General features: G+C 32.0%; 41 protein-coding genes and 1 tRNA gene (1 of these 42 running past the window's edge). 16 read left to right on the forward strand and 26 right to left on the reverse strand.

Annotation, left to right across the window (positions count from 1 at the left end):
* The 6 genes from FLV_RS14940 to FLV_RS14965 all read right to left on the reverse strand — a co-directional run.
* The coding region (locus tag FLV_RS14940; RefSeq protein ID WP_243234945.1) for a SprB repeat-containing protein at positions 1 to 7,436 on the reverse strand (7,436 nt) is incomplete at its 3' end.
* A gap of 142 nt (positions 7,437 to 7,578) precedes the next feature.
* Positions 7,579 to 10,818, reverse strand: coding sequence for a type IX secretion system membrane protein PorP/SprF (locus FLV_RS14945; protein WP_243234946.1), 3,240 nt, complete (start codon positions 10,816 to 10,818; stop codon positions 7,579 to 7,581).
* A 1-nt stretch (position 10,819) separates the two neighbouring features.
* Positions 10,820 to 12,286, reverse strand: coding sequence for a gliding motility protein SprC (sprC, locus tag FLV_RS14950; protein ID WP_317235676.1), 1,467 nt, complete (start codon positions 12,284 to 12,286; stop codon positions 10,820 to 10,822).
* Positions 12,283 to 12,702: a hypothetical protein gene (locus FLV_RS14955; protein WP_243234947.1), complete on the reverse strand. Its 420-nt coding sequence runs from the start codon at positions 12,700 to 12,702 to the stop codon at positions 12,283 to 12,285. Before FLV_RS14955 ends, sprC begins: the two co-directional genes overlap by 4 nt.
* Before the next feature lie 103 nt (positions 12,703 to 12,805).
* Positions 12,806 to 14,098, reverse strand: a complete 1,293-nt coding sequence (locus FLV_RS14960; protein WP_243234948.1) for a hypothetical protein — start codon at positions 14,096 to 14,098, stop codon at positions 12,806 to 12,808.
* A gap of 191 nt (positions 14,099 to 14,289) precedes the next feature.
* Positions 14,290 to 14,742 (reverse strand): hypothetical protein, encoded by a 453-nt coding sequence (locus tag FLV_RS14965; protein WP_243234949.1) that lies wholly within the window; start codon positions 14,740 to 14,742, stop codon positions 14,290 to 14,292.
* A gap of 448 nt (positions 14,743 to 15,190) precedes the next feature.
* On the opposite strand from FLV_RS14965, the gene FLV_RS14970 reads away from it, so the two are divergent.
* The 4 genes from FLV_RS14970 to recA all read left to right on the forward strand — a co-directional run bounded on the left by FLV_RS14970 (position 15,191) and on the right by recA (position 18,457).
* Entirely contained in the window at positions 15,191 to 16,339 is a 1,149-nt protein-coding gene (locus tag FLV_RS14970; protein WP_243234950.1) for an ATP-binding protein, read from the forward strand.
* A gap of 7 nt (positions 16,340 to 16,346) precedes the next feature.
* Positions 16,347 to 16,730 (forward strand): DoxX family membrane protein, encoded by a 384-nt coding sequence (locus FLV_RS14975; RefSeq protein ID WP_243234951.1) that lies wholly within the window; start codon positions 16,347 to 16,349, stop codon positions 16,728 to 16,730.
* A 35-nt stretch (positions 16,731 to 16,765) separates the two neighbouring features.
* Entirely contained in the window at positions 16,766 to 17,275 is a 510-nt protein-coding gene (locus FLV_RS14980) for an acyl-CoA thioesterase (protein ID WP_243234952.1), read from the forward strand.
* A 174-nt stretch (positions 17,276 to 17,449) separates the two neighbouring features.
* On the forward strand, positions 17,450 to 18,457 hold the full coding sequence (recA, locus tag FLV_RS14985) for a recombinase RecA (RefSeq protein ID WP_243235150.1): 1,008 nt from the start codon (positions 17,450 to 17,452) through the stop codon (positions 18,455 to 18,457).
* A 506-nt stretch (positions 18,458 to 18,963) separates the two neighbouring features.
* On the opposite strand, the gene FLV_RS14990 is transcribed toward recA, so the two are convergent.
* Complete coding sequence (locus tag FLV_RS14990) at positions 18,964 to 19,719, reverse strand: lysophospholipid acyltransferase family protein (protein WP_243234953.1); 756 nt, start codon at positions 19,717 to 19,719, stop codon at positions 18,964 to 18,966.
* 203 nt (positions 19,720 to 19,922) lie between these two features.
* Between FLV_RS14990 and trpS the strand changes: the two genes are divergently transcribed.
* Positions 19,923 to 20,900 (forward strand): tryptophan--tRNA ligase, encoded by a 978-nt coding sequence (trpS, locus tag FLV_RS14995; protein WP_243234954.1) that lies wholly within the window; start codon positions 19,923 to 19,925, stop codon positions 20,898 to 20,900.
* 83 nt (positions 20,901 to 20,983) lie between these two features.
* On the opposite strand, the gene FLV_RS15000 is transcribed toward trpS, so the two are convergent.
* Positions 20,984 to 22,510, reverse strand: a complete 1,527-nt coding sequence (locus FLV_RS15000; RefSeq protein WP_243234955.1) for a TlpA family protein disulfide reductase — start codon at positions 22,508 to 22,510, stop codon at positions 20,984 to 20,986.
* Between the two features lie 68 nt (positions 22,511 to 22,578).
* On the reverse strand, positions 22,579 to 23,679 hold the full coding sequence (gene dprA / locus FLV_RS15005; protein WP_243234956.1) for a DNA-processing protein DprA: 1,101 nt from the start codon (positions 23,677 to 23,679) through the stop codon (positions 22,579 to 22,581).
* Positions 23,680 to 23,922: 243 nt separating this feature from the next.
* Between dprA and FLV_RS15010 the strand changes: the two genes are divergently transcribed.
* Both FLV_RS15010 and FLV_RS15015 read left to right on the forward strand, forming a co-directional pair.
* Positions 23,923 to 24,885, forward strand: a complete 963-nt coding sequence (locus FLV_RS15010) for an SPOR domain-containing protein (protein ID WP_243234968.1) — start codon at positions 23,923 to 23,925, stop codon at positions 24,883 to 24,885.
* A 97-nt stretch (positions 24,886 to 24,982) separates the two neighbouring features.
* A complete protein-coding gene (locus tag FLV_RS15015) occupies positions 24,983 to 25,342 on the forward strand; it encodes a hypothetical protein (protein ID WP_243234970.1) in 360 nt (119 codons plus the stop codon).
* A 37-nt stretch (positions 25,343 to 25,379) separates the two neighbouring features.
* Here FLV_RS15015 and FLV_RS15020 read toward each other — a convergent pair whose 3' ends face one another.
* The 7 genes from FLV_RS15020 to FLV_RS15050 all read right to left on the reverse strand — a co-directional run bounded on the left by FLV_RS15020 (position 25,380) and on the right by FLV_RS15050 (position 36,658).
* Entirely contained in the window at positions 25,380 to 26,162 is a 783-nt protein-coding gene (locus FLV_RS15020; RefSeq protein WP_243234979.1) for a hypothetical protein, read from the reverse strand.
* A 14-nt stretch (positions 26,163 to 26,176) separates the two neighbouring features.
* On the reverse strand, positions 26,177 to 28,456 hold the full coding sequence (locus tag FLV_RS15025; protein ID WP_243234981.1) for a helix-turn-helix domain-containing protein: 2,280 nt from the start codon (positions 28,454 to 28,456) through the stop codon (positions 26,177 to 26,179).
* A 100-nt stretch (positions 28,457 to 28,556) separates the two neighbouring features.
* Entirely contained in the window at positions 28,557 to 29,135 is a 579-nt protein-coding gene (locus FLV_RS15030) for an OmpH family outer membrane protein (RefSeq protein WP_243234983.1), read from the reverse strand.
* A gap of 412 nt (positions 29,136 to 29,547) precedes the next feature.
* Entirely contained in the window at positions 29,548 to 30,396 is an 849-nt protein-coding gene (locus FLV_RS15035) for a class I SAM-dependent methyltransferase (RefSeq protein WP_243234985.1), read from the reverse strand.
* A gap of 305 nt (positions 30,397 to 30,701) precedes the next feature.
* A complete protein-coding gene (mnmG, locus tag FLV_RS15040) occupies positions 30,702 to 32,573 on the reverse strand; it encodes a tRNA uridine-5-carboxymethylaminomethyl(34) synthesis enzyme MnmG (RefSeq protein ID WP_243234993.1) in 1,872 nt (623 codons plus the stop codon).
* A 264-nt stretch (positions 32,574 to 32,837) separates the two neighbouring features.
* Positions 32,838 to 33,257, reverse strand: coding sequence for an rRNA maturation RNase YbeY (gene ybeY, locus FLV_RS15045; protein ID WP_243235004.1), 420 nt, complete (start codon positions 33,255 to 33,257; stop codon positions 32,838 to 32,840).
* Positions 33,254 to 36,658, reverse strand: a complete 3,405-nt coding sequence (locus FLV_RS15050) for a coiled-coil domain-containing protein (RefSeq protein ID WP_243235005.1) — start codon at positions 36,656 to 36,658, stop codon at positions 33,254 to 33,256. The genes ybeY and FLV_RS15050 overlap by 4 nt, the downstream gene beginning before the upstream one ends.
* 163 nt (positions 36,659 to 36,821) lie before the next feature.
* On the opposite strand from FLV_RS15050, the gene gltX reads away from it, so the two are divergent.
* On the forward strand, positions 36,822 to 38,327 hold the full coding sequence (gltX, locus tag FLV_RS15055; RefSeq protein WP_243235006.1) for a glutamate--tRNA ligase: 1,506 nt from the start codon (positions 36,822 to 36,824) through the stop codon (positions 38,325 to 38,327).
* 38 nt (positions 38,328 to 38,365) lie between these two features.
* On the opposite strand, the gene FLV_RS15060 is transcribed toward gltX, so the two are convergent.
* The gene (locus FLV_RS15060) at positions 38,366 to 39,643 is read right to left on the reverse strand and encodes a hypothetical protein (RefSeq protein ID WP_243235007.1); all 1,278 of its coding nucleotides are present in this window, start codon (positions 39,641 to 39,643) and stop codon (positions 38,366 to 38,368) included.
* A 287-nt stretch (positions 39,644 to 39,930) separates the two neighbouring features.
* Between FLV_RS15060 and FLV_RS15065 the strand changes: the two genes are divergently transcribed.
* Positions 39,931 to 40,914: an SPFH domain-containing protein gene (locus tag FLV_RS15065; RefSeq protein WP_243235008.1), complete on the forward strand. Its 984-nt coding sequence runs from the start codon at positions 39,931 to 39,933 to the stop codon at positions 40,912 to 40,914.
* Between the two features lie 20 nt (positions 40,915 to 40,934).
* Here the strand turns inward: FLV_RS15065 and FLV_RS15070 are convergent, their stop codons facing one another.
* The 4 genes from FLV_RS15070 to FLV_RS15085 form a co-directional block, all read right to left on the reverse strand.
* Positions 40,935 to 41,189, reverse strand: coding sequence for a DUF6327 family protein (locus FLV_RS15070; protein WP_243235009.1), 255 nt, complete (start codon positions 41,187 to 41,189; stop codon positions 40,935 to 40,937).
* Between the two features lie 4 nt (positions 41,190 to 41,193).
* Positions 41,194 to 41,544 carry a competence protein gene (locus tag FLV_RS15075; protein WP_243235010.1) on the reverse strand — a complete coding sequence of 117 codons (351 nt, stop codon included), beginning with the start codon at positions 41,542 to 41,544 and terminating at the stop codon, positions 41,194 to 41,196.
* 73 nt (positions 41,545 to 41,617) lie between these two features.
* Complete coding sequence (locus FLV_RS15080; protein WP_243235011.1) at positions 41,618 to 41,944, reverse strand: YtxH domain-containing protein; 327 nt, start codon at positions 41,942 to 41,944, stop codon at positions 41,618 to 41,620.
* Between the two features lie 1,066 nt (positions 41,945 to 43,010).
* Positions 43,011 to 45,122, reverse strand: coding sequence for a glutamine--tRNA ligase/YqeY domain fusion protein (locus tag FLV_RS15085; RefSeq protein ID WP_243235012.1), 2,112 nt, complete (start codon positions 45,120 to 45,122; stop codon positions 43,011 to 43,013).
* A gap of 118 nt (positions 45,123 to 45,240) precedes the next feature.
* On the opposite strand from FLV_RS15085, the gene folB reads away from it, so the two are divergent.
* Together folB and FLV_RS15095 are read left to right on the forward strand one after the other, a co-directional pair.
* Positions 45,241 to 45,600 carry a dihydroneopterin aldolase gene (gene folB / locus FLV_RS15090; protein ID WP_243235151.1) on the forward strand — a complete coding sequence of 120 codons (360 nt, stop codon included), beginning with the start codon at positions 45,241 to 45,243 and terminating at the stop codon, positions 45,598 to 45,600.
* A gap of 94 nt (positions 45,601 to 45,694) precedes the next feature.
* Positions 45,695 to 45,765: transfer RNA gene (locus tag FLV_RS15095), tRNA-Cys, on the forward strand.
* A 281-nt stretch (positions 45,766 to 46,046) separates the two neighbouring features.
* Here the strand turns inward: FLV_RS15095 and FLV_RS15100 are convergent.
* From FLV_RS15100 to FLV_RS15115, 4 genes are all read right to left on the reverse strand, one after another.
* Positions 46,047 to 46,724 (reverse strand): LysE family translocator, encoded by a 678-nt coding sequence (locus tag FLV_RS15100; RefSeq protein ID WP_243235013.1) that lies wholly within the window; start codon positions 46,722 to 46,724, stop codon positions 46,047 to 46,049.
* Between the two features lie 6 nt (positions 46,725 to 46,730).
* Positions 46,731 to 47,399, reverse strand: a complete 669-nt coding sequence (locus FLV_RS15105) for a head GIN domain-containing protein (protein WP_243235014.1) — start codon at positions 47,397 to 47,399, stop codon at positions 46,731 to 46,733.
* Positions 47,400 to 47,427: 28 nt separating this feature from the next.
* Entirely contained in the window at positions 47,428 to 49,686 is a 2,259-nt protein-coding gene (locus FLV_RS15110; RefSeq protein WP_243235015.1) for a ribonuclease R family protein, read from the reverse strand.
* A gap of 268 nt (positions 49,687 to 49,954) precedes the next feature.
* Complete coding sequence (locus tag FLV_RS15115; RefSeq protein ID WP_243235016.1) at positions 49,955 to 51,226, reverse strand: T9SS type A sorting domain-containing protein; 1,272 nt, start codon at positions 51,224 to 51,226, stop codon at positions 49,955 to 49,957.
* Between the two features lie 230 nt (positions 51,227 to 51,456).
* Between FLV_RS15115 and FLV_RS15120 the strand changes: the two genes are divergently transcribed.
* From FLV_RS15120 to FLV_RS15135, 4 genes are all read left to right on the forward strand, one after another.
* Positions 51,457 to 51,690, forward strand: a complete 234-nt coding sequence (locus FLV_RS15120) for a putative signal transducing protein (RefSeq protein ID WP_243235017.1) — start codon at positions 51,457 to 51,459, stop codon at positions 51,688 to 51,690.
* Between the two features lie 753 nt (positions 51,691 to 52,443).
* The gene (locus FLV_RS15125; protein WP_243235018.1) at positions 52,444 to 54,057 is read left to right on the forward strand and encodes a leucine-rich repeat domain-containing protein; all 1,614 of its coding nucleotides are present in this window, start codon (positions 52,444 to 52,446) and stop codon (positions 54,055 to 54,057) included.
* Positions 54,058 to 54,270: 213 nt separating this feature from the next.
* On the forward strand, positions 54,271 to 54,702 hold the full coding sequence (rpiB, locus tag FLV_RS15130; RefSeq protein ID WP_243235019.1) for a ribose 5-phosphate isomerase B: 432 nt from the start codon (positions 54,271 to 54,273) through the stop codon (positions 54,700 to 54,702).
* Positions 54,703 to 54,709: 7 nt separating this feature from the next.
* A complete protein-coding gene (locus FLV_RS15135; protein ID WP_243235020.1) occupies positions 54,710 to 55,621 on the forward strand; it encodes a cation diffusion facilitator family transporter in 912 nt (303 codons plus the stop codon).
* Between the two features lie 93 nt (positions 55,622 to 55,714).
* On the opposite strand, the gene FLV_RS15140 is transcribed toward FLV_RS15135, so the two are convergent.
* Entirely contained in the window at positions 55,715 to 55,984 is a 270-nt protein-coding gene (locus FLV_RS15140) for a DUF1294 domain-containing protein (protein WP_243235021.1), read from the reverse strand.
* A 172-nt stretch (positions 55,985 to 56,156) separates the two neighbouring features.
* Between FLV_RS15140 and FLV_RS15145 the strand changes: the two genes are divergently transcribed.
* Positions 56,157 to 57,671: the 5' portion of a DUF3857 domain-containing protein gene (locus FLV_RS15145; RefSeq protein ID WP_243235022.1), read on the forward strand. 348 nt of this gene lie beyond the right edge of the window; the window shows 1,515 of its 1,863 coding nt (coding positions 1-1,515); the start codon lies at positions 56,157 to 56,159; its stop codon lies beyond the right edge, outside the window.

A 57,671-nucleotide genomic window follows, 5' to 3' on the forward strand; every position in this document is an offset into this window, starting at 1 on the left:
GTAATAGCATTTACTGTCGCACTGGTAACTACTGTACATCCCGAAGTATTAGAATCCGTAACTCTAAAACTATACGTCCCAGACGATGCTGCCGTATAAACATTGCTTCCAATCGCTGTAAATGAAGCACCTCCATTTGTCGAAACTTCATAAGTATAACCAGGCATTCCTCCTAAAGCCGTAATAGTAATCTGAGCCTCTGGTGCTGTCGGTGAACAGCTAAGTTCTCTGCTTACTGATGCCGAGGCTGTCAGTTCTGGATAAACCCTAACAGCTGCTGATGGTATAATACAGCCATTTCTATCCTTAACATGAACAGTATAAGTACCAGGACTTACCGTAAAGGTAGAAACTGATGTGAAAGTGCCGGTAACCCCTCCAATACTATAAGTCAATGGTGCCAAGCCTGTGCCAATCGCTGTAATGGTAAAACTACTGCCTGTACCCATACACTGATTGTCTACAGAAGCGCTTACACTTGGTACTGAATCTGTACCTATACTAACATCTACTTTATAAGTACAACCGTTAGCATCCTTAACCCAAATATCCCACTCGGTATTGACTCCGGAATTAGTATCAACTGTGAAAACTGAAGATGCAATATAATCAGATAACACTGGTGCAACCCCGTCATGCTTGTAAGCATAACTATAAGCCGGAGTTCCTCCAGTAGCAGTTACCGTAATTTGTGAATTATCATTATTGCAATTTATATTCGTACCTAAAGCACTTGTAATAGATACAGCTGCTGATGGTTGTGCAAGTGTGATACTATAAGTTACCGGACAATTTGTTTTTCTATCTGTTACTGTAATAGTATAAACTCCTGCAGGTTGTGCAGCAGCAACATTTATAGTGGTTACTGTTTCATTAACATTATTAGCACTCTGAATTATAGTTCCTCCCGCATTTCTAATTACATAATCATAACCTCTGTCTTTTACACCGTTTACTGTAAATTGAATTGTTCCGTTTTCACCAAAACATTTAATTGGTGTTAATACAGAACCACCCGCAACGATATCCGGAACACTTTTTATATTATAATTTAAATCGAAACTACATCCGTTTTTATCTGTAGCCCTAAAAATATAGTCTCCAGGCTTAAGATTTTTAAATTCACCATCTGCTACGATAGCAGAACTATACCCTGAAGGACCTGATATGATTTGATAACGAATAGGTGATATTCCTCCTATTGCCTGAAATTTAACATGAGCTTCATAAGCAGGACACTCTAAACCTGTATCAAATAATACATTAATACCCGTAATAGATGATTTTGGGTTAATCACTACCTGTATTGGTCCAAGTTGACAACCCTTACTATCTTTAATATAAGCAGTTATTGTTCCTGCCGAACTTGTAGAATAAGTATTACTTGAGGTAAAATTAGAACTTCCATTAAAACTATATTGGTAAGTTCCAGAACCTCCTGAAGCTACGACAGTTACAACAGCCGGTACAGTACCTGTACTGCTACAACCTAAATCAGTAGCACCAATTGTTCCGGAAACAGCATCTGGATTTACTATAATAACATCTCTCACAGCAGATTCACAGCCTTTACTGTCAATTACTTTGATATTATAAGTACCCGATGCTAAACCAATAAACTGATTAGTTGACTGAGTAGTATAAGTTGATGCAGAACTTAGTTTAATTGCATAAGTATAAACCGATGTAAATCCATCTGCAGCTGTAACTGTAATGGTACCATCATTTGCATTATTACAAGTAATATCGGTTTTGTTAAATGTTAAACTTGGAATTGTTTTTGGAGAAACTATTATAGTATTACTTGTTGCCGTACAACCTTTACTGTCTGTAACTGTAAATACATAATTTCCTGCCTGAGTAGCCTCATAAGGAAAAGAAGTAACTACATCAGAAGTTCCTCCATTACGGGATACACTATAAGTATAAGGTGTACCATAACCTCCGGATACAGCTGTAGTAATAGAGCCATTAACCAAACATGTTAAATCTTGGGTTAAAGTTGCATTTAATTGTAATTGAGGTTCAATAATAATTCCTGAAATTGTAGCAATACAATTATTAGTATCTGTTACTACAATTGTATGCGTTCCAGGCGCTACATTATTAAATGTATTAGTTGTAATTGGAGTATTATTATCTAATTTATAAGTATATGGTGACAATCCTCCTGTTACAGTTACAACTAAACTAGCAGGATTAGAAGGTGTATAACACCAATCTGTTGCATCAGCTAAAATTGCTGTTGGTCCGGTTGGCCTTGTTATTGTTATAGCTGCAGATGGCGCAGACAAACAATCATTTGCATCTTTTACTATAACTGTATAAGTTCCTTCGCCTATTCCTGTAAAAGTTTTATCTGACTGAAATGCTCTTACAATTCCTGAACTATTACTTAATTGATATTGATAACTTCCTGTACCACCTGTAACTGTTGTAACGGTTATTGATGCATCTGGAGATGGTGCGCAGGTTAAAGCTGTTTTATCAACCTGAACAATAAGTATTGGTTGAGGCTCCTTTATTTCAGATTCAAATGAAAACTGACAAGTTCCTGCAACGTCATTTTTTACAATTACTTTATAAATCCCTGCGTTTAAAGAAACAGTTACTGGTGAAGTAGTTGAAGAATCCCAAGTTGAACCATTATCTGTAGAATAAAAGAAGCCTGTATTTGTATTAAAATTGCTTGCAGTAATAATGATACTTCCTTTATTACCAATACACTTAGCATCCTGAATTCCTGGTGTCGGTACATTAAAAGCACCGTCAGTATCAATAACCACAGGAATTTCTATTTCGTTTCCACAGGCTTTCGGTATCTGATAAACAAGAATATCATCGATAGCTAAGTCGTTACCTTGTTTCTCAGCTAAATTGGACAAAATTTGAAACTCCAAAGATGTATTATCTCCTGGGTTTAATTTAAAAATTTGACCTCCTGCCAAATCAGTTGTTGAATGCCATTTTTCATCTCTTGGAATTAACGGAAAATCTATAGGCGTTCCAACCACAACTCCATTTTTAACCAATCTTACGGTTAACTGAGGAGATGCCAAATTATTAGATGCTTTAAGTAAATTAATCATATACAAAGACACACTCATATCTTGATTTGGCAAAATATCATTAATTGTCTTACTATACAAAACAGCTCCTGCTTGAAGTTCACCAATATTAACGGCTAAAAACCTTCCGTTAGTAACCGTTGGCGTATTATTTAATACTGCTGTATGATCTTTGGGCAAAATCCAATTAAAATCTGGTCCATGATCAGGAAGTAATGCACTCGTAACTACATAATCACCATCATTCATTAACCATGGATGCCAATCTTCTGGGTTAATACGGATACAATCTACAATAGCGTCTTGTTTTTCCCAACAATAAAGTGAATTGATACCCGGTGATTGAGTATCACCACCTCTTCCAAAATCTTCCTGTAATAAATTACTGTATGTAGAAACCTTTTGTATATTATATTTTACAACAACCTTATGATTACCGGCAGGAACATTTTCAAATACATTACTTGTTATTGGTGTATTTGGAACAGCAGGTTCCAACCCGTCTTTTTTCAAATAATATTCATAAGTGTAGGTTGTTCCATTACTTGTAGGCGTATTTACCACAACAGTTGCAGTTGCCGAACCATCGCAATTGTATATAGGATTAATATTATTGTCAATAGACGGATCCTCAGGTTTTGGATCTAAAATAACATTATAAGGAATTTTATAAATACATCCTTTATCATCCTTAACACGCAAATCATAAGGAATAGGTGAAGACACTACATGCTTTTCCGGAGAATTTTGCCAACTTGCTCCACCATTAAAACTATATTGGTAAGGAGAAGTTCCACCTTCAACATTTGTAAATCTTATTAATCCCGTTGGCTGTCCTCCTTCCAATGGTCCACATCCCGCTAATTCAGCAACACCAGCAGAAGCAGTTACAGATGAAGTTGGTCCTGTTATAATAAATTCTTGTGCCGGATCAGAACATTCAAGTGTTTCTGTATAAGGATGATAAGAAACAGGATAAGTTACACTATATCTAACTTTAACATTATACGTCCCTGGTGACAGATTTGTAAAAATAGGGCTAGTTTGGTAAGTTCCTCCATTATTAATACTATACCCCATCGTGTAACCTGTAGTTGGACTTGTCAGGTTAATTCTTATCTCTGCCGGATCATCGTAACAATTTATACTCGTAGGAGCAATAATATTATAAGTTGGTTTAGGAGTTTTAGGAACATTAATTGTTACAATTTTTTCACAATTGCCCTCAACTACTCTGATAGTATAAAGACCTGCAGTTGGAGCATCAATTTCTTTTGAATTCTGAAAAGTAGACGAGCCATTTACAAAATAAGAATAATTTTTCCAATCCGGATCTGTTGTGATCAGGATTTTTCCTGGTCCACAATCAGTTAAAGGTTTTACAATAGATGGTATTGCTTTTATTTCACTTGCAGGGGGATTTATACCAACGTAATAATTTGTAAAAGTACATCCATCCTCTGTTCGCACTGTAAAAGAATATCCTCCTGAATCTAAATTATCAAAAAGATAATCTCCCGCTGATACAGGACCCACTTTTTGAATGGAAGTATTATTTCTGAAAAGTTCGTAGTAATACTGTCCTCTTACTCCAGAAGTATTGACTTTTATACTTCCTTTATCTCCAAAACATATCGGTTGTGTTACAATTGTTTGAACATCTAACTTTCTGTCTACAATATTAACCGAAACTTCAAATATACATGGGTTTGTTACTACTCCTGTTTGTTTAATATATACTGTATAGTTCCCAGCCGAATTTATTGGAGAAAAGACATTACTGCTGGTATATGTTCCGTTTTTACTCAGACTATATACATATCCTGAAGGAAGACCATTTACTGTAATTTTACCTTTTGTATTACAATAAATATCATTGTAAGTTACTGTAGGATTTAATTCGTTTTTATAAACATTGAAATAAAACTGATTAAAACAAGTATTATTTTGATATCTAATTGTTAAACGATATTGTCCTTTTGTATCTGCCCTGTAATCAGGACCTGTGCCTACCGGCAGCCACTTACATAATTCATTTTCATTGGCACATTTGTCATTTGCCACAGCATCACACGTGCTTTCGTCTAGTTTTTCCCAAAATATTGTAGTCGCAGTAGCAGATATACCTGTTTTTATGTCTCTAAAATCACTGGCACCACATAAAAACAAATTAGGCAAAAATTTACCACTATCCGGACATTGTGTAATAGAACCAGCATAAGGAGCCCTTGCATAAGGCAATACCGGATTTTCTAATAATCCATTCGGCAGTGTTACTGTAAATTTTTCTTCTATTGACAAACAAGGAGCGGGTGCAGTATTTTTTACATAATATACACCTTCTTTTACAACTGTTAATGTCTGACCCGTTCCAATTACAGGTGTTCCTGTTGAACTTGTTGACCATGAATAACTGCTGTATCCGTTAGCTGCTTTTATTTGAATACTTGTTCCACATAAAACTTCATTTTTTTCAAATTTACAATCGTCAACATCAACTAAAAAATTTGTAGATTGTGGTATACCAATATTACAACTTGTATAAGAATCTAAACTTTTATCACCAAAAATTCCCGTATTATAAGTACCCGAATAATTTGATAATGCAGTATTCCTAATAATATTAGAACAAACATCACTAATCTCACTACAAGTTTCTACTACTTTAACCTTAAACCTAATAGTATATCTTGGATCACTTACTTCAACAAATTGCCTTGGAACCGTAAATGTAATGGTACGGGTGGCCGCATCATAAGTATGGGTCACTCTGTATGTATTACGACCAATAACAATAGGTGCTGGTAATTCAACTATATCAGTAGGATAAACAAATTTTGTATTAATAGGTAAAATATCTGTTATAGTAAAATTGGTAGCATTATCATTACCCTGATTTTGAAACCCAATTACGTAGTGTAACTCCTTACCTAAAGTAACATCTTTTCCTCCCATATTAATTGGAGGAGTTGGAGGGGTTGTTATAGGTACATTATAATCAAAAACCTCTTTCGTTAAAGTAATTTTTGGCTCAATAATATCAACGGCAAATGTGGACAAAAATGCAGCAAAACCATCCCCGCCTCCTGGTCCGTCATTTGTAAACATTCGAAAAGTTCCCTGAGTTGCCCCATTAGGAATTACAGAATTCGATGGGTTTGGAATCTCTAAATAATCAATATCAAAACCTAGATTATTACGATTGGTTGGATTACGATTGGTGACCTGAGCGTTATCAACCGTGATAGTAGCATTAAAGAAATTTGAATCTGTTTCGGGGCTAAGAGTTGTAGGGTTAAGCGAATTAGTAATAGAAGTAAAAGAACTATTAACTGTAGTTATAGGAACCAAACCATTTTTAAATAATAAACCGTCTCCTTTTTTATCAAAGTCACCATCTAATGCTGCAACACCTATTTTAGCAATAACAGGAAATCCTGCTGGCAAGGTTTGAAATCCGCTAATAGGAATATCTACAGTTAATAATTTATCAGTTCCAGCATCAACATTGGTCATTTGAGCACCGTCAAAAACCGAAATATATTTACTTGAAACCGTTGGACTTTCATAAATAACTACTAACGACCATCCTCCGGCACTTCCTCCTCTTCTAATACCTGTTGTTGCCCTTATATTAGCTACCGTATAAGTTTGGTCAGCATTTGGTAAAGCTTGTAATATACTCGTTACATCTTTAAAACAAACGTAAACGCCATTATTAAAATTGTTGCTGTTATTACCTTTAAAAATTACTTCTTTAGGATCAGTTTTACTAGCTGTTAATGTTTGATATGTACCATTACCTATTTTAAGTTTAACCTGATTCCAATCGGTTTCAGCAGTAGAGCCACAATTAAAGCAGTTACCATCTGTACTTGATCCGTTAGGATACATAGCTGACCAGTATAATCCTGCAAAAACAATCCTTTTACAACTATTATTGATAGCTAAATCTGCACTACTGGAACTAAAGTTACCATTAGTATTATCTACGTTAAGATAAACAGCATCTAAATCATTGTTGTTTTTAGTTCCGTTATAAGGTAGTCTCTCTCCCTTTGGAGTTAAAATTGTATTTCCAATAATCTTAATATCACCTTGTACTTTAAGATACTTATTTCCTTTTCCATCATCGAGTCTGGCAGAAAATTTTGTTCCCACCTGCGCATGACCAATATTAAAAGCAAAAAGCAACAAAAACACAAGAATAGCAGTACTCTTGATTTTTATTGCTTTTAAATTCTTTACTTCTTTTTTGTACAAAAAAAGAAATCTTAAATCGTTAAATTGATTTTCGGCAAATAATACAAAATTTGTAATCATTGCTAAAACCAATCCTGCAGGTTTAAAAGTAGTAGGGTTTTTCATGGTATTTACTTTTTTTGGGGCTTCTTTTTTTATAATCTAAGGGGCATTAGAAGATAAATTTTGGGCGCTTTAAAAATATTTATTTTTTATTAGTCCTTCTTAAATTTTAAAAAGGACTTATTTTTTATTCCTGATTCTATTATTAATTTTCAACTTTTACAATTACCATTCTGTTATTGTAAGGTTTACTTCCTTTTGCTTCTAATGCCTTAGTTGCGCCAGATAAGTCTTCATGTTTTTCGTAATAAATATAATATTTACTTGTCGTCACATTGTAAAAGAAATTAACATCTGAACGTCCAGCGGCAACAGCTTTTCTTAAAAATTCATCTCGTTTTTCAACACTGTTATGCACTGCAATAATTAGATAATAACCACTTTCAGAATTTTTAATATTCTTAATAATTTGCATATTTGACTGGTCTTCACCAAAATCAAAATCGCTTTCTGTTAATGGAGTACTACTTAATTTTGTTGTTTCTTTTATACGTTTAAGAGCTGCAACATCCTGAGCATATCTTCCTTCATCATTTTCATAAGCCGCACGTTTAATTCTACGTTTTTTCTCAATTTCTGTTTCAGTCTTAATACGCTCTAAATTTGTAATTAATGCGATATTATCTTGCTCAGCTTTTAATTGAGCTGCTTTTAATTCATTGATTTTTTCTAAATAAGCTCTATTTAAAGCATCATTTTTATTAGGAACTTTTTTAAGTCTTTCGTTATATAGGTTTGTTAAATTAGTTATAGCGTTCTTTTGAGTTCTGTTTGCATCTGCTATTTGACTTTTTAGAGATTCAATTTGTGCGTTCTCTGCGCTAACACTCTTAAATGGCTTAGGTTCTTTATAAATACCTTTTTCACTCAAATCATTTTCTTCCTTCATATCATTCAGGTCTTTTTGCTTATTCGCAACAGTAGTATTAAACTGGGCAATCAAGTCAGACTGAGTTTTTCCTGAATTTTCAACTAACTGAGTTAAGTTATCAAGCTCTTTTGCACTTTCATCTTTTAAAGCTGCAGCTGCTAATGCTTCTGCATCGGCTTTTGCTTTAGCATCTGCCGCAAGTTTTGCCTGAAGCGCTTCTGCATCGGCTTTTGCTTTAGCATCTGCCGCAAGTTTTGCCTGAAGCGCTTCTGCATCAGCTTTTGCTTTAGCATCTGCTGCAAGTTTTGCCTGAAGCGCTTCTGCATCAGCTTTTGCTTTAGCATCTGCTGCAAGTTTTGCCTGAAGCGCTTCTGCATCAGCTTTTGCTTTGGCATCTGCCGCAAGTTTTGCCTGAAGAGCTTCTGCATCAGCTTTTGCTTTAGCATCTGCCGCAAGTTTTGCCTGAAGAGCTTCTGCATCGGCTTTTGCTTTAGCATCTGCCGCAAGTTTTGCCTGAAGAGCTTCTGCATCGGCTTTTGCTTTAGCATCTGCTGCAAGTTTTATTTTAAGAGCTTCTGCATCGGCTTTTGCTTTGGCTTCTGCCGCAAGTTTTGCCTGAAGCGCTTCTGCATCGGCTTTTGCTTTAGCTTCCTCAGCTAATTTCAATTGTTTTGCTTCCGCTTCTGCTTTCGCTTTATTAGTAGCTTCTGCATCAGCTTTTACTTTAGCATCTGCAAGTAATTTTGCTTGTAAAGCTTCCATATCAGCTTTCGCTTTAGCATCTGCCGCAAGTTTTGCCTGAAGCGCTTCTGCATCGGCTTTTGCTTTAGCATCTGCTGCTAATTTTATTTTAAGAGCTTCTGCGTCGGCTTTTGCTTTGGCATCTGCAACAAGTTTTATCTGTAATGCTTCAGCATCAGCCTTTGCTTTTGCTTCTGCAGCTATTCTTGCTTGTCTTGCTTCTGCATCGGCTTTTACCTTCGCTTCAGCAGCTAATCTTTCTTTTTCTGCAGCTAATTCAGCTGTTCTAGCTTTTGCATCTGCAGCTGCTTTTGCTTTTGCTGCAGCATCTTTTGCAGCTTTTGTTTTAGCTTCTGCAGCAGCTTTTGCTTTAGCTTCTGCAGCTAATCTGGCTTGTAAAGCATCTGAATCGGCTTTTGCTTTGGCATCTGCTGCTATAATAGACTGTAAATCTGCAGCTTCCATTTTTGCTTTAGCTTCCGCTTTACGTTTAGCTTCTTCTGCATCTGCTTTTGCTTTGGCATCCGCTAATAATTTAGTTTTTGTTGCCTCTGCATCAGCATTTACTTTTGCATCTGCCGCCAATTTAATTTTTAATGCTTCTGCATCAGCTTTCGCTTTGGTATCTGCCGCTAATTTTGCTTTTGCAGCTGCCTCAGCGTCTGCTTTAACTTTTTCAGCTGCAGCTAATCTTACCTGTAATGCTTCTGCATCAGCTTTTGCTTTGGCTTCAGCAGCTAATTTTGCTTTTGTTGCTCCATCAACTCTGGTAATTGGAGTAGTTGATTTTTTTGCTATTACTGGTTTTGGTTTAGAAGTGTCTATCAAAGAACCTTCTTCATCATCACCATAATAATAATTGGTATTTTTAAATTTATATGCAATCACAAATTCATGAGAGGAGCCAAGATTGGTAAAATTACCTAACCCTCTTTCGTAATTATATTCTATTGCAATATTAGGTGTTATATTAACACCCAAACCTGCTGAAATTCCATTTAAAGTATTGTAACCAGCTTGTGCCCAAATTCCTTGTGGAATAGTAAGCATAGCGAGTCCCGAAATTATGGTATTGTCCTTTTTAATTTCTGTTTTTACAATACCTGAAAATTTACTTTGATCAAAAAAACCATAGCTGTCAATATAGCCAGTGTACATAGCATGCAATTGAATCGCTTTTTCAGGATCTTCCTTAACCATTCCTGAACCAAAATTATACAGGATTAAATTGTTCATGGATAATCCGAAATCAAGAAAAGCGGTTCCGTAATTGATCCCCGGATTTATTGCAATTAATGTGTTTGAAGGATAATCTCCATTCAAAACACCAGGACTTTCTGAAATGATTTTACCCTTGTCTAAACCGCTTTGGTAAGCGCCAACGTTTAATCCAAAAGTTAAATTACTATCTTCTTGTAATTCGATATTATGAGCAAAATTAAAAACTCCGCCAAAAACAGTCATCAAACCATAATTTTGCTGAAATAAGCCAATTGCGTACCCATCGTTTTCTTTTAAACGCCCAGAATAATTAAAAAGGTAAGTATTAGGCGCATCATCAAATTGTAAGTATTGTCTTTTATTATAAAAACTTACTGTTGGATTTTGCTCTCGAACAAAACTAAATGTCGGGTTAATTAAATATCTATTAAACTTTAATGAATTTCGTATGGGTAATGAAAACGAAACAACTCCATTCTCATTTGTATCCTGAGAATAGAGTAATTGTGATGTACCGTAAAATAAAGTTAAGAATAGTAGGATTTTCTTCATATTATTTTAGCACCGTTATTGATCCTTTTTTTTCACCTGCATCGCCTTTAATGACATAGTAATATACCGGATTTACATTTTTAATATCTAATCCAGACTGTGGCCAGTCACTTTGGTAATTAACAACGTCCAAAACTTTTTCTCCGTTTGAACTAATGATTATTACTTTAGTATTTTCATTTCTGTACACATCAGGAATGTTCCAATATGGGGAATCGCTCAATTTAATTATATTTGGAATTACTGTAGCAAGACCAGGAGGACCATTAACTTTAAAACTAAATTCTTTTGAAGAAATACACCCACCAGCCTGAGAAATTTTTACTCTATAATTTCCTCTAAAAGAAACTAAATAAGTATCACCTGTAGCTCCTGCAATAAGATTACCATTCAAATACCATTCATAAGTTGGACTTGCAGCATCATCTGTTACAGAAACACTTAAAGTTTCACCTTCGTTGATAGTTGTTTCTTCAGCAACATCGATACTTGCATCAAAACTATTGCTAATTAGGTTAATCTTTGCTGATCCTGAGCAACCTCCAAAATTAACATCAACGGTATAAACGCCGGCTTCGTTTGTAGCATAAGTACGGCTTGTTACACCACTAATTACTACACCGTCTTTTTTCCATATATAACTATTTCCGGAGGTTGCTGTTAAAATGGTATTACCCCCATCTGCACAAAAAGGATTTCCTAAACTTGAACTAATTGAAACTGATGCACCTGATCCTGATGAACTTGTAACTGTAACCCGATTAGAACTCCAGTTGTTCTCAGAACACTTACCATAATCAATTTTTGCATAATAACTACCAGGAGTGTTCACTGTTAAACTGGCTGCGCTTTGTCCGGAAACAACAACTTCATCCTTGTACCAGATGTATTTTAAATTGGGATAATTTACCGGTGAAGATTCTTTTACAGCCGGAGTAGGGTTGTCAATTGAAAGTGTCATGCTTCCACCACTGCAAAAAGAAGCGGTAGCAGATTGGTTATTTATAGAAAATAAATCTACATAATTTTTGTAATAAATAGAATAAGAATCATTATTACCAAAGTTTCTTATCCTTTGGCTATTGATACCGTTATTACTTCTTATTCTTAAGCTATATCCGTCAGATCCCTTTAAATCAACTGGTATCGCAAATTTAATTTTTTGCTGCGTTGCAGATATGGTTGTTACCTCTAATGTATTAGCAAAAACCGGAGAAGCTAAAAAATTACCATTCTCATCAGATATTTCAACAGCAAAAGTTACATCAGCAGGAAAACCACTGTATGCAAAACTTGCATAATACTCATTAAAGGGTTTGCCGTTAACAAAATCTCCTGCACAAATATTTACAAAATCAGATTTACTTGCTGAAATTATTGCTTGGGCATTAGACTGATAAACGGTAAAGAAAAATACTCCTAAAAAAAGTAATGATTTTATCAGAGAAAGAGTAGTTTTTTTCATCATATAGTACGAATTCTGGCTAAGTCTATATCTTCAAAAAACAAAATATCTATAAACGTTTCAGAAAAATCATATTTATAATTTTCAATAATATCTTTTGCTAATGCAGAATATGCAGCGATATTTTTTGACTGATTTTTAGAGTTCGTATCTGTATTTATTTTATCAATTCCTACAGCTTCTACAGCAAAGCTATCCTTGGGGATGGATAGCTCTACTATAAACTGTTTAGAATACTCTAAATTAATTACAGGGGTAATTGCGGTTATTTGGTTTAATTTTTTTAACGCTTCAGGACTACCAATTTCAAAATTTGAATTTTTAGATTTTTCAATTTTGCTTTGGGCATATAAACTTAACGTTAAAGGAGAAACCAAAAATATTGTATATATAAAATACTTTTTAATACTTGGGGCCATATTCTGTTTTGATCTTTATTTGGGTCCTGTTTAAGACGTGTACATAAATTGTCTGGGGACTTTATTAATAAAATTTACGCTTTAAAATAAAAATCTAAATCATTTATCTATTACCACTTGAAGCAGTAATTTTTCCTAATTGAAGTCTGAAATCTGGTTTTTTTGCATTAAAAATATCTATAAAAGTTTCTTTGTTGTCGCTTTGAGAATATACGTTAAAGAAAACGCTATTACCATACCAGCTCTCTAAATCTTCATTGTTAGAATTGAATTCAGTAAAGATATTTCCTTTACATAAGTTGAAATACATTTCTTCAAATTTAATTTTCTTAAGATTGGCATCGTTAATTTCTGTTTTACTATCTAATAAAACGGCAGGATTAAAACCTGAAATTACACTACGCTTAATTTCAAGAGAGGCGTTTTCAGCAATATAAACAGCTTCTTTAACTAAACCAGACTGAATGTCAGCATTGATATTCTCACTATCGTTAAGCATTGTTATATTTGATGCTACAACTAAAGTTTGTTTTTTAGTAAAATCTGTTTCACTTTTTTTCTCGTATGAAGCAACTTCTAAACAACGAGAACCGTCTTTATTACTTGATAAATAAGAAGATCTTACTGCAAGAGAATTATGCAAACGGCATTGAACTCCCTGAGTAAATTTATAATCATCATTAATAGATTTATAAGAAACTAATTTGGTTGCATTAAGGTCTCCACCAAAAAATCCAAATGAATCTCCTGCAGAATAACTTACCATAATGTTTTCTAAAATTGTTTTATTTCCAACACCGGCCAAAGTAAGACCGTTGAAAGTACCGGCTCCTTTTACTTTTTTACCAGCGAATTCGATTCTCACAAATCTTAAAACTCCTGAACTTGACGCCACATTATCACCACCGTAAGTAGTACGTGTTGGGTCAAGATCTAAGTTATAAGAACCTACGTTTCCAAACTTATTAATTGGAGCATCACCTAAAACCACAATGCCTCCCCAGTCTCCAGCTTTTTTCTGGCTTCTGTTAGAAGTAAATACGATAGGATCTGTTTCTAAACCGTCTGCAATAATTGATGCACCTTTTGTGACTACCAACGTTCCTTTTGTTTCAAAATCACCAATAATTAATGTTCCCGGTTCAATTGTTAAAACAGCGTTATTAGTTACATAAACATTTCCCTGCAAAACATAAATATTTCTCTTAAGCAATTTTGTGTTTGTTGAAATGTTTCCAGCTAAAATTTGGTTGGCTTCACCGTATTCAACTTTGTTAGGCTTAAATTCGGTCCAGTTGTTCAACCAATTGTTGTAGCCCATAATTCCTTTTTCTTGCTGAGCACTCATACTTGCAACTGTCAAAAAAACGCAGATAATTTGAGTAAATTTTTTCATGATAAGGGGGTATTAGGGTTAATAATAAATTTGGGATGCAATAAATTATAAAAACTCATCTCGTGTTTTCTAAAAAAAATTAGAATACATCGAAAACGAGCTGTTTTTAATAACCCTTTTTAAAATGTCTTAATAAAACTAAATTTCATGTTAAGAAAACATTTTAAAAAAGGTTTTTAAAATATTTAAAATTACATTTCATTCAATTCGTTGAATTCATGTAAAGATTTCAATGTTCCTTCGTAAAATAAAATGGCTGCAATTAAATTTGCTTTATCAGAATAAGGCATCATTTTTCTTTGAAAATCTACAGTAGTATCTAAAAATGTTGTAGTTCCTATTGCTTGGTTTTCTAAAGCTTTTTTATGTTCGTTATCATCCGGAATACCTAAGTCTGCCATAGTAACACCAGGTTTTGTAACCAAAGCAATGTAAGGAAGTGTTTTTACTAAAACTTTAATTCTCTCAATATATAACTCTAATAATTCTCCTTTTTGCATACCACTCAATTCTTTTTGATCGTGATATTTACGAATAAGAGCTGTAGTACTAATGATACTTCGAGGAGCATTTTTAGCCTGGGCAGATATAGCCCCTGTAGTCAATAAAAAAAATACACTTAAAAAAATAATTTTCCCTTTCATAGATTCTTATTAAAAGTTTGTAGTTGATGAAAACAAAAATATGTAAATTAACTTAATTTGCAACTTTAATATTTTTTTTTTTAAAAAAAAGACTTAAAAAAAACTTAAAATCATATTTTTAAGTCCCTAAAAATAAGCCTTTAGCTAATATTTGGATAAATTTTACAAAAATTTGTTTATGTAAGATTTTTATCTAAATTTAAGCAGAAAAAAGATTTTGTTTTTGAAAATAATAACCAAAAAAAACGCTCTTTTATCTACAACTTCAAAAATATATTAACAAAAAATTCTTAATATATCTTCGAAATAACATCAGTGTTAACAAAACTTTGCAGAATAAAAATTAACAATTAAGTTAAAAACAAATTATACCAAAAAAAATAAAATGAATAATTAAAGTTTAATTTATAATATTTTTGACTATCTCATTTTCTTATATCTTTGCTCTATGCAATTTTCACAAATTTTAGGTCAGGATTACATTAAAAGTCACTTAATTAAAAGTGCTTCTTCCGGAAGAATTCCGCACGCACAATTGTTTGTTGGGCCGGAAGGAAGTGGTACATTATTAACCGCTATTGCTTATGCACAATACATTTTGTGCAGTAATACAGGCGACGAAAATTCAAACGGAAATGATTCCTGCAATCTAAAATTTCAGAATATTTCGCATCCTGACTTGCATTTTATTTATCCAACAGTAACTACCGAAGATGTTAAAACCAAACCCAAAAGTTTAGACTTTATTCAGGATTGGAGAACCTTTGTTCAGGAAATGCCTTATGGAGGTTTATTCGACTGGTATAAATTGCTTGGAGTTCAAAATAAACAAGGCGAAATCAGGGTCGAAGATGCTCAGGAAGTTTTAAAATCTCTTGCTTTAAAATCCTATGAAGGTGGTTATAAAATCATGATTATCTGGATGGCCGACAAAATGAATATTGCGGCATCCAATAAACTTTTGAAACTTTTGGAAGAGCCATCTGATAAAACTATTTTTATCCTGATTTCTGAAAATGAAGAAGACATTATACAAACCATACGCTCTCGTTGTCAGGTCATCCATTTTAACGGTTTACCCGAAAAAATAATTACCGATACCTTGATATCACAGGAAAATACAGACCCAAATTTAGCTAAAAAAATTGCGCATCAGGCTCAGGGAAATTTCAACAAAGCACTGTCTTTGTTAAAAGAAGACGATACTGAATATCCTTTTGAACAATGGTTTGTCAACTGGGTTCGTGCTGCATTTAGAGCTAAAGGAAATGCCGCCGCAATACAGGATTTAATTTCCTGGAGCGAAGAAATTGCAGCCCTTGGCCGTGAAAGCCAGAAAAAATTCATTCAGTTTTGTATTGAAATGTTTCGTCAGGCACTTTTGCTAAATTATGAAGCTCAAACTTTGGTTTATATCGAACCAAAAGTTGACAAATTTAAGCTTGAAAATTTTGCTCCTTTTGTAAACGGAAACAACATTCACGATATTTTCAAAGAGCTTTCAGATGCAATGTACCACATTGAGAGAAACGGAAATGCAAAAATAATTTTAACTGATTTATCTATAAAACTGACTCGTTTAATTCATAAAAAATAGTTTTCACATGAATAATGTTGCCTCCATTTTACTTTTAATTTTTTTAGCCATAACCTTTTTGCAGTCAGGCTACGAAAAAATTTTTTACTGGAAAGATAATATCGAATGGCTAAAAGGTCATTTTGCTAAAACTCCATTAAAAAATCAAGTACCTCTCGCTCTGCTTCATCTTTTAATTTTAGAATTAATTTCAGGGGTTTTATGTGTCGTTGGTACAATACAATTATTAACAAACAGTGGTCGTGAATTTGGATTTTACGGTGCTGTTTTTTCGTGTATCTCTTTGTTAATGATGCTTTTCGGACAAAGATTAGCTAAAGATTACGATGGGGCAAGAACTATTGTAATTTATTTTATTCCAGCTGTTATGGCTGTTTATTGGTTGAATTAAACCAATACAATTATTTTAAATTTTATATTAAAAAAATGAATCCTAAACATCCTTCAGAATCTCTGACTATATTGACCGATTTAGTTTTACCGAGTGAAACAAATCCTTTAAATAATCTTTTTGGCGGTGAATTATTAGCCCGTATGGATCGGGCTGCGAGTATTGCAGCAAGAAGGCATTCACGCAGAATCACCGTTACGGCATCTGTAAATCACGTTGCATTTAACAGAGCTATACCCTTGGGAAGTGTTGTAACTGTTGAAGCCAAAGTTTCCAGATCTTTTAAAAGTTCTATGGAAATTTTTATTGATGTATGGGTAGAAGATCGTGAATCCGGACTAAGAACAAAAGCCAACGAAGCAATTTATACTTTTGTTGCTGTTGATGATAGCGGAAGACCTGTTGAAGTACCTGCAATTGTCCCGGAAACCGAACTAGAAATTCAACGTTTTGACGCTGCTTTACGCCGTAAACAACTGAGTTTACTGCTTGCCGGAAAAATAAAACCTTCTGATGCCACAGAATTAAAAGCATTATTTTTATAGTAAAATTTGTGACAATTTGTAACAATTTGAAACAACAAGACTTCAAAAAAAGAACTATTTTTACAAAATTATAAGCCTGATACAAATCTAAATCAATAAGTTATTTACTTTCTGGTTTGTTTTTGAGAATGAAAATTTATAATAATTTAGATGAAAGAAAAAGAAAAAAAAGAGATGAGTTCAGAGAAAGATGCCAAATTAAAAGCGCTACAACTTACGCTTGACAAACTAGATAAAACTTACGGAAAAGGAACCGTAATGAAAATGGGCGACAAAGCCATTGTAGAAGTTGAAACAATTTCTTCTGGTTCTCTTGGTGTTGATTTAGCACTTGGAGTAAACGGATATCCAAAAGGAAGAATAATCGAAATATATGGTCCGGAATCATCCGGAAAGACCACTTTAACTTTGCATGCAATTGCAGAAGCTCAAAAAGCAGGAGGAATTGCTGCTTTCATTGATGCGGAACATGCTTTTGACAGAAATTATGCTGAAAAATTAGGTGTAGACATTGAAAACCTGATTATTTCTCAGCCAGATAACGGGGAACAGGCATTAGAAATTGCAGAAAACCTGATTCGTTCCGGTGCAATTGATATTGTGGTTATTGACTCGGTTGCTGCTTTGACTCCAAAAAGCGAAATTGAAGGCGAAATGGGAGATTCTAAAATGGGTCTGCACGCACGTTTGATGTCTCAGGCTTTGAGAAAACTTACCGGAACCATCAGCAAAACAAATTGTACTGTTTTCTTCATCAACCAGTTAAGAGAGAAAATTGGTGTAATGTTCGGAAATCCAGAAACTACAACCGGTGGTAATGCATTAAAATTTTATGCATCTGTACGTTTGGATATTCGTCGTTCTTCTCAAATTAAAGATGGTGAAAATGTTATCGGAAACAGAACTAAAGTAAAAATTGTAAAAAACAAAGTTGCTCCGCCATTTAAAACTGCTGAATTCGACATTATGTACGGTGAAGGAGTTTCTAAAACCGGAGAAATCTTAGATTTGGCTGTTGAATTTGATATCGTAAAAAAAGCAGGATCATGGTTTAGTTACGGTGATACCAAATTAGGACAAGGCCGTGATGCGGTTAAAACTTTAATTAAAGATAATCCTGAATTAGCTGATGAATTAGAAGTAAAAATTAAAGAACATATAAAAGAATTAGCTAACGCTTAAAAATTTAAGTTATTATAATTTAAACACTTAAACCCGACATTTAAAACTGTCGGGTTTTTTATTAAAAAAGACGCAACCTTTTATAAATTACATCATCTTTTAAATAATATAAAATCTTTGGATAGTATTTGCCATAATACTTTCGGTGCTTTTAGAATAAATTTGGTTGGTTATTTTCAATAAAATCCGTTAGTTTTTGTTTTGGTTACTAGCGGATTTTTATTTTTTTTTACGCAACCTTTTTGATATTCTATCCTCTATAATATTACTCTTAAATCAGTATCTGGTTAAACTCTTTTATCAACCGTTAATATTTTAAATCATGAAAGAAAAAAAAGAAATTCAGTTGCATAAAAGCCGTAAAAAAAGCAAATCAAAAATTAAAAAAATATTACGATTCATTTCGGAAAAAATAATTCACAGATAAATTTTGATTCTAAAATGGGGGTTAGATTCAAAATAAAAACCCGGAAAATTTCTCAATTTTTCCGGGTTTAGTTTTTAATTTATTTATTTGATTCTTTCTTCTTAAATTCAAGCAAACCTTTGTAAATCAATTGTCTTGTAAGATCACGAAGTTCTTTTCTGTTTTCGCCTGATGATCCTTTCGTTTCAATAAAAGGTAAAATTTTTCCTCTCATTTTTCCTGGACTACCGCTTAAAAAAGTATACGAAAAACGCTCTTTATTATCTGCAAAAACGATGGGAACAATTGGAATTTGATGATCGATAGCTAATCTAAAAGCGCCATCTTTAAATTCATCCAATAAAATAGATTCATCATCCGGAACTCCTCCTTCAGGAAAAATACAAATACTAAGCCCCTGATTAAGTCTGTCCTGAGCTCTTTTGAAAACTTCATTTTTACTTTTTGAAGAATTTCTGTCTACTAAAATACAGGTTCTTTTGTAGAAAAATCCAAATAAAGGAATTTTTACCAACTCTTTCTTGCCAACAAAAACAAAAGGATTTCTGATAATTGCCAGCATCAGCATAATATCCGTCATTGAAGTATGGTTAGCTACAATCATGTAACTTTTGCCTTTTTCCAGTTTTTGAAGGCGTTCAATTTTGTAATAAAAACCCATTCCGAAAAGGATGAATTTTGCCCAAATCCGAGCCATTTTAAAAAAATAAGGGTATCCTCTTTCCGATATAATTGAAGCTACTAAAAAAGGCAGCATAATCAATATTGGAATGGCCATTAAAATGTAAAACCAAATGCGCCAAATAATCCAAAAAACAATTTTTAATCCTTTCATGATTTCAAAAGTAAGAAAACAGATGTGAATTTAGATTTACAGACGGTTAGATTTTTAAAATATTTAAGCTTTTCTGAAAATAAAACCTCAAATCTAAGAGAACTTTTAGAAAACTTTCTAATTTTTGCAGAAGAAAAAAACAAACCTTGCAGGCTTTGCGAAAAACTTTGCGAACTTTGCGGTTAAGAAATAAGAAAACTAGAATGGCAAAAATACTTACTGGTGTTCAGAGTACTGGAACTCCTCACTTAGGCAATTTATTAGGAGCAATTATTCCTGCAATCGAATTATCAAACAATCCGGCAAACGAACCTTTTTTGTTTATTGCTGACTTGCATTCGATAACACAAATAAAAGATGGCAAAACATTAAGACAGAATACATTTAGTGTTGCATCGGCCTGGCTTGCTTTTGGTTTAGATATCAACCGTGTTACGTTTTACAGACAATCTGATGTGCCGCAAACAGCTGAATTATCCTGGTACTTAAGTTGTTTTTTCCCTTTTCAAAGATTGACATTAGCCCATTCTTTCAAAGACAAATCCGACAGACTGGATGATGTTAATGCTGGATTATTTTCATACCCAATGTTAATGGCTGCTGATATTTTGTTGTATGACGCACAATTTGTTCCTGTTGGAAAAGACCAATTGCAGCATCTGGAAATCACACGAGATGTGGCTTCTCGTTTCAACCATCAAATGGGAGAAACTTTTGTACTTCCTGAAGCTAAAATTCAGGAAGACAGTATGTTGATTCCGGGAACTAATGGCGGAAAAATGAGTAAATCTGCCAATAATATTATCAATATTTTTTTGGATGACAAAGCGTTACGCAAACAAGTGATGAGTATAGAAACCGACAGTACTCCGCTTGAAGATCCTAAAAACCCGGATACTTGTAATGCTTTTGCAATCTATTCATTATTAGCAACTGAAACTCAAACTGCCGAAATGAGAGCCAATTACCTAGGTGGAAATTATGGTTACGGACATGCTAAACAAGCTTTATTTGAATTGATTACAGAGAAATTTAAAACCGAAAGAGAAAAATACAATTACTACATAAACAACCTCGAAGAGGTAGATGCTTTATTGAAAAAAGGTGCTGAAAAAGCTTCAAAAGTTGCCGATGCTGTTTTGGATAGAGTTCGTGAGAAATTAGGGTTTGAAATAAAATAAATTGCACTATTTTAAAACAAAAAAGACAAAGCTCTTGGTTCATATCAAGAGCTTTGTCTTTTTACCTCTTTAAATTTAGATTTTTACTCCGCAATCGCAGCTTCCAATTGTTCAATTAAAACGGCTTTTTTTAAAGGATAACCGGCTTTTGAAAGCTCATAACTTCCATCTTTTTTAAGAATTATGTAGGTTGGAAAACCACTTCCCTTTGATTTAGACATAATATCTTTTGTTAAATCCTCATTAGCAAGAATGTGGGATCCTTCTATACTTTGAAAAGAAATTGTTTTTTTCCATGTTTCAGAATTATGGCTGTCATGATTGGCTATATACAAAAATTGCAGGTCTTTATCCTTAAAATACTCGTGTAATGCTTGACTATGTTTAGCAATTTCTTTTCGGCAAGGAGCGCACCAAGTGCCCCACATATCGATTAAAACAGTTTTTCCTTTAAAATGATTTATAACTTCTTCAAAGGTTTTTAGTTCTTCTCCTTTTGGTACAAAAACCATCTTATCGGTCAAGATTTTATTGTTGTTTTCAATGATTTTGTTAATCTTGGGTTGAAATTGTTCTATAAAAACACTCGTAGGAAACTGTTTTTTAAAATTCTCAAAAATTTCAGGTACGTTTTTATAGTTTTGATCTTCAATTGAGGATGTAAAAAGCACAGCATAAGCAAATTCTGCCGATTTATTACTATAATATTTTTTAATAATTTTCTCGGTTAATGAGTTAGTCATGTCTTCTCTAAGGAGTTTAGAACCTTCTTCTATTGACGTATTGTACCACTCTTTATAAAAGGATTCCTGGTTTTCACCAGAAGCTTCTTTCCAAAGTTCCTCCTTAGTACGAAGCAAAATATCATGAATAAATACCTGATAAACAGGAGCATTTATTGCTTCATCATTATTTATTTTGATATTAGAAAATAATTCATTGCGATATTGTTTCCAAATACCCAAATTTCGGGCATAAGCATGTTTAATTTTATATTTGTTATTTTGTTCAAAAGAATAAAATGATTGAGGAGCTAAATATTCTAAATTCGCCTGCCAAGTTTTTATAAAATCTTTTGAAGGTTGATTTGCTGTTATGTACTTCTCTAACACGGATTTATTAGCAAGAGTAATACGCTCAATTTCTTTATAAACTCTATCTGGCAAAGTATCACCTTTATACTTTGTCAGATCTACATAACTCAAAATATCAAGGAATTGATTGTTTTCTTTTTGCTTACCCTCTACTTTTATTAATAAATTATTGATATTGATAATAAGATTATCGCCTGGCGTAACAAATAAATTATAAGCAAAAAGTGATTTAGAATCTGGATTAAAATATTGAAAATAAATTATTTCAGACTTTGATAGGTTTAATTCCTGATAAAAGCTTCCTGTTTCATCAACTTTAACATCGATTTTACTTTTACTCCTTTCCTGATCTAAAAAATGTCCGGGCAGTAATAAGCGAATAGATTGGTTTTTAAAAACTTCAAATTTTCCTTTAAGAATGGCTTTTTGTGCAACAGCTGAAATAGAGCATACAAAAAAAAGAAAAATAGCTGTTTTTTTAATAAATAGAAAAGCAAAATTTTGATTTTTTTTCATGACAGAATGGTTTTTTATGAAATTAGATTGGCAAATAAAATTAATAAAATTAGGTTTAGAAACTTGCTTTATATAGCTTCAAACAACTTTCCTGGCAAAGGTCTAATTACTCCTTTTAATTCCATATTCAAAAGAATTCCTGAGATTTTATAAATTGGAAACTCACATTGAAGCGCAATAATATCTAATAATTCTTTACCATTTTTTAGTAGAAAATCATAAATTTTTTGTTCGTCTGATTCCAAATCAACAAATAATTGCTTTTGTACCGCTTTTGACTTGTTTTCGATGTCCCAATTGAGCATATAAATCAAATCGGCAGCAGAGGTTAAAACGTTTGCTTTTTGCGTTTTAATAAGGTCGTTACAACCTTGACTGTATTTGTCGGTTACACGACCGGGAACAGCAAAAACATCACGGTTATAATCGTTAGCAATATTGGCTGTAATTAGTGAACCTCCCCTATCTGCAGATTCTATCACTATCGTTGCTTCACTCATGCCTGCAACAATTCGATTGCGTCTTACAAAATTTTCTTTATCAGGATTCGTAGAACTCCAAAATTCGGTAATAAAACCGCCATTTTCCTCCATTTTTGCCATGTACTTTTTGTGAGTTTTAGGGTAAATTTGATTTAAACCATGAGCCAAAACACCAATGGTTTGCAAATCATTTTCCATCGCCAACTGATGGGCCACAATATCAACTCCATAAGCAAAACCACTCACAATTATAGGATCAAGCGGAGCTAAATCTTCAATCAGTTTTTTGCAGAATTCTGTTCCATAAGACGTTATCTGCCGTGTACCCACAATACTGATTATTCTTTTATTTTCTAAGTTAATATTTCCGGCAGAAAAAATTAAAACCGGTGCATCAATACAATGTTTTAATCGTTCCGGATATTTTTCTTCTTTAAAAAATGAGGTTTGAATATTGTTTACACTGATATATTCGAGTTCCTGATTTGCTTTTTCAAAAACAGTTTTGTCTTTTAAATTCTTAAGTAATGTTGAACCAACACCATCAATAGCCGCAATTTTATTGGATTTTGTTTTGAAAATTTCTTCTGCACTGCCAAAATTTGATAATAATTTTTTAGCCATAATATCTCCAACACCTTCTACCCTGAGTAAGGCTAATAAATAAAATAAATCTTGTTCTGTCATGGCTGATATAATTTTAAAGTGCAAATAATTCTTGAAAAATTACTTTTTCAAAGTTTAGCAAATATATGAATTAGAAGTAAATTCTTTCAAAAATAAAATTTTAAAGATTTAACATTATAAATTGACAAAAGAAGAAATTTACATAAATAACTCAATGCCAATTGTCTATAAAAATCTGTGAATTGTTAATAAAAATTGTGAATAAAATTTTGATAACTATATTGGATGTATAACTTTGTTACTATGAAAATCGAAACTTACATCGCGCAGTTATTGTATCGTTATCAGTGTGTAACGGTTCCAGGATTTGGAGCATTCTTAACCGAAACTCAGTCGGCACAGCTTAATGAAAGCACAAATTCGTTTTTTCCACCTAAAAAAATGGTTTCTTTTAACAGTCAAATCAAAAACAATGATGGTTTACTGGCAAATCATATCGCACATACAGAAAAAACATCTTATGGTTTTGCTGTTAGCGCCATTGCTTTTGAAATTTTAAATTGGACAAAAGCATTAGAAGAGGATGGAATTTTACATTTAAAAAATATTGGTGAAATACGTTTGAATAATGATAACAAATTAGTTTTCAGTCCAAACCAGCAAAATAATTATTTAACTACTTCATTTGGATTAACTCCTTTCGTTTCACCTTTGGTAAAAAGAGAAAATTTTGAAAAGGAAATTCAAAGAATCGAAAAGAAAGAGCCTGTTCAATTATACGCTGACCAAGAAAGAAAATCTTCAAATTCGTATTTAAAATATGCAGCGATATTTGTATTAGGATTAGGAATAACTGGAAGTATAGGCTATCCTTTATACCAGCAACAAATCGCAAATCAAACGCTTATAGTTGAAGGTACTGTTCAGAAAAAAGTACAGAATAAAATTCAGGAAGCTACCTTTTTGATTCAAAATCCTTTACCGGCAGTTACTCTTTCAGTAGATACTTCGAAAACTGAAACAGCTGAAAAAACGATGCCTTATCACATTATTGCAGGCGCTTTTAGAAGTGAACAAAATGCAAAAAAAGCATATAATGAGTTGATAAAGAATGGTTACGAAGCCAGAATGCTACCTGAAAATAAACACGGTTTATTTCCTGTTTTGTACGGAAGTTATGCTACTATGACTGAAGCTGAAAAAGCACAAAGAGAAATTCGAAAAGCTGAAAATCCTGATGCCTGGATTTTAATCGAAAATTTATAAAGCTTAGAGAGAGAAATTCATTTGTTTTATTATTCACTTTAGAACTACAAAGATTATGAAGTTTACCTTTAGACTATTTATTATTATATGCCTTCTTATGACGTCACAATCTTTTTTTTCACAGGAAACCAGCGTTCCTTCAGAAAAAGCGATTCAGGAAGCTAAAACAGCCGAAGAACATCAAAATAAAATAAATAAAGAACAGAAAAAAATTGAGAAGCATCAGCGGGAGGTTAAAAGCGCAGAAAAATCTATTAAGAAAACACAAAAGAAAATAGAAAAACAAAAAGCTTCAAATCAAAAAACTGACAGTCAAATTGCAACCAGCAAAATTTCTGAAGAAGAAATTCAGAAATTAAAAATAAAGTCAACTAAGCAAAAACTTGAAATAGATAAACTGGAGCTCAAACTGTTACAACAGAAAAAAGAATTAGAAGAAATTAGAGCCTCTTTTTAATACAAAAAATCCTATTCGTCTGAATAGGATTTTTTGTTTATCGTGGAACAATTTCAGCATCTTGGGAAAGAATTATTTTTTTGTTTTGGTAAATAGTCAAACCTGCCGGTGCAGTACCATTTTCTCGTAGAGGCGATATATGACATTCGTAAATATATTGCCCTTTTTTAAATTCAAATCGATTATTTCCACCTGTTCCTTCCCGAAACCACTTTCCGTTACTAATCACTAAATCTGGTTCTTCACTCATTTTCTTTTTTAAAGACCAAGAAGCATAGCGGTAATTATTGTTTCCTAAATCATCAATTCTAACTCTGAATTTGCTGGTTTCCAAGATACATTCCGGAACTTTAAACTTAGCAATTGAAGGATGCAATTTCGTCTTTTCTTCAGCAATTATTTTACTTTTAAAATCCTTTTCAAATTTTGACTGGTAATTTATCGAGATTAAGCGGCCGTCAGTATCAATCCATATTGTACCCTGATTGAGCATAATACCACGCCAACCCATTTCAGACCAATCTTTTGCAGGATTTGATTTTATGATTTCATTTCTTAAAGTTGAATCAAAAATTTCGGAATATCTTTTTACAAAATCAGCTTTGTTTTTAATCGCCGGAATTGGATATTCTCTCTTAAAAGGATAGGAAATCATGTTTGCCACAGCTTCCCTATTATCATCTTTTACATTGCTGATAAAAATTTTAATAAACTTTTGGTATTCAGGCTTTAAATCCTGACCGGAAACAAAACTGCTACAAAAAATCAGTACAATCAAAAACACATTTAGCTGCTTCATATAAAATACGTTATTATTCATTTTCTATAAAATACTTAATTTATACTAGCCTTAAACATTTTAAATTCATCCCAGGTAAATTCATCTCCATGTTTTTCTTTTAAACCATTTAAAGATTCCTCCTGATAGAATTGAAAAGCTTCACGCAAAGCCAGGATTTTATCATACGGCAAAACATCAGATATTTCGATTTTCTTAGCCTGAATCAGTTTAACCAAATGCATTTCAATAGTCTGTACAGTAAGTTTACGAAGACGTGCAATATCCTGAACCGAATTTTTCTCAATCCACAAATCGTAAGTTTCTTCTACAGTGGTTTTCTTTACCGTTTTCGGCTCATTTTTATCTAATTTCTTAGATGTATAGCGTACTACGGGTTCATCGAGTTTAAAAATATCAGTATTCGTCATTTTAAATTCCTCGCGGATTTTCGTGATTTTATCCGATTTGTAATTTTTAATCGCTGTAGACGTTAATTTTTCTTTGCAGATGGTTTCTCCACCAACAACAATTTCGATTAATAATTTGGCCTTCATTAAGCGTAAAACAGCCTTGGTTTGCAAATCATCCAGAAATGCTAATTCTTCATAAAACTCTTTTACTTTTTTGAATTTCTGAATTTCGGCCATTTTCTGTAAAAGATCCGTAACCAGTTTATCCATCTGTTTGAAAAAATAATCATAGGCTGCCACAACTCTTTCCTGAACAAAGAATAAATCGACAGTTTCCTTATTAAAAATTTTATTCAGCTGATGAATGAATTTTTGAGAAGGATCTACAAGTCCCTCTATAATTTCCAAACGTTTGTGAGCCCAGACTGCATGTTTCGATTTTTCGGAGTTTGCAGCATTTTCATTATAACTAAACCGATGATTACGCCATTCCTGAGCCAAATCTGTCCAGTTAAAACTGTTTATCAAATAGTTATGAATAAAATTCTTGGTTTCAAAATGAAGTGAATTTTTCAAATCGTCTTCAGTAGCTTTGCTTAATGCGTAATCCATCACATCCTGATCGTTCGAAATACCATTCATTTGTAACGGAGAAAGCAAAATAAGCCCGTTTAAGGACGTTAAACGTGAAAGAGCAACGTATGCTTGTCCTGGTAAAAAAACTTGCGATACATCGAGCGCAGCTTTCTCAAAAGTTAGACCCTGACTTTTATGAACTGTAATTGCCCAGGCCAACTTAAGCGGATAATGCGCAAAAGTGCCTAAAACCTCCTCTTCTATCTCTTTCGTAAGCTCATTTATTTTATATCGGATGTTTTTCCACTCATACTTCTCCACTTCAATTGTTTTATTCTCTTCAGGGAAATGGACAAAAATTTCTTCGGGCGAAAGTGACTTAATAACACCCATTTTTCCATTAAAATACCTTTTATCAAAAGATAAATCATTTTTAACAAACATCACCTGTGCACCGACCTTTAGTTTCAGATTTTCTTCAACCGGAAATATTTTTTCAGGAAAATCTCCAACAATAAAGGGCTGATAAACATATTCATTACCAGCTAAGTCACCAATTGCCTGTTCGTTAATCGAATCGGCTTTTGCATTATGTGTCGTAAGCGTAATGTAGCCGGGATTATTTTTTAAATCAAAATCCGGTTTGACATATTCGTTTAAAATTTGAATATCCTGAGGTGTAATCTGATTATTTCGAAGATTGTTTAAAACCGAGATAAAAGAATCATCTGTTTGGCGATAAATCTTAGATAATTCAATATAAATTGGCGGATTTTGCTGAATTACATGTGAATGAAAAAAGAATTTTCCTTTGTAATAATTCCGCAGCGTTCGCCATTCTTCGTCCCTAATCACCGGTGGTAATTGCAATAAATCACCAATAAAAAGTACCTGAGCTCCACCAAAAGCACGAGAATTTTTACGAACAGTCTGCATCATAAAATCTATTGCGTCCAGCAAATCAGCACGCAACATACTCACTTCATCAATAATCAGTAATTCCATGTTTCTGATTACATTACGCTTAACATTATTCATTTTAAAATGTCTGCGTAAGGTTTCTTTATTTTCGAATTTTACCGTCTCTGTAAACTGAGAGTTATCTTCATGCGAAGGAATAAAAGCTGAAAATGGCAACTGAAACATGGAATGAATTGTAACTCCGCCTGCATTTAATGCAGCAATTCCGGTAGGCGCTACAACAACTGTATTTTTATGCGTAGTCGCAATGATTTCACGCAAAAGTGTAGTCTTTCCTGTTCCTGCTTTACCAGTCAGGAATATCGATTTTTGTGTTTGATTGATGAATTGTAAAGTATAAGCAGCTGCTTCTGAAACGTTTTGCATTGGGCGTATATTGAAGACTAAAAGTATCGCATTTTTATAAAATAAAAAAACCTAAATCTGTTTAGATTTAGGTTTTTCAAATGGTTAGTTATTTTGGCAGTTATTTTTTAGCCTCTTCACCTTCTTTAGCCGGGGCTTTATCCGTTTTTGGTTCGGCTTTGTATTTATCATTCAAAGCTTTAACGATTTCTTTTGTAATGTCATATTTATCTTCAGCATATAAAACTGTTGCAGCATCACCTGTACCGTAGATATATGAATATCCGTTTTTCTTACCGTAATCTTTAATGAATTTTTTCACACCGCTTACAAGAGAATCCATTTCTACACCGCTTTCTTGCTGTAATTGCTGAGCTAACTGTTGTTGTGCGTAACCCAATTGCTGTTCTCTTTTTTGTAATTCAGCACCTCTTTGTTGTGCCCAGGCCTGACCATTTGCCTGTGCCTGACTTTGAAAATTAGCAGCATCTTGTTTGAAACGATTTATCTCAGCTTGCAGTTGTCTTCCTTTTTCTTCTGATTGTGCTTTATATTTTGCTTCAAGGTCTTTTGCTTCAGTGTACTCTTTCATCAAAACCGAAGTATCTACGTAAGCTGTTTTTACTTCCTTTACTTCAGCTGTTTTATCACATGAAACAACTAAAACCGAAAGTGCGATAATTACTAATGCTTTTTTCATTTTCTGAATTTCTATTTTTTTATGTATGAAAGACAAAAATATAAAAAAATAAATAGCATCGACATAAAGTTTAAAAAATGCTGATTTTTTATAATGATTTCTGTTATGGACTAAAATACTACTTTAAAAATTTCATTTTTTTCAAATACCAAAAAACCATCTGAAAACAAAAATATTCATCTAACATTATCATGACTTTAATTATAAATTTAAAATCAAAAAAATTAGGAAAAAATTCCAAAAACAGCAGTGATTTTAAGGTATTAGTTTTCTTTATGGACGAAAAAAAAGCTATAAAATATCACTATTAAAAGTGACTTTTATAGCTTTAATTAGAGCTCATTTTTTAAAAAAGACAACACAAACCCTCATTATACCAGAGAAAGGGTTTTAAATGCGTTTATTTTGTGTTTTAGCTGTTTTTTAGTACATAAATGTGAGATGAATACTCTTTTGTACTTGATGCTTTTAAATTTGATCGTAAACCGATGAAAAATGCACGAATGAAATTCATTTTTCCTGTTTTGTATTTTTCAGAAAGAAGACTCACATAAAACGAATCAAATTTCATTGGAAGTACTTTTTCTAATTTCATATCTACTTTCCCGAAAAGTGATTTTATCGCTTTTTTCGAAAAATGCCAAAAATGAATTGGCACATCAAAAGCTGCCCAAAATTCTCCGTAATGTTTTGCGTCGAACGATTTAAAATTTGGAACCGCAACAATTAATGTTCCAGTTGGTTTTAATAATCGCTTCAATTCCTGAATTTGAAGTTCTAAATTTGGAACGTGTTCTAAAACGTGCCACATTGTAATTACGTCAAAAGAATTATTTTCGAGTTCGCTGATTTCTTCAACAAATGAAATTCCTTTTTGCTTTGCAATATTTTTTGCCCGGTCGCTTGGTTCAACTCCAATTACGTTCCAGCCGTCATTTTTTGCTGTTAACAAAAAATCTCCGGTTCCTGCCCCTATGTCTAAAATTTTTCCTTTTTGAGATTGCTCTGAATTAATCAAATTCAGTTTATTTTTTAAAGCAATACTTTTTACAAAATGATAGGCTTTTTCAAAAACAGAACGTTTGTTATCTGTGTGCGAAATGTAATCTTCGCTTTCGTAATATCTTCCCAAATTTTCTAAATCAGGTTGTGGAGATGTAATCAGCATATCCAGGTTTTCATCATAATACAAATCGAAAATTTCTTTCGAAACAGAATGGTCTTTTACAGTAAGAAAATGTTTTTTGTTTAAAACGTCCATTTTTTAATTAATCGTTATTTAATAGAATTAGGGTTTGAATTTATGTTGAGTTGAACTAAAGTTCATATAAACATTGTTTTATTATTTTTTCAATCAAACCGTAAAAAGATGGACAACTGTCCATCTCTACGATTATACTTTATTCTGAAAATATTCCAACGCCGAACTTTTAAAAAAGTTTCACGTGGAACATTTTACTTTGTTTCAGGTTTTCTTTGTTTCAAGTTTCACGTGAAACAAACAAAAACAAAAACAAAATTCCAGATTCCACAAAAACTTGAAACCTGAAACTTTAAACAAAATTTCTATCTTCCCATATAAATCAAAAGCACGGAAATATCACTTGGAGACACACCGCTAATTCTTGATGCCTGCGAAATAGTAACTGGTCTAATTTTACCTAACTTTTGCTTCGCTTCAATAGACATAGATTTGATTTTATTGTAATCGAAATTATCAGGAATTTTCACTTCTTCTAAACGAGTTAGTTTATCCGCATTGTTTCTTTCTTTTTCGATATAACCAGAATATTTAACCTGAATTTCGGCTTGCTCTAAAATTTCTTTGTCCAAATCATTTTCTTCTACGTATGCTTTTACTTTTTCAAATTTCAGCATATCCTCCAAATCAATTTGCGGGCGAGAGAATACTTTAAACATTTTATCACCTTGTGAAATTGGTGCCGATTCCTTCTCAACTAAAATCGGATTTGTTTCAGCAACTGTCACACTCGTTTCTTTAAAGAAAGCAACCATCTTTTCAGACTCGTTCAATTTCTTTTCCATTCTTCGCAAACGAGCTTCAGAAGCAAGACCAATTTCATGCGACATTGGTGTCAATCTGAAATCGGCATTATCTTGTCGCAACAATGTTCTATATTCTGCCCTTGATGTAAACATACGATAAGGTTCTTCCGTTCCTTTCGTAATTAAGTCGTCAATCAAAACTCCAATATACGCTTCGTCACGTTTTAAAATTAACGGCGCTTTTTCGTGCACTTTTAAATGCGCATTTATTCCGGCCATCAAACCTTGCGAAGCTGCTTCTTCATATCCTGTCGTTCCATTAATTTGTCCGGCAAAATATAAACCTTGAACTAACTTTGTTTCCAAAGTATGTTTCAATTGCGTTGGCGGGAAATAATCGTATTCAATCGCATAACCCGGACGGAAAAATTTCACTTTCTCAAAACCGGCAACAGAACTCAAAGCTTTAAATTGAATATCCTCTGGAAGCGAAGTTGAAAATCCGTTTACATAAACTTCACAAGTATTCCATCCTTCTGGTTCAACAAAAAGCTGGTGACGTTCTTTATCTGCAAAACGATTAATTTTATCTTCAATCGAAGGGCAATATCTCGGACCTAAACTTTTTATTCTTCCGTTGAACATTGGCGAACGATCAAAACCTTCTCTTAAAATATCATGAACTTCCAACGAAGTATATGTCATGTGACAAGATCTTTGATGTATCAACGGAACCGTTAAATCCGAATAAGAAAACTTATCCGGTTTTGCATCTCCTTTTTCTTCGTTCATTTTCGAATAATCCAAAGAACGACCATCAACTCGTGGCGGTGTTCCTGTTTTCATTCTTCCGGCTTCGAAACCAACTTTGATCAAATCTTCAGTAATTCCGGTTGCAGCACTTTCGCCTGCCCTTCCTCCACCGAATTGTTTTTCTCCAATATGAATTAATCCGTTCAAAAAAGTTCCGTTTGTCAACACAACCGATTTGGCTCGAATTTCAACTCCAAGCGAAGTTCTAATTCCTTTTATCTTTCCGTTTTCGATAATCAGACCTTTTACCATTTCTTGGTAAAAATCTAAATTTGGAGTTCCCTCCAACATCATTCTCCATTCTTCTGCAAAACGCATTCGATCACTTTGAACTCTCGGTGACCACATTGCAGGCCCTTTTGATTTGTTCAACATCTTAAACTGAATTGCAGTTCGATCTGAAACAATTCCGGAATAACCTCCAAGCGCATCGATCTCACGAACAATTTGTCCTTTTGCAATTCCTCCCATTGCAGGGTTACAAGACATCTGGGCTATGTTCTGCAAACTCATTGTAACCAACAAAGTTTTGGATCCTAAATTTGCGGCCGCTGCTGCGGCTTCAGATCCTGCATGACCAGCACCAACTACAATAACATCGTATTCTTCTAAAAACATTTTGTTTTATTATTCTCTGCGAACCTTTTAAAGCAGTTCTCAGAATTAACTATATTTTCTTTTTGTTCCACGTGGAACTATTGTTTTGTTTCAAGTTTCAAGTTTCAAAACTAAACTTAAAGGTTCCACGTGGAACATATTTATTTTTTTTTCAAAACAAAACCTAAACACTAGATGTTCCACGTGAAACACTTTTTAAAACCGATTTTAAAACAGAAACGTTTCACGTGGAACATGTATTTGTATTTTTGTTTGGATGTTTAATTACTGTTCCACGTGAAACATCGCAATCTTTTCATCTTCTTTTGAACGCATAAGCTCAGCATCTGCATCACTTTTATCTTTATATCCACAGTAATGTAATATACCATGAGCAAGCACGCGTTTCAATTCTTCTTCAAAAGAAACATTAAAGTCTTTTGCATTATCTTCTACTCTTTCTACAGAAACAAAAATATCTCCGTTTAATTCATTACCAACTGTATAATCAAAACTGATAATATCTGTTAGTGTATCGTGGTTTAAATATTCTACATTTATTTTATGCAGGTATTCATCATCACAAAAAATATAATTTATTTCTCCCTCACTCTTCTTTTCAGAAACAATAACTGCGCTTAACCAATCTGTAAAAGCTTGTTCATTGTCTAAAGTAAATTCGGTTTCGTAATTAAAGTTTATCATTTTGTATTAAAATATTCTTGAACCTTTTGATTAAAATTCGAGCGCAAAGGTAGCGATTGTCTATTTAAAATTTCTACACTATTTAAATAATCAGTTAATGAGCTTGGCAGCGCATTTGAGCGATTCGAAAATTCAGCCTTATTTGTTTCAGATTGACGCTTCGTATCTTGACCTTGTTCCTGAACTGCATTGTTCAATTTTAATAATTCTTGCTGAATATTTAAAATCCTTTGCAGGTTCTCGTTCTTAAATCCTTTATTTAAAATCTGTTTTTCTGAAGCTTTCATTTGTTCAATCGCAGATCTTCCTTGCATGTCTAAACCTTTTTTAGCCAACTCTTTTTGTAAAGCTTCACGAAGTTTAACCTGCTCTTTGTAAATCTCCATTATCTTTTCAGCATCTCCTTCTCCATCTTCACCTTCATTTCCATCCTTGCCTTTTCCTCCTTCTTTACCGCCTTGTCCATTTTTACCCTGACCATTCTTTCCGTTTTTTCCTTGTCCATCTTTTCCTTGTCCGCTTTCTTTTCCTTGTCCTTGACCTTGTTTTCCTTCTCCACTTTTTCCTTGCTGTCCACTTCCCGGTTTATCTCCCGGCTTCATTCCTTCTTTCATTTTATCAGCCAAACCTTTTTGTTTTTGAATAATATCCGGAAGCTGCATACCTTGTCCATTTCCTGGCTTTGGTTTTCCCATACCCGGTTTAGACATTTGCATCTGCATATTATTTAAAAGGTCACTTAAAAAATCGGCTAATTTGTTTGCTGACGATACAGCGTATTGCTGATGTGAAACTCCTTTTGGTATTTGAACATCGGTTAAAACTTCAATCGCTTTGTCCATATTATATTGTACGTTCCCAATTTCCTTCGTTACATCTTCTGCAATTTTTGGATTTCTAAGAGACATTGCAAACAAACTGTCATCGACATGACGGAACTGTTGTTTTAAATTCTGCTGAATTTTGATGTTCTTCGTATACGCAGAAGAACCTAATTTCATCGATTTAAATTGTTTCATTACATCTTCCTGAGACAATGAGAAAGCTAAAAGGTTATCCAGAATCTGACGAAGCATGGCAACATCTTCTTCCAGTTGTTCTTGTTCTCCGCCTTCCATACTTGAACTCATTTGCTCTGCCATAGACTTCATTTTCTTTGAAGCACTTTTTTGTTTTGGCTTAGCCGAAGAAGTATTCTTTTTATTTAATTCTTCTGAAGCTTTATTCAAATCATTCTCTACGTCTTTTTCTTTTGAAGCATCTTTCGGAATATCCAAAGGAGATTTTAAACTATTGTTTTCATCTTTTAAATCTTTAAGATCTTCCTGAATTTTATCAAATGATTTATTTATATCTTCTTGCTTCTCTTTTGTATTTTCAGCATCTTTATTAGAAAGTTGTTCTTGCTTTTCTGCTAACTTATTTAGCTTCTCTGCAACTTGCTCTGCTTTCTTTTCTACATAAAAACGCTTCGTTAATTCAACTAATTGTTCTAAATTACGAGATTGATTTTTGCTGATTTGTTTGAACTTTTCCATCTTATCAAACAACTCTTCGCTGTTTAATTTATCGTTTAGGTTCTTTAACTCATCCATCAATTTCTGATTTTTCTCTAAATCTTTCTCGGCATTATCTAAACGCTTTTGTAAATCTTCGGCCGTTTTATCTTTTTTATCAGTGTTGAATTTATCTAAGTTCTTATTCATTTTTTCAGCAAACTGCTTCATCAATTCGTCTTGCTGTTTCTGACGTTTGATAAAATCATTTACTTTTTGCTGATCTTTAAATTCTAAATTATCTTTTTCTTTACCTGTATTTTTTAGCTTATCCATTTCAGAAAATTGCTTTTCCTGATTCTTTAATGATTTTGACAAACTATTAATATTGGCATTTTGCTGTTGCAATTCTGCATCCTGAATTTCATCTGTAGTAGAAACTCGATCTGAAAATGTAGAAGATTTTGTACTCTTGAATCCGTGCAATGCATCGTTATCAAAAACCTCAAAATAGTATTCATACGATACTCCTTCTTCTACCGCAAGATTACTTGGAAAGTTAAAAACGAACTGATCGAACACTCCTTGCTTTACAGGAATAGTTCCTCGTTTTGCAGTTTGTGGTTTGCCATGTTCGTAATAAACAACTTGTAATTTTGATAAACCGTAGTCATCTCCAAGTCTTCCTAAAACATAATTCTTATCTAACTTTAAACTATCCGGAGCTGGCGAAACAGTAATTGTTGGATGCTGATCTTTGATAACTGACAGCTGATAGTCTAATTTCTCGTAATTTTTAACCTTATTATTCGAAGTAAGAATTTGATATTCTGTATTTTGATTAATATTTTTAGCTAGTTTAAACTCGTTTTCTGCCTTATTAAACTTCAAAATGGAGTTTTCATCTTTCCAAACTACCTCTTGAGTTGACTGGGTTTTCATTTTCCAGGTTACAATTGTTCCCTCAGGTACGATTGCATTTCCGGTTCCCTGAATGGTTTCTGATTTCTTTTTTAGGTAAGATGGAAAATTCAAAACCATTTCGAAGTTGGCAATCGATGGAACTGTAATCACCTTTAATTCATATTCATTTGATGAAACTGAATTCCCTTCAAAAAAAAATTCCATATCCGAAGTTGGTTTTTCAATCTTGAATTCGAACTTCCCAGTTTGAGAAGATTCCATAAAATAGCTTTCATTATCAATATGGATCATTACATTTTCTGGAACAACGTTTCCTTCTGTTTCAATTTTTACAATAAAATCTTTGTTTTGTTCCGTCTGAAGTTTGTCATTTAGAACCACAAATTTGAAAGGAGCCGGAGGCAAAAAAGCAGAATTGAAATGCACTACTCTATTAAAACTCTGCGAAATGATATTGCTGTTTCCAGAAACAAAAAAGACGGCAAACAACAAAACCGGAATCAAAGCCAATGGCAAATACTTTTTATTTGATTTATAATTGATGGCATTTCCAAACGGAATTGGCTGCAATGAATTTGCTTTTTGTTCGATCGAAGCCAACATTAATTCTGAACTTTCTGCAGAATTTTCATTGGAAGAAAGCTGTAAAAAGTTCGTCAGCTTATCACTTACTTCTGTAAAATGATTTCCAATAATAGCCGAAGCCTGATTATAGTCGATTCCCTTTTGAAGTTTGAACAACTTGAAAATTGGAAATAAGATAAAACGAAACAACAGAAAAACTTCTACTGCGATAAATATCCAGAATAAAAGGGTTCTTCCTACTGGTTTCAGCCAAAGAAAATACTCAATAAAAAGTGTAAATAAGAAATATAAAAGTCCAAAACCTATAAAAAGAAGTGCTCCTTTTATCAATTCATTCATGTAATATTTCTTTATAAATCCTTCTAACTTCTGATATATTGCAGATGATGTTTTCAAAATAAAATCTCTTTTAATTATAACCTATAAAAGTACTAATTTTAATTAGATAATGATCAATGAGAAAATTAGTCAATTGTACTACCGACGAGACAATTATCTAATTAAACTCATTTTCTAATTCTCTAATTAGAATCGTATCTTTGCATCAAAATTTAAACAAATGTCAAAGCAAGTTCGCGTGCGTTTTGCACCAAGTCCGACTGGACCATTACATATTGGCGGAGTTCGTACTGCCCTATTTAATTATTTATTTGCAAAAAAACATAACGGTGTTTTTTATCTGAGAATTGAAGATACAGATCAGACTCGTTTTGTTCCAGGTGCTGAAGCTTATATTATGGAAGCGCTGGAATGGTTAGGAATTTCTCCTGAAGAAACGGTTGAAAAAAATGAAAAATTTGGTCCGTACAGACAAAGTGATCGTGCAGCATTATACCAAAAATATGCAGATCAACTGATCAATTCGGGTTGGGCTTATTATGCTTTTGATACTCCGGAAGCTCTTGACGCTTTGAGAAAAGAACAAGAAGCAGAAGGAAAAACATTTATTTACAATCATACTATTCGCGAAAAGTTAGATACCTCTTTAGTAATTTCTGCTGAAGAAGTTGCTAAAAGAATTGCAAATGGAGAACATTATGTAATCCGTTTTAAAACTCCGGTGGATGAAACTTTACATTTAAAAGATATCATTCGTGGTGATGTTAAGTTCGAAACCAGTTTACTTGATGATAAAGTTTTATTTAAAAGTGACGGAATGCCAACGTATCATTTAGCCAATATTGTTGATGATCATTTGATGGAAACTTCACATGTAATTCGTGGTGAAGAATGGTTGCCATCGATGCCTCTTCACGTTTTATTATACAGAGCTTTTGGTTGGGATGCTCCGGAATTTGCACATTTACCTTTGATTTTGAAACCGGTTGGAAACGGAAAATTATCTAAAAGAGATGGTGATAAATTAGGATTTCCTGTGTTTCCACTAGAATGGAAAACCGAAGAAGGAATTTCATCTGGTTACAGAGAGAAAGGATTTTTCCCGGAAGCAGTTGTAAACTTCCTAGCTTTGTTAGGTTGGAATGACGGAACGGATAAAGAATTATATTCTCTTGAAGAATTAGTTGAAGCTTTTGACTTGAATCGAGTTCATAAAGCGGGAGCAAAATTTGATCCGGAGAAAAACAAATGGTTCAATCACCAATATTTAATCAAACAAAATGATGCCGATTTAGCGAAGAGCTTCTCTCCTATTTTGGTTGAAAAAGGCTTCTCGATTCCGCTCGAAATGACAACTCGTATTGTTTCACTTATTAAAGAAAGAGCTCATTTCGTTTCTGAATTTTGGGATTTAACTGATTTCTTTTTTCAGGCTCCAACCTCTTATGATGAAAAAGCAAGCAAAAACTGGAAGGAAGAAACTCCAACTTTAATGCAGGAATTAATTTCTGTTTTAGAAAATATTGAAGATTTTACTTCTGCAAATATCGAAGCAATTGTAAAAGATTGGTTAACGAAAAATGAAATTGGAATGGGTAAAGTGATGCAGCCTTTCCGTCTAAGTTTAGTTGGAGCTTTGAAAGGTCCTCACCTATTTGACATTGTTGAAATCATTGGAAAAGAAGAAACTATTTCGAGAATTCAGAAAGCAATTGCTACCTTATAAAACTAAAAAGTCCCGATTTAATCGGGACTTTTTTTATGTTAATCTTTAAAAAAGGTTACTTTATAATATTGGTTATTATCGGTTTCAAATAACCAAATACCTAGTTTAGAAAAATAAGAAGAAAAATATAAATCATTCTTTGAATTAACACTTTTTATGTAATCTGCAATTTTTGGATAATAATTAATAGCTATAATACTTTCAAAGCTAAATTTTACATCTTTAAACCCTTTAACACCTGTATTTATTCCATAATCATAATTATTCATATTATTTGGATGAGCAAATGTCTCATTAAATTCTATATTTTGTGATTTAATTATTTTTCCAGAAGATTGATCAATAATACTATAATTGAAAAAACTCTTTAAACCACCTATTTTAATATTAAAACAAAGATTGTTATTTAATTGAAATAAGTCAATAAAAACAGAAATCATTACATGTCGACTATTGAAACCAGCATCATCTATTTTATTGATTGATTCCCAAATTTTATTCCCTGATTTATCAAATTTAAAAATATAAAACCCTTTAGGATTTGCCATATCATTCAATTTTCCAAACTCATCTCCATATAATCCATAAATATAAAGATCTCCAGTTTCAGAATCTTTAATATAATTATTAATGGAAAGATCGTCACCAAAATGGAGGAATTTGTTATCATATCCTCCATCTGTAAATTCACCTCCGCCATTTCTTGAATAAAGGAATACATGATTAGCTATTTTTAAATCATAAACTAATTCATCAACTTTTTTTCCATCATTTGAAAATCTTGTTTTATACAAAATAGTATTTGTATAGTCTTTTGAAATAGATTTTCCATCTAAATCAACAGTTTCATCTTTATTAACGACTAAATTAAATCTAAATTTCTCCTTACTTTTGATAAAATTAGGTCCAATAAATTTAATTAAACTAGGTTTTTCTATTTTATACAGTTCTTTTTTTCTTGTAACTATATCTTTAACAGTTAAATAAATATCATCTTTTTCAAAGTCAATATCAAATTCATTTTTTTTATTTTTTAAATAAAATTCATTTTTTGCTGTAAAAAAACCATATCCCCTATAAAAACCAGTCATATCTCTTACCTCAGATTTTTCTAATTCAATATATTTATCGTTAATTAAATATTTAGTTTTTGAATTAAATACTCCCGAAGAAATATCAGTTACTAACAAAGCATCTTTATTTACTGAAAACATAGTTCCAATTACTTTCTTATCAGTAAAAAGAACTTTTTTTGAACCATTAGTATCATAAGTATACATACTATTAATCTCATTAGCTTTAACCAAACCACCCACTTTATTTCCTTTAGATATTACAAATAAATTGCTATCAGAAAGTAAAAAATAACTTAGTGGTTTATTTTTTTTTCATACTTTTCTTCAATAACAGTTTGGGCGGATAAATAAACACAAGAAAACAAGGCAATACTAAGTAGTATTTTTTTCATAAATTTTTTATTTTGTTTTAATTAATGAGTCAAAAATATAACAAATTTTAACAAAAAAAATCGTCTAAAGAAATAAAAATTAAATCTAAAATTTTTCGTAATTTACAAATCCATAAAACTTAAATCAATATCATTATGAGTATTCCATTTATTGTCATTATTGTCTTCGGTTTCTTTATTTTCCTATCCTCTTTCTTTACAGTAAAACAACAATCTTCTGTTGTAATTGAAAGATTTGGTAAATTTTTAAGCGTGAGAAATTCGGGTTTACAACTTAAAATTCCAGTTGTTGACAGAATCGCCGGACGTGTCAATCTTAAAATTCAACAGTTAGATGTTATCATCGAAACTAAAACCAAGGACAACGTTTTTATTAAAATGAAAGTTTCGGTTCAGTTTAAAGTTATTCAGGAAAGTGTTTATGAAGCTTTTTATAAGCTTGAATATCCGCATGATCAAATTACTTCTTATGTATTTGATGTGGTTCGTGCCGAAGTTCCTAAACTAAAACTGGATGACGTTTTTGAAAGAAAAGATGATATTGCAGTTGCCGTAAAACGTGAATTAAACGAAGCAATGTCTACTTACGGATATGATATCATCAATACTTTGGTTACAGATATTGACCCGGACATTCAGGTAAAAAATGCCATGAACAGAATTAACGCTGCCGACAGAGAAAAAACGGCTGCAGAATTTGAAGCTGAAAGTTCAAGAATTAGAATTGTTGCAAAAGCAAAAGCTGAGGCAGAAAGTAAACGTTTACAAGGTCAGGGTATTGCAGATCAGCGTCGTGAAATTGCAAGAGGTTTGGTAGAAAGTGTTGAAGTTTTAAACAAGGTTGGTATTAATTCTCAGGAAGCTTCTGCCCTAATTGTGGTAACGCAGCATTATGATACATTACAAGCAATTGGAGCTGATGCAAATTCTAATTTAATTTTGTTACCAAATTCTCCACAAGCCGGAAGTGATATGTTAAATAATATGGTTGCCTCCTTTTCTGCATCAAACCAGGTTGGCGAAATGATGAAAAAAAACAATAAAAAAGTGGAAAAACCAAAACCAATACAACCTCAATCTGGATATGAAGATGACATTCAACCAGATGTTCAACAATAATTATAAAATAAAAATGAGGCTTAAATGCCTCTTTTTTTATTTATAAACCAACCAATTACATAAGGTAAAATGGATTGCAAAATACTTGTATATGAATTTGAAAAGTAATCTGTGTAAGATGAAATGAATCCGTTTACAATTTTTTGAGGTGTAATTCCTTCTTTTGTTTTCTGAAAACTCAAAACCAATTTTTGATAATTGATTTCTTTTTCCAGTTTCAGAATTTCTAAATCTCTATCAATTTCTGCATAAGAAGAGTATTTTTTCTTTTCCATAAACTTAATCGTTAAAAAATATTTCTGAAAATTTCTCTAAAATTGGACCTTCAACCACTTTTTCTTTTATGAAGAAAAGTAAAATGGTGAACAAAAGATAGATCCCTCCTACTGCCAAAAATCCTAAAGCATTACTTTCTAATAAATCCCCTAAAGCATAAGCTGCCGCAAAAGATCCAAAAATAAGAACCATACTAAAACACAATAAAATCAAAGTAAATTTAAAAATTAAAGTTGTTGATTTCATTATTACTTTAAAACCCCAAAGTTTGTAGTAAGCTAAATGACTATCAATATAAACTTTAGTCTGATCCTGAATTTTTTCGGTATTTTCCTTTAACTCTTCAAAAGCCATAATTAGTCTTTTTAATAAAAAAGCACAAAACTTACTTATAAAAATAAGCAAATTATGTGCTTCACATACAATATTATTTTTGAAGTTTTGCGTTATGCGCTTTTAAATCTGCTAATTTAGATTCTAAAAAAGAGATTACTTCTTCAGTTTTATAACTTACATTCGAAAGTAACTCATCAAATGTTCCATCTAAATTTTTTGTAGCTCCAGCAAATTTTTCACGAAGAACATCAGAAGTAGCTCCTAAGGAATCTTTTAAATTGTTGGCAGTATCTCCCAGATTTTCTTTAATTTTTGCTCTTGTGTTTGAGCCTTTATCAGGAGCTAACAAAATTCCTATCGCTGCACCTACAGCTGCACCGGCTAAAATCGCTGCAATCGTATTTGAATTGTTTGACATAATAGTAGTATTTAAGTGATTAAATAAAGATACTCTTTTTTAAAATATAAATTAGTGATTGAAAGTTATTTACATAAATTTAAATAGATGTAAACCGGTCGTTTACCTTTTGTCTTCGTCTGGAGACCTGTAAAATTTGCCGCTTGTTTTAAACCAATTGTTTTTTCTTTAGGTAAAACTGTTACCATTTTATAATCTGCTATAACTTTATCAAGTATTTTTTGCTTTTGATTTGTCTTTTTATTCGTGATTTTTGAAACAGCATATTTACTGATTTTATGCTTTTCAAAACTTCCATTAATAAGAATAATAAACTAAATCATTTTCATGAAATTTGAAATTTATGAAATGCAACTGAAAAAATATTTCTGAAATATTATCAAAACATAATCCACAATTAAAATTGACCATAAAACCAATTTTCAGAATACATGCTAAAATCAAATCAGATTCCTAAAATGTCATTTTTAAAATTATAAAATTTCAGATTTGACCTTTGTATAAAAATAGCAACTTTATAAACAATTGTATGTTAACAACCCGTTAAACTGATAAAAACAATGTAAAAAATTTAAATAAAGCTCATAAACAAACAATAATTCAATAAATGAGTTATGTGTCCAGTAAATAAAAAAATAGTCTTAAAATTAATTTATTAAGGTCATATTTTAAATAAAAAATCTATTAAAAATTATATTTACATAGAAAAAATAAATAATATTCATATCAATAAAAAAAATAAAAAATAATAGATAAAATTGATAATTAAATTTTAGGTGAAATTTTATCAGATTTTAAAAATAACTAAGTTTATAAACATATTATTGTTAACAACTGTAAATACAGGGTATAATAAACTATAAAATCAAAATAAAGCTTCTAAATTAATTATTTTTTAAAAGATAATAAAACATATAGAAATTATAAAAAACAGCTTTAAATCAATTTTATGAAGGTCATTTTTTAAATAGATTATCTATTATAAATTAAATTTTAATAGATAATATAAATAATAAAAAAAAGCGCTAATAATAGCGCTTTTTAATATATTATATTTATTCTATTCTTAAATCAATTCTGATAAAATTTCAATTTCTCTCTCCGAAGCATTTTTTGGAGGATTTGAATTTAATTTTAAAATTTCTTCTTTAAAAAGATTTCTGAAAGTTTCATTTTCTAAATCACGTAAATTCAAAAGCGTTTTTGAACGAACATAAGTAGATTCACTTCTTAAAGACATTGAGTATAATTTTTGGATTTCTTCTTCTTCAAAATCAGAAGATTTTAAACTAGAATATTTTAAAATAAACTGAGCAAATAACAAAGAACTCTTATTATTGTTAATATTCTTTTTTAATGAATTTTGTAAAAGTGAAAAACTGGATACATTTTTAATGTTCTCTCCTATCCCATTTTCAATAGCAATTCTTTCCGCTTTAGTTTCAACTTTAAAATATTTATTGATGTCTTTTAAAGAATTATTGATGCTGTTTTCTTCTTTTTTACCTTTTTCTTCCCAGGCATCTTTTAGTCCAACAGTTTTGTTAAATACTAATTTTGAAGGAGTTGAATCTTTATCAACAGTAAAATATCCTAAACGCTGAAACTGAAATTTATCTTCATTTTGAGCTGTTTTTAAACTTGGTTCAACAAATCCTTTGATAATCTCTAACGAATTTGGATTGACAAAATCTAAGAAATTTTTGTCTTTGTAACTATCAGGTGCTTCATCTGTAAACAAACGATCGTACAAACGAACTTCTGCTTCAATCGCATGCTGAATTGAAACCCAATGCAAGGTTCCGGATACTTTTCTTTGGCTTGCTTCTGTCCCGCTTCCGCTTAAAGAATCGGTATCATACGCTACATGAATTTCTGTAATATTTCCTTCAGCATCTTTTATAACTGATTCTCCTTTAATGATATATGCATTTTTAAGACGAACTTCTTTTCCTAAAGTCAAACGGAAATATTTTGCCGGAGCTTCTTCTAAAAAGTCTTCTCTTTCAATGTATAATTCACGGGAAAATGGTACTTTTCTAAAACCTGCATTTTCATCTTCCTGATTATTTTCAGCTTCTAACCATTCCTCTTTTCCTTCAGGATAATTTGTAATAACCAGTTTTACCGGATCCAAAACAGCCATTACACGAGGTGCAATTTTGTTCAAATCTTCACGAATACAGAATTCTAAAACCGATACATTGATTAAATTATCACGTTTCGCAATACCAATTGTATTCGCAAAATTACGTAACGAAGCTGCAGTATAACCACGTCTTCTTAAACCGGAAATAGTTGACATTCTTGGATCATCCCAACCCTTAACATGCTTTTCTTTAACAAGTTGCTGTAATTTTCTTTTACTAACAACGGTATGTGATAAATTACGTCTTGCAAATTCTCTTTGCTTAGGACGTATTCTGTTTTCATCAATAATCTGATCTAAAAACCAATCGTATAATTCACGGTGAGGCAAAAATTCAAGTGTACAAAATGAATGGGAAATAGCTTCTAAATAATCACTTTGTCCGTGTGCCCAATCGTACATTGGATAAATTTTCCAAGTATCTCCTGTTCTATGATGATGCTTGTGTAAAATCCTGTAAATGATAGGATCACGCATAAGCATATTCGTAGATTTCATATCAATTTTGGCACGAAGAATATGTGTTCCAGCTTCAAATTCACCGCTTTTCATTCTTTCGAATAAATTAAGATTTTCTTCAACAGAACGATTTCTGTATGGACTGTCTGTCCCTGTAGTTGATGGAGTTCCTTTTTGAATGGCCATTTCTTCAGAAGATTGACTGTCTACATACGCTTTATCTTTTTTGATTAATAAAACAGCCCAATCGTATAATTGTTGGAAATAATCTGAAGCATAACATTCTTCTGCCCAGGTATAACCCAGCCATTCTACATCTTTTTTAATAGCATCAACAAATTCCTGCTCTTCCTTTTCCGGATTGGTATCATCAAAACGTAAATTTACAGGTGACTGATAATCAATTCCTAAACCAAAATTTAATGCAATTGAACTTGCATGGCCAATGTGTAAATAACCGTTTGGTTCCGGTGGAAAACGAAAACGTAATTTAGAATTTGAAAGACCTGATTTAAGATCTTCTTCTATGATTTGTTCAATAAAACTGAGTGATTTATCTTCTGATGCCATTATTTTATAGTAATTTTAGCAAAGATAAAAAAGTTTATAGTTTATAGTTTATGGTTTATAGTTTTCTTTGGAAACTTACTCTAAACTTGAAACTTAAAACTTGAAACTAAATTTAGAAATGGGAATTATTAAACTAAAAAACATTCGTACTTTTTCGTACCACGGATGTTTAATTGAAGAAGGAAAAATAGGATCTGATTACACTGTAGATTTAAAAATTAAAACCAATTTACAGCAATCAGCCGAGACAGATCATCTTTTAGACACTGTTGATTACGTTCATTTGAACAAAATTGTGACGGAAGAAATGGCAATTCGTTCGCATTTATTGGAACATGTAGCCAAAAGAATCAATATTCGTGTACTGGCAGAGATAGAAACTGTAGAAAAAACAACAGTTTGGGTTTCTAAAATAAATCCTCCTATTGGCGGTGATGTTGAATCAGTTACTATAAAAATGACGGAAATCAGAAAATAATTATTTCAGTAAAATCCGGATTTTTTTAAAATAGTTTATTCGAAACTTTTGAATTTTAAAGATTTTAGTTACTTTTGCCATCCGTTCAGGTAATGGCGTCGTGGCCGAGCGGCTAGGCTGGGCTCTGCAAAAGCTCCTACTCCGGTTCGAATCCGGACGATGCCTCAAAACCTCTAAAGCAATTTAGAGGTTTTTTTATGGTTAATTTTCATATTTAACGAATAATCCAACACAATCTTGTCATTTCGACGAAGGAGAAATCTTCACAAGTAACTCCGTAACTATTGTCCAATCTTTGTCGAGCTTCTCACGAAGATTTCTCCTTCGTCGAAATGACAAACTGGAGTCAACTTTGCCAAAATTATAAGTCTTATATCTACTTTATAAACACAAAAAAACCTCTGAAATTCAGAGGCTTAATTTTATAATTTTGAGTTATTAACAAACTACTTTTCTATTCTTTCAAAAGCATTTTTAACCATTTCTTTTTCTTTTGGAAACCAGCCCTGAATCATTAATACAAATCCAAAGACCATTAAAACAATACTGATTCCTTTTTTTATTTTAAGAATATTAGTCGGGGTCATTTTAGATTTTAATTGTTTGGCTAATACTATTTTTAGACAATCAACCAATAAATAAGTAACAATTACAGAAGTAAAAAAAGTCATCATTCTAGGGGTCTGCATCTGTAATTTTGGTCCGACAGAAATAATAACAGCAAGCCAGAAACCAAGAACTCCAATGTTAATAACGTTGAGTAAAAAACCTTTTACAAACAAACTTCCATAGTTTCTTTTGATAATATCACGGTCAATTTCTTCATCGTTGATTTTTTCTTCTTTTTTTAGTTTTACAAACGAAATAATACCATAAGACAGCATAATTATGCCGCCAAAAATAAAAAGTGCCGGTTTATCCTTTAAACTGGAAATTAGTCTGTAACTCCCTAAATAAGCAATTGCTATAAAAAAAATATCACCTAAGACTACTCCAAAATCAAAAACAATTGCTGATCTAAAACCTTTTGTAATACTGGTTTCTAACAAAACAAAAAATACCGGACCTACCATAAAGCTCAGAACAAGTCCCCATGGCAGTCCAGCCAGAATATCATTTATCATCAAATACTATTTTACTTCTTCTATTTTTCCTCCGAAAACTGTTTTTTGGTTAATTTGTTTTGGTTTACCATAAATGTAAATAGAGCCTCCTGCGCTCACTTTTGCTTCCACAAGAGTTGAAGCATTTACATCTGCTTTTCCTCCCGCAGAAACACTTACAGTTGTTTGAGACGTACTTAATTTACTTGCCAGCAAATAACCACCTGCACCTAAACTTGCAACTTGATTTTCTGCTTTACCGGTTAAAGTAATTTCTCCTCCTGAAACAGAACTAACTTTAAGTTTATCAACATCCAAATCTACATTAATTTTACCGCCTTCCTGAGCACTTACCTTAAAACTGGTCGCTTTTATAGCTTCAGAACTTGTAACACTTGCACCCTCATTGACATCAATAAGTTCAATATGTTTGTAATATAAAGTAACTTCTAAATCGTTACCGGACAAAAGTTTTGGAAATGGCATTCTTATTTTTAAAAGACCATTTTTATTAACGGCTTCTAATTCTGATTCCCTTGCTCCTTTTATAACAATTTTATTTTCAGATGACTGAACTAATTTTACATTTAATTTATCGTAAACTTTAACAGTATCAAAATCTCCTAATTCTTTAGTAACCTGTCCAAAAGACATTTGTATAAACAAAATGACAGCGCCTATAATTAACTTTTTCATTTCTTTAATTTTTAAATTTAACAACTTATTAAGCTCTTCGTAAAAAATGAAAATCCAGTTGTTTTTTAACCAAATCAGCATTTTTTACTTTAACGTAAATTTCGTCCCCTAATTGCAATATACTGTCTGAAGTAGCTCCAACCAGCGCATATTGTTTTTCATCGAAAGTATAATAATCATCTTTAATTTCTCTGATTCTTACCATCCCTTCACATTTGTTAGAAACGATTTCAACATAAATTCCCCATTCTGTAACACCGGAAATAACACCAAGAAATTCTTCGTCCTGATGGTCCTGCATGTATTTAACCTGCATGTATTTGATACTGTCACGTTCAGCATTTGTTGCTAAACTTTCCATATTAGAACAATGCAGGCATTTTGTTTCGTAAATTTCTTCATCTACAGATTTTCCTGCATCCAGATAAAATTGCAATAAACGATGTACCATAACATCCGGATAACGACGAATTGGCGATGTAAAATGGCTGTAATAATCAAAAGCTAAACCATAATGACCAATGTTATCTGTTGAATATTTGGCTTTACTCATACTCCTAATGGCCAGCGTATCAATTAAGTTTTGTTCTTTTTTACCGTTAACTTCTTCCATCAAAGCATTCAAAGACTTAGAAATATCTCCTTTGTTACGGAAATCTATTTTATAACCAAATTTAGCAATTACACCTTGCATTGCAATTAATTTGTCTTCATTTGGTTCATCGTGAATCCTGTAAATGAACGTTTTCTTTTGTTTTCCAATGTATTCAGCCACTTTTCTGTTGGCTAAAAGCATGAATTCTTCAATTAAATGATTCGCATCTTTTGATATTTTAAAATACACGCCTTCAGGTTCTCCTTCGGCATCCAAGTTAAATTTTACTTCTACTTTATCAAAAGAAATCGCGCCATTCTGCATTCTTTTCTTTCTTAAAATTTTCGCTAATTCATCGAGTTTTAAAGTAGCATTTACAATTTCATCTGAAACAACATAAGAATCACCTGTGATTGAAATATCAACCGGAATGGTATTGTCTTTTGTTTTTGACGGATTTAATATTTGTTTTCCTTGTTCGTCAAGAACCCACTTTTCTTCATTTGAATTTTTGTTTTTAGTGTGGGTTTCGATGATATATTGTGCCTCTTCATAAGCGAATCTCTGATCCGAATAAATAACTGTCCTACCAAACCATTGATTAATGACTTTTGCGTCTTCTGACACCTCAAAAACAGCTGAAAACGTATATTTTTCTTCCTGTGGACGCAGCGAACAAGCAAAATTAGACAAAACTTCCGGAAGCATTGGCACTACTCTATCTACCAAATAAACCGAAGTGGCACGCTGATAAGCTTCATCATCTAAAATTGTTCCTTCTTCAAGATAATGTGAAACATCGGCAATATGAATACCTATTTCGTAGTTTCCGTTTTCTAACTTTTTGAAAGACAAGGCATCATCAAAATCTTTGGCATCTTTTGGATCGATCGTAAACGTAAGTGTATCACGCATATCACGGCGTTTTGCAATCTCAGATTCCTGAATCGAAGTGTCTATTTTTTGTGCATACACCTCTACTTCTACCGGAAAATCGGATGGCAAACCATATTCTGCTAAGATTGCATGAATTTCAGTATTATGTTCTCCGGGTTTTCCTAAAACTTTAATTACAGATCCAAAAGGACTATCGGCTCTTTTGGGCCAGTCTTCAATATTCACTAAAACAACATCACCATTTTCTGCGTCACCCATTTTGTCTTTCGGAATAAAAATATCCGTGTACATTTTAGGATTTGCAGTCGAAACAAAAGCAAAATTGGGCTGAATGTCAATTACTCCAACGAATTCTGTTTTGTTTCTTTCAACAACTTCAATAACTTCACCTTCAGGTCTTTTACCTTTTCTTCGGTTGTAAACGTAAACTTTAACTTTGTCTTTGTCCAGTGCACGATTCAGATTATTGGTCGGAATAAAAACATCTTCTGCAAATTCTTCACAAATAAAATAAGCTGTTTTACGGCTCGTCATATCAATAGTTCCTTCGTAATAATCCTGACTCTCCGCTTTCACTAAATATTTTCCAGGTTCAGATTCAATAATTTTCTTAGAGCCAGCCATTATCTTTAAGTCTTTTATGATCTGGTTTCTGCTTTTTGTATCGTCAAGTTCAAGCTTTGCTGCTATCTGTTTGTAATTAAATGCTTTATTAGGACTTTGCGATAAAATCTTCAGTATTTTTCCGGAGAAATCCTTGTCATTTTTTATCGGCTTTCTAATTTTCTTACTCATATATCTTTTCTTATAAAGTTTAAAATTACGAATAAGATATCAGATAATAGATTTTAACAAATAATTTATTAAAAATATAACTTTATCACATTCATATAAAAAACGCTTTTTAAAACACTAAATTCAATACTTTTAAAAATTTTTGTCTTAAAATTATAGTTTTGAAATTCATTTTTTTTAAAATAAATTCTCCTTAAAAAAAGGTTTTAAACAAAAAAAGGTTTGCATTGAGCAAACCTTTTTAAATAAAAAATAAAATAAATTTTTATTAATTTATAATCACTTTTTGAGTTGTTTTTTTGTCACTATTAAGTACAGTTATCAAATAAACTCCTTTTTTAAAGCTTTCTGTACTTATCGAAGTTATATTAGCTTCAATCTTTTTAGTAAAAATGGTTTTTCCTAAAATATCTGAAATTTTCAATTGAGTATTTGGACTAATTTCTTCTAATTGAATATTTAAAATATTTGTTGCCGGATTAGGATAAACAGTTAGAGTAACAGCTTTATTGTTTTCGTTTAAACCTAAAGTAGCAGTTGTAATTTTTCTAATTCTGTTATTACTACTATCTGCTACGTACATAATTCCATTATTAATACTAAGTCCCCAAGGATAATAAAAAAGTGCCGCTGTACCCGTACCATCAGCAGAACCTCTTGATGAACCTGCAAAAGTCGTAACAACACCAGTTGTAGTAATTTTTCTTATCTTGTTATTATTCATATCCCCTACGTAAAGATTATTACTGGCATCTATACAAATGCCAAAAGGATAACTAAATCGGGCTGCTGTTCCTGTTCCATTTACAAATCCATTTGCAGAACCTGCAAAAGTCGTCACATCACCTGCCGATGTAATTTTTCTTATTTTATGATTTCCTGTATCTGCTACATAAACATTTCCACTGGCATCAACACAAACTGCTCCAGGTTCAGAAAATTTTGCTGCTGTCCCTGTCCCGTCATCAAAACCATCTGATGAACCAGCCAAAGTTGTTACAACACCTTCAGATGTAATTTTTCTTATTCTGTGATTCTGACTGTCAGCTACATAAAGAGTATTATTAGCATCAATACAAATTCCAGCTAAATTATAAAATCGGGCGGCTGTTCCAGTGCCATCTACATTACCTGAACTCGATGAACCTACAAAAGTGGTTACAACTCCAGCAGGAGTAATTTTTCTAATTTTAGTATTATCAGAGACAAAAATATTATCATTTTTATCAATACAAATTCCATAAACTAAAGAAAATTTAGCAGCAGTACCAGTTGCATCTGTATAACCTGAATTAGTTGAACCTGCAAAAGTAGTTACTACACCAGCGGGAGTAATTTTTCTTATCATATAATTGTCCGAATCTGCTACAAAAATATTTCCATTAGAATCGGTACAAACTCCAACAGGATTTTTAAACTGTGCTGCTGTTCCTGTTCCATCTGCAAAACCTGATGTAGAACCTGCTAAAGTAGTTACATCCTGGGCCTGAATGCTATTGATACAAAATAATACAAATAATAGTAGGTAATTTTTATTCATTTTTAATTCGTTATGTAAGTTAATTTTTAATTATTGACGCCAAATTTAATAATAAAATATTTTTAAAAAATGCTTTTTTATTGATTTATCTGAAATTGTTTCTGATTTAATTGATTCTTAAAATAAATCTAAAAACTACAAATTTATAGTACTTAAAATAGCTAATAACAGATTTCAATAATTGATTTATTAAAATAATAACTTTTGTATCTTTACTAAAAGACCTTTTTATGGAAAGCTTTAAAACCATTGCTGTATTCAATTTTCATCACGAAACAGTAGTACTCAAACACTTATTGGAACAAGAAGAAATTCCGTATTTTTTTGAAAACGAAGTAACACTCTCAGTCATTCCGTTGTACACAGCAGCACTCGGCGGAATCAAACTTAAAGTTCATCCAAACGATTTCGAACAAGTTCAGCAAATTCTGGACAGTCTCAACAATCCGCTTAAAATCGTCTGAAACAAAACTTGAAAAACAAATTCAATTCAAAGTAAAATTCAAATTCAAAAATTTTTTTTCCTTTTCAAATTTTAAAGTTTTCAACATATATTAAATACAACAAAAAAGATTTTTAAAAATTTAAAAAAATTTGTTGGTTATTATAGTGTGTTAATATGTGATATAAATTTATTTTTAAAAGTATTGAAATGAAGTTTCTCTTAGTTATATAGAGTTATCAACATACTTATATTTTGTTAAATGATTAATTTATAAGACTTTTTATATTTTAATTAACAATGGTTGATAACCAAAATTGAATTCATTTTGTAGATAAGTTGATATGTTGATTTCTGTTGAAAATGGTATTTTTAATCTTGATAACTTTTCTAAAAATTCATGAAACTTTTCTTGCATTTTAAATTCCAGTTTTGGATTAGGTTTTTTTTCGACACAACCAAAAAATACTTCTTATTTTCTATCTGAACTTATTAACATTTTGTGTTAATTTAAAGTTAACTGATTATCAGTGTTTTAGTAATCACTATTAACATAACCTTATTTTAATATAATAATGGTATGATTATCAGTATTTTAAATGTTTATTTTATTATATAAAAAATACTATTATATTAATTTCCATATATTTATAAATATTGTAAAATTTAAAATTATTAATAATTTGATGTTTAACATAATATGTAAATAAAACTTTACATTTGCGAAAAAAATTACCTTAATTATAAAAACAATAAACAACTTAAAAATTTTTATATGAAAAAAAAATTACTCCTAAAATTATTTAGTTTATTAGTAATGTTAATTACTACAGTAGCAAGTGCACAAAACTTTATAGTTGATAATTTAAAGTATGTTGTGACTTCAGGATCGGAGGTAATTGTAACCGGATACGTTTCTCAGCCAACAGGAGATTTAATTATTCCCGGTACTGTTACTAATGAAGGTAATACGTATTTGGTTACCAGTATTGGTGGTTCTGCTTTTCAGAGTTGTACCGGCTTAACATCTTTAAGTATTGGTACTTCTATTACCAGTATTGGTGGTTTTGCTTTTTCTTATTGTAGAGGCTTAACGTCTTTGAGTATTCCAAATTCTGTTATAAGTATTGGTGATTATGCTTTTTCTTCTTGTTCTGGCTTAACGTCTTTAAGTATTCCAAATTCAGTTACCAGTATTGGTAATGGTGCTTTTTCTTCTTGTTCCGGCTTAACGTCTTTAAGTATTCCAAATTCAGTTACCAGTATTGGTAATAATGCTTTTTCTACTTGTTCCGGCTTAACATCTTTGAGTATTTCAAATTCTGTTAGCAGTATTGGTAATGGTGTTTTTTCTTCTTGTAGAGGCTTAACGTCTTTAAGTATTCCAAATTCAGTTACCAGTATTGGTAATTCTGCTTTTTCTAATTGTACCCGATTAACGTCTTTAAGTATTCCAAATTCAGTTACCAGTATTGGTGATTCTGCTTTTTCTTCTTGTTCCAGCTTAACGTCTTTAAGTATTCCAAATTCAGTTACCAGTATTGGTAATTCAGCGTTTAGCGAGTGTTCCAGCTTAACGTCTTTAAGTATTCCAAATTCTGTTACCAGTATTGGTACTTCTGCTTTTTATTTTTGTTCCGGCTTAACTTCTTTAAGTATTTCAAATTCTGTTACCAGTATTGGTGATTCTACTTTTTCTAATTGTAGAGGCTTAAAATCTTTAAGTATTCCAAATTCTGTTACCAGTATTGGTACTTCTGCTTTTTTTAATTGTTCCGGCTTAACGTCTTTAAGTATTTCAAATTCTGTTAGCAGTATTGGTGATTCTGCTTTTTCTTCTTGTTCCAGATTAACGTCTTTAAGTATTCCGAATTCTGTTAGCAGTATTGGTGATTCTGCTTTTTCTTCTTGTTCTGGCTTAACGTCCGTAACTATTCCAGATTCTGTTAGCAGTATTGGTGATTCTGCTTTTTCTTATTGTATAGGAATAAAGTCTGTAAATGTGAGCGGGGCAACTCCTTTGCTTATAAATAGTAATGTATTTTATGGGGTTAACTTAAACACAATTGCCTTAAGTGTTTCTTCTCCGGGTATTGTGAGCGATTATCAGAACGCTAATGTTTGGAAAGATTTTGGTTCTGTTACTTTAAATACGCCTTCTTATTTGTCAGGCAAGAGTGTATTGGTATATCCTAATGTAGCTAAGGATTTTATTTCTGTGTCCGGTTTATCACAAACAACAGATTACACTATATTCAACATATCAGGATTAAAAGTAAGTAATGGAAGTGTTTCTGATAATGAAAAAATACAGGTTCAAAACCTCACTAATGGATTGTATATTATACAATTAGAAGGTGGTTCTGCCACTAAATTTATAAAACAATAGTTAGTTAAAAATACCAGTTCTGTAAAAAGCTTGTTGCATTAGGTAACAAGCTTTTTTTATGCTCATTGTATTTAATCTTTTAAAATATTTTGAAGATAAAAAGTGCATAACTGGTCCCGAGTCTTGAAAATCACGTTGAACTTTTTTATAATTAATGTGCTGCTAAGAAATTCTTTAGTTAAATTTGCAGGACACAACTTAATAGTATTTAAAATGAAAATTTCGATAGGAAACGATCACGCAGGACCGGAGTATAAAAAAGCAATTGTTACCATGCTAAAAGCAAAAGGATATGAAGTAACCAATTATGGTACAGATTCTGAAGATTCTGTTGATTATCCGGATTTTGGTCATCCGGTTGCGACTGATGTATCTGAAGGAAAAGCCGATTTTGGAATCGTAATCTGCGGAAGCGGAAACGGAATCGCCATGACAGTTAACAAACATCCAAAAGTAAGAGCCGGTTTGTGCTGGACTAAAGAAATTGCAGTTTTAATACGTTTACACAATGATGCTAACATTATTAGTATTCCTGCACGTTTTACATCAATTCCTCAAGCTGTAGAAATGGTCGAAACTTTTCTGAGTACAGAATTTGAAGGGGGAAGACACCAAAACCGAGTAAATAAAATTGCTTGTCAATAAATAAAATATGGGTCACAACCATAATCATCACGGACATCATCATGAAGTAACAAGTAAAAATTTATCAATTTCAATTATTCTGAATATTGGTATTACTGTTGCGCAAATTATAGGCGGATTTATTTCGGGCAGTCTTTCTTTATTATCAGATGCTCTGCATAATTTTAGTGATGTTATTTCTTTGATTTTGAGTTTTTTGGCACATAAACTGGCTAAAAGAAAGCCCAGTTTTTCCAGTACATTTGGCTATAAAAGAGCCGAACTTCTTGCCGCATTTATTAATGCGGCAACTTTAATTATTGTTGCCTTTTTTTTTATTTACGAAGCAATTTTCAGATTTTCAGAACCAGTTGTTATTGGTTCCAATTTGGTGATTTGGCTTTCTGTTTTAGGCATAGCTTTCAACGGATTTTCGGCAATTATCCTGAAAAAAGATGCCGATCATAACCTGAATATGCGATCGGCTTATTTGCATCTTTTTACAGATATGATGGCTTCTGTTGCAGTTTTGGCAGGCGGAATTTTAATGAAATATTTTCAGTGGTTTTGGGTTGATAGCGTTATCACTCTCGGAATTGCTGTTTATTTGATTTTGATGAGTTTAGATTTATTAAAATCTTCTACAAAAATGATTTTGCTTTTTACTCCGGAAAGTTTAAACATTGAAAAAATTGCTGAAAAAATCCATACCGTTACCGGAAACCATCGTTTGTATCATATTCACCTTTGGCATTTAAATGATAATGAACTTCATTTTGAGGCGCATTTAGATTGCCAGGAAAACATTTCAATTTCAGAATTTAATAAAATTGTTGAAGAAATTGAAGAAGTTTTATTTCATGATTTTCATATTAATCATTGTACAATCCAGCCGGATTTTGGCAAAGACTGCAGTAAGGAATTTATATTTTATGAGTAATAAATTCTTTTTTTAATTAAAAATGTCAAAAAAATCGGGTGCTTTGCACCATTAAAAATAAACAGGAAAGGTCTATTTTTAATTTATCCTGTTTTATATTTTGTGAGTTAATTTAAGATAAACTACCACGATCTGGATCAAAAAAATCCCTGAAAACTTCACAAAAAAAGACGATTTACTCGTTTTATGTCTGAATAATAACATTGCAACTAACAAACCAATAGAACCTCCCAAAAAAGCCATTGAAAAAAGGGTGTTTTCAGGAATTCTTCGTTTATTTTTAATGGCTGAATATTTGTCATATCCCGCTATGACAAAGACAGTAAAATTTATAATTAAAAAATACAGTAATAAAACTTCCATAGGCTTAAAATTAGAACCAAAGATATTATTTTAGCTGTCCGAAAAAAATCAAAAAGTGATTAACAAAACGGATCTCCCTAAACACTTTTAATTAGTTTAGATAATTTCTAATAAACAGTTATAAATATAATAGAGTAAGAATGTTTCTTATTTTTAGCATAAATTAAATTCAATGAAAAAATATATTGTATTGTTTTTATTTTCTTTTCAATTGTATTCACAGGAAAAATCAAAAATAGTTTACAGCAACGAAACGGTGGTAATAAATTCTGGTAAAGCCTTGGAAATTGAAACTTTTGTAAATGAAAGCAGAGCAATTTCAAAAAGCAAAAATACCCAGGAATATTCTATTAGAATTCCATTTGATAGTTTTAGCGAAATTTTAAATATAAAGGGATCTACTTATATTACGAAAACAAATAAAAAAGTAGATTTAAGTTCTTATTCTATTGCGACATTCGATGCAGAATATGAAAACATTTACAAAAGCGACAATAAATTCAAATATTTTGTGATGCCTAAAGTAGAAGACAATTCATTAATTGAATTCTCTTATAAAACCAAGCTCAAACAATCTCGTTTTTTATCCAGTTTTCGATTTCAGAATCCAATAAAAACAGAAACTGCAAAACTTCAAATTCGTTGCAATCCTTCTACCGAGATAGGATACAAGCTTTTTGGAAATTATCAGGACAAAATAGTTTTTAACAAAACTAAAGAAGGAAATTTTGATGTTTATACCTGGGAAGCCCATGATATTCCTGAATTTGAGCGAGAAGAGAATATGCCAAGTTCTTTGCATTTTATGCCGCATATTATTTTTTACATCAAAAGTTATGAAATAGAAGGTAAAAAAGAAGAATTATTAGGAACACCGGAAAAATTATACCAATGGTATTATTCAATCACAAAAGAGATTAATAAAACAGATCAAACGGCTTTGAAAAGTAAAACACTTGAGCTGATAAAAGACAAAAATTCCGATTTAGAAAAAGCAAAAGCTATTTATGAATGGGTGCAGCAAAATGTACATTATGTTGCCTTTGAAGATGGAATGGGTGGTTTTATTCCAAGAGAGGCTTCAGATATTTTTCAAAAATTATACGGAGATTGTAAAGATATGGCGAATCTTTTGAATGAAATGTTTAGATATGCTCAATTGAATTCTAATCTAACCTGGATTGGAACGCGCCAAAAACCATACACATATAAGGATGTTCCAACACCACAAGTAGACAATCATATGATTACGAATGTAGTTATTGACGGTAAAAGTTATTTTATGGATGCTACTGATAAATTTTGTCCGTTTACGTTTCCTTCCGCTTTTATTCAGGGCAAAGAAGCTTTGATAGGAAAATCAGAAAAGGAATTTAAAATAGAAAAAGTTCCGGAAGTTGAATCCGGCAGGAACAAAACCACAATTTTAATGAAATTAAATCTGGAAAATTATAACATCGTTGGAGAGGCAAGTATCAATGTATCAGGTTTAAAAAAGAGTTATTTATTAAATAATCTTTCTAAGTATAATCAAAAAGAAAGTGAAATTTGGAAGGACATTATTACTTCAAATAACCAGAAGATACTTTTGGATATTCAGGAATTACAAAAAAACGATTATAAGGAATTGCCATCAAAAGCCAATTTTAAATTGAAATTAGAAAATGGTATCAAAGATGTCAATGGT

The organism is Flavobacterium pectinovorum, assembly GCF_022802975.1.
In the GTDB taxonomy this organism is placed as follows: Bacteria; Bacteroidota; Bacteroidia; order Flavobacteriales; family Flavobacteriaceae; genus Flavobacterium; species Flavobacterium pectinovorum_B.

Bases quoted from the DNA above. Each gene is read 5' to 3' on its own strand.
- FLV_RS14945 (WP_243234946.1), bottom strand. From the start codon at position 10,818: ATGAAGAAAATCCTACTATTCTTAACTTTATTTTACGGTACATCACAA.
- sprC (WP_317235676.1), bottom strand. From the start codon at position 12,286: ATGATGAAAAAAACTACTCTTTCTCTGATAAAATCATTACTTTTTTTA.
- FLV_RS14955 (WP_243234947.1), bottom strand. From the start codon at position 12,702: ATGGCCCCAAGTATTAAAAAGTATTTTATATATACAATATTTTTGGTT.
- FLV_RS14960 (WP_243234948.1), bottom strand. From the start codon at position 14,098: ATGAAAAAATTTACTCAAATTATCTGCGTTTTTTTGACAGTTGCAAGT.
- FLV_RS14965 (WP_243234949.1), bottom strand. From the start codon at position 14,742: ATGAAAGGGAAAATTATTTTTTTAAGTGTATTTTTTTTATTGACTACA.
- FLV_RS14970 (WP_243234950.1), top strand. From the start codon at position 15,191: ATGCAATTTTCACAAATTTTAGGTCAGGATTACATTAAAAGTCACTTA.
- FLV_RS14975 (WP_243234951.1), top strand. From the start codon at position 16,347: ATGAATAATGTTGCCTCCATTTTACTTTTAATTTTTTTAGCCATAACC.
- FLV_RS14980 (WP_243234952.1), top strand. From the start codon at position 16,766: ATGAATCCTAAACATCCTTCAGAATCTCTGACTATATTGACCGATTTA.
- recA (WP_243235150.1), top strand. From the start codon at position 17,450: ATGAGTTCAGAGAAAGATGCCAAATTAAAAGCGCTACAACTTACGCTT.
- FLV_RS14990 (WP_243234953.1), bottom strand. From the start codon at position 19,719: ATGAAAGGATTAAAAATTGTTTTTTGGATTATTTGGCGCATTTGGTTT.
- trpS (WP_243234954.1), top strand. From the start codon at position 19,923: ATGGCAAAAATACTTACTGGTGTTCAGAGTACTGGAACTCCTCACTTA.
- FLV_RS15000 (WP_243234955.1), bottom strand. From the start codon at position 22,510: ATGAAAAAAAATCAAAATTTTGCTTTTCTATTTATTAAAAAAACAGCT.
- dprA (WP_243234956.1), bottom strand. From the start codon at position 23,679: ATGACAGAACAAGATTTATTTTATTTATTAGCCTTACTCAGGGTAGAA.
- FLV_RS15010 (WP_243234968.1), top strand. From the start codon at position 23,923: ATGAAAATCGAAACTTACATCGCGCAGTTATTGTATCGTTATCAGTGT.
- FLV_RS15015 (WP_243234970.1), top strand. From the start codon at position 24,983: ATGACGTCACAATCTTTTTTTTCACAGGAAACCAGCGTTCCTTCAGAA.
- FLV_RS15020 (WP_243234979.1), bottom strand. From the start codon at position 26,162: ATGAATAATAACGTATTTTATATGAAGCAGCTAAATGTGTTTTTGATT.
- FLV_RS15025 (WP_243234981.1), bottom strand. From the start codon at position 28,456: ATGCAAAACGTTTCAGAAGCAGCTGCTTATACTTTACAATTCATCAAT.
- FLV_RS15030 (WP_243234983.1), bottom strand. From the start codon at position 29,135: ATGAAAAAAGCATTAGTAATTATCGCACTTTCGGTTTTAGTTGTTTCA.
- FLV_RS15035 (WP_243234985.1), bottom strand. From the start codon at position 30,396: ATGGACGTTTTAAACAAAAAACATTTTCTTACTGTAAAAGACCATTCT.
- mnmG (WP_243234993.1), bottom strand. From the start codon at position 32,573: ATGTTTTTAGAAGAATACGATGTTATTGTAGTTGGTGCTGGTCATGCA.
- ybeY (WP_243235004.1), bottom strand. From the start codon at position 33,257: ATGATAAACTTTAATTACGAAACCGAATTTACTTTAGACAATGAACAA.
- gltX (WP_243235006.1), top strand. From the start codon at position 36,822: ATGTCAAAGCAAGTTCGCGTGCGTTTTGCACCAAGTCCGACTGGACCA.
- FLV_RS15065 (WP_243235008.1), top strand. From the start codon at position 39,931: ATGAGTATTCCATTTATTGTCATTATTGTCTTCGGTTTCTTTATTTTC.
- FLV_RS15070 (WP_243235009.1), bottom strand. From the start codon at position 41,189: ATGGAAAAGAAAAAATACTCTTCTTATGCAGAAATTGATAGAGATTTA.
- FLV_RS15075 (WP_243235010.1), bottom strand. From the start codon at position 41,544: ATGGCTTTTGAAGAGTTAAAGGAAAATACCGAAAAAATTCAGGATCAG.
- FLV_RS15080 (WP_243235011.1), bottom strand. From the start codon at position 41,944: ATGTCAAACAATTCAAATACGATTGCAGCGATTTTAGCCGGTGCAGCT.
- FLV_RS15085 (WP_243235012.1), bottom strand. From the start codon at position 45,122: ATGGCATCAGAAGATAAATCACTCAGTTTTATTGAACAAATCATAGAA.
- folB (WP_243235151.1), top strand. From the start codon at position 45,241: ATGGGAATTATTAAACTAAAAAACATTCGTACTTTTTCGTACCACGGA.
- FLV_RS15100 (WP_243235013.1), bottom strand. From the start codon at position 46,724: ATGATAAATGATATTCTGGCTGGACTGCCATGGGGACTTGTTCTGAGC.
- FLV_RS15105 (WP_243235014.1), bottom strand. From the start codon at position 47,399: ATGAAAAAGTTAATTATAGGCGCTGTCATTTTGTTTATACAAATGTCT.
- FLV_RS15110 (WP_243235015.1), bottom strand. From the start codon at position 49,686: ATGAGTAAGAAAATTAGAAAGCCGATAAAAAATGACAAGGATTTCTCC.
- FLV_RS15115 (WP_243235016.1), bottom strand. From the start codon at position 51,226: ATGAATAAAAATTACCTACTATTATTTGTATTATTTTGTATCAATAGC.
- FLV_RS15120 (WP_243235017.1), top strand. From the start codon at position 51,457: ATGGAAAGCTTTAAAACCATTGCTGTATTCAATTTTCATCACGAAACA.
- FLV_RS15125 (WP_243235018.1), top strand. From the start codon at position 52,444: ATGAAAAAAAAATTACTCCTAAAATTATTTAGTTTATTAGTAATGTTA.
- rpiB (WP_243235019.1), top strand. From the start codon at position 54,271: ATGAAAATTTCGATAGGAAACGATCACGCAGGACCGGAGTATAAAAAA.
- FLV_RS15135 (WP_243235020.1), top strand. From the start codon at position 54,710: ATGGGTCACAACCATAATCATCACGGACATCATCATGAAGTAACAAGT.
- FLV_RS15140 (WP_243235021.1), bottom strand. From the start codon at position 55,984: ATGGAAGTTTTATTACTGTATTTTTTAATTATAAATTTTACTGTCTTT.